The sequence below is a fragment of the Microbacterium sp. LMC-P-041 genome (genome assembly GCF_030209555.1).
Classification (GTDB): domain Bacteria; phylum Actinomycetota; class Actinomycetes; order Actinomycetales; family Microbacteriaceae; genus Microbacterium.
Genome location: NZ_JARVRV010000004.1, coordinates 671,486 through 729,156, shown reverse-complemented (window position 1 = coordinate 729,156; position 57,671 = coordinate 671,486). Strand labels below are relative to the sequence as shown.

Below are 57,671 nucleotides of genomic sequence, written 5' to 3'. Positions count from 1 at the left end.
TCGAATCGGTCAGCGAGGCGGATGCGGCATCGCGGCCCGCAGTGAGGTCGTCCGGGCGCCCGTTCGCGCCTCCCGAGATCACGTCGATCACGACGACCGACACGTTGTCGCGACCACCCGCTTTGAGCGCCCGGCTCACGAGAGCCGCTGCCGCGGTCTCCGGTCGCCCGTTCATCGTCAGGGTCGCTCGGATCGCCTCGTCGCTCACCTCGCCGCTCAGGCCGTCGGAGCAGATCAGCAGTCGCTCGCCGTCGACCACGGGCAGCAGCCAGCTGTCCGCGGTGCTGTCGGGAGCACCGATCGCCCTCGTGATGACGTTGCGCTGCGAGAACGTCGAGAGATCCTCGGCGCGGAGCTCACCGGCATCCACCAGTTCCTGCCCCAGCGAATGATCGATCGTCAGCTGTGTCAGCTCGTTGCCGTGGTGCCGGTAGACACGGGAGTCGCCGACATTGAAGACGAGCCAGTGCGGCGCGCCGTCGTGATCGACGAGAGCGACACCGGTCACGGTGCTTCCTGCCCCGCGCTTGTGCTCGGCGGAGATGTCATCGACCACAGCCGAAGCGCGACTCAATGCCTGTCCGATGTCGGCGACGTCGACCGTCGCCCCGCGAAGCGGCTCGAACGCCTCCACCACCGCAGCGCTCGCACGATCCCCCGCCTCATGCCCGCCCATGCCGTCCGCGACGAGGAAGACCGGGGACGCCACCAGCACCGAGTCCTCATTCGCCGAGCGCGTGAGACCGGTGTCGGTGAGTGACGCGACGCTGAGGACGACCGAGGAGAGCGTCATGAATCGCGCTCCGCGATCACATGCATCCCCACTTCACCGAGGATGAAGCGGCCGTTTCCGGTGACGCTCTCTCCGGGATCGAGCAGGGTCTCGGTGCCGTTCTCCTCGACCACGACGACGCCGTTCGTGGCGTGCAGATCGGTGAGACGCCACTCGTCGTCGTGCACGACGAGACGAGCGTGCGTCTTCGACAGCGTGCGGGTCGTATCGGAGATGGCGAGTCGCTGCTCGCCCGGCTCGCCGATCGGATTGCGGCCGATCACGACGCTGGCGCCGGACAGCGAGAACTTCCGTCCGTCATCGAGCACGAGCGATCGGCGGACTCCGCGCTTGCGGGCGACGACGACGGTGGCGTCGAGGTCCTCGTCGACATCGTGCGTCGGACGCGGTGTGACGACCGTCTTGTCGACGTCGGCCGCGAGGCCTCCGAACGGCATCGCGAGGGGCGCCGGGACGGGTTCCTCGACCGCGGGTGCGGGCGCTGCATCGGCCGGGGGCACCACGGCGGTCGCAGGCACATCCGCGGTGGTACCCGCAGCCGCGGGGGACGACGGGACAGGACGGATCACCGGCGCCTGCGGCTGTGCATCCGAGAGGCCACCATCTCGGAACGAGGGCGGAGCGGGCCGCACCATCCGCTGCGCCTCTTCGGCGGGCGCCGCGGGAGGCGGGTTCTCCGCCGGCCGCTCGAACTCGGGCACGGGAGCGGATGCCGGGGCCGCCGCCGGTGTCGGCGCCGGTGTCTGTGCCGGTTGCTGAGGCACGACGTCGTCGGATACCGGCACCGGCGGCGCGGGTGGCTGCGGCACCGCCGGAGCCACAGGCGCGCCACCCATTGCGGCCATGATGCCGGTGGTCGGGTGCGCCTCGGTCGGAGCCGGCGGGTTCGCGGCGGGTGCCCGCTCCGCTGCAGGGGGCTCAGGTGCGCGCACCGGCGCGGGCGGCGCAGGAGGCTGCAAAGCCGGCGCCTGAGGAGCCGCAGGCTGAGGAGCCGCAGGCTGAGGAGCAGGAGGCTGAGGAGCAGGAGGCTGCTGCGCGAAGGACGAGGTGGGCGGCTGCGGCGGAGCGAATGATGCCGCCGGCGCACCCTGCACAGCGGGCTGTCCGGCGACGGGAACCGGTGGGGCGCCCGGAACGGGAGGGGCGCCCCACCCTGAACCCGCGGGACCACCGCTCGCCGCGGCTGCGGTCGCAGTCCGGTCGGGCTGCGCGGTCGGACGGCTCGGTGCGGCGTAGTCGGGGAACACGGGCGCGGGGGCGTCAGGCTTGCTCTGGGTATGCGGAGCCAGCGACGGGATCGTGTACCCCGATGCGTCCCTCGCCGGGGTGGCCGTGGGCTGCGAGCTTCGGCGCGGGCCGGGCTGCAGAGCGGCCAGCCGTTCGCCCTCGGGGTACGGCGGCGCCCCCCAGGCGAGAACCGTCGCCCAGACCGGGGGCAGAAGGATCGCGAGCACCGTCATTCCCGCACCGCGACCGAACCTCCGATTGATGCGGTGGGTCGCGACGACCTTGAGGTAGATGCCGTACAGCTGCACGATCGGGATGAAGTAGAACACCACCGACCACGCCGGCACTCCGCCGCGCGCCAGGATCTCCGCCTCGTTGAGGATGGGGACCCAGCCCTTCCACCCCTCTCCGTCGATGCGCGGGAAGAGGCGCGACAGCGCCAGCGCGTACCAGACGTAGACGGCGAGGCCGATGAGCACGCCGACGCCGCCGACGATGGCGAGCATCGTGACGTAGCCGGTATCCACGGGCGCGATCATGAGTTCCCCTTCTTCCGGTCGCCGGGCGACCAGGTCAATCCGAGCGTAGCGAGCACAGGCACGGCGGCCGTGAATCCACGACCGTTCGCGCCCCGTATGCGACCGACGAACGACGTCGGTCGCACGCGCATGACGATGCGATGCCACCATCTGCCTGCCGCTGCGAGCTCCGTCCGCTCGGCGTCGACGATCTCCCAGGCGGCGCGCGCATCCTCGTCCGTCGGAGGATGCTCGGCGAACACGGCGCGATCGACGATCTCTGCCAGGCGGTCCGCTGCCTCTCGGTCGGTCGAGAGCGCGCGCTGGATGCGGGTGCCTTCGGCATCCATCGGCACATCGTGGTCGGCGTACACGTCGACCAGCTCCTCCCACGCCCCGGCGAGACGCACCTCGGGATCTTCGGCGGTTCGGCGGGCCCTGGCTCGCTGCCGTTTGGCCAGCAGCAGCACGAGGAAGGGCAGCGCGAGCAATGCCAGCGCGAGCATGCCGAGCCCCACAGCGCGGAGGATCGGCAGCAGGACGGCGAGCACCTCTGACTGCGGCGACTCGAGCGGAGGCGCGTCATTGTTGGAATCGCTCTGCGCCTGAGGCGGATCCAACGCCTCCGACCGGGGCTGCTCGGGCACCGTGGGATGCTCGGGCAGCTGCTCGCCCTCGGTGATGGAACTCGGAAGCATCGCGTACTGCGGTGTGGTGTCGACCGGCATCCACTCGCCGCCCGATCCTCTCACCTCGACCCAGGCGCTCATGTTCGCGCCCGTGCAGGTCTCCGTGCAGGCGGGAATGCCGGGCACCTCTTCTGCGGCCGCAAGGCGCGCACCGATCACGACTCGGGACTCGAGCCCCCAGTGCTCGGCGAGAAGCGCCGCTGCCACTGAGAACTGCTCATCGTCGCCGACCGCCGACACGAGCAGCTCGGGCGCGGCATCCGAGCCTGCCCTGCGCTCCTGTTCGAGCAGGTCGGTGAACAGCTCCTCGATGCGGGCCGCGGAGTGTCCCGCATAGCTGGGTGCGAACGCGTACCCCTCGGACTCCTTCAACGAGGCGATCCATCCCGCCGCCACCTCATCGTCGATCAGCGCGTGGCTGAGGTAGCCGCGGGAGCGCAGGCGGTCGATGATCTCGAGATACCCGGCCCCGGTGCGGGGCTGCTCCTGCATCTCGGCCCACTGGGTGAGCGCGGGATACAGGTCGGTGTCGAGGTTCGAGGCACCGCCCTGCACGGCGGTGATGTCGCCGGGGCTCGCCGGGGCGTCCACGAGCACTCTGTAGCGATCGCCCGGAACGAGCCCTTCCCCCCCGCCGGGCGCCTCTGCCACGGTGATCGCCGTGTCGCCGCCCGAGTTGACGTGGAACCCGTCGGCGAGCGCTTCGGCGCGCGCACCCGAGAAGTCCGGCGCCTCGGCGAGACCGGCCGGTGAGGGGACCCAGATGCCCCGGTAGGCGTCGCCGATCGTGATCCCGAGCGACACGCGGCCCTCGCCGGGCATCGCGCTGCGGGGCAACCGGCTGAACCGGTCGTCCGGCGCGATGTGGAAGTCCTCGCCGTCGTACGAGTCGAGGGTGACGAGCCGGAGGCGCTCCAGCGCTCCAGAATCGCCCTCCACCTGCACGACCGTGTCATCGAGAGTGCTGCCGGCGAACCACGACCGGTAGGCGCTGAGGGGGCTCGCCTGCTGCTGCACGACGATCATCGGCTCGACCTCGTCGCGCAGAACGGAGCGGTCGCTCCACCCTGCCGCGGCGGGAGCCACCGCGAAACCGGCGACGAGGGCGATCACCGCGAGACCGGCCGACAGGAGATGCCGACGGATCGTGAGCCACACCGGGGTCGCCCGGCGCGAGATGTTCGCCGCCGCGACGGTGCGCAGCGCCTGTGCCCGCTGAAGCCGCGAGCGTCCGACCAACCAGACGAGAGAGACCACGAAGAGCGCGACGCCGATCAGCCATTCCCGAGGAGCGGGAAGCGCGACGCCGAGCACCGAGACCGGAGCCGTCGTGCCGCTCACACCGAAGGCGATTCCGAAGACGCTCATCGCGGTCACGACGGGAACCGCTATGGTCGCCCGGCGTCCGCCTTCGAGCACGAGCAGAGTGGCGATGAAGGAACCGAACAGCATGACCACGAGGAGCGGGATGAGCACCGCCTGGTACTCACCGAGGGGCGGATTCAGCGTCAGCATCTGCTTCCAGCCGAGCACCACCCCCAGCACCGCGTCGCGGATTCCGCCCAGGAACGCGGGAAGCGACGAGAGCGCCGAGGGGATGGCGAGCGGAACCGAGACGACCAGATAGACGCCGGTCACCGCGAGCGCACCGATCAGCAGCCCCCACCGCAGCAGCCGGGTCAGCACGGCGACGACCATGCCCAGCAGGCCGCCGATCAGGCCGACCGCCAGCGCCCGGGGGGACTCGTACACCGGCCATGCAGCCGCCGTGGCGAGACCGATGCCGACCAGCACATATCCGAGAGACCAGAGGGTCAGAGCCGAGAGCGCGAACGTCCGGCGCGACCTCGCGACGCCGCGCCGCGGACCCGCGGCGCTCATCGCAGTGCTCCGCGGGCGAGCATCTGCGGAAGGTCGCCGAGTGCGCCCAGCGTCATCACGGCGAGTTCGCGCGCCGTGCGCAGGGTGGGCTGCTCGCCGAGTTCGCTGCGCACCGCGACCGCCTCGACCGCCGCCGGCAGCGTGATGGCGGCGTGGCGCAGACGCTCGAGCGGCATGCGCGAGCCCGTCATCAGGAATCCGATCGACAGGTCGGGGTAGGACTGGGCGGTGAGCGCGGCGACCGCCTCGAGCCGCATCACGCGGTCGGCCGGATCGATGGTCGAGGTGGCATCGAGGAGGGCCTTGGGAGTCACCGTGGGAAGAGTGCGTATCGACAGCAACTCGGCACGGCTGTGCTCGGGGATCTCGTTGCTCACCGAGAAGAGCACGTCACGACCGTCGCGCACACCCTGCAGGGCGAGGGATGCGGCGGCGCTGACCGTGTTCTCGAACTCGTCGTCGCTCTCGTACGACTCGCTGTCGAGGTCGAGGATGATGGCGATGCGAGCGTGCCGCGACTCCTCGTACTGACGCACCATGAGCTTGCCGGTCTTGGCGGTCGACTTCCAGTGCACGTGCCGCTGCGAATCGCCCACGACGTACTCGCGCACCGCGTGGAACGAGAGGTCGGCATCGACGAGGGTCGAACTCGGCGTGCCCTCGAGATCGCGGATGAGACCGGCGCTGGTGCTGGGCAGGCGCACCGTGACCGGATGCACGTGGATGCGCTGGACATCGGGCCAGCGCAGCTCACGGCGGAGGATGCCGATCGGATCACCGCGGGTGATGGTCATGGGGCCGACGTCGATGACACCGCGGCGGTGGGCGGCGATCGTCAGCTGCTCGCGATGGTGGGCGGCGGGGCGCAACAGGGGGACGTGCGCTTCGACGAGCCCCTCCCCCACGGGAACGTCGACGATGCCGGGCAGCGACAGACGCTCGCTGTTGTTGCGCACGTCGAGCGTCGCACCGATCTCTGCACCGGCGACCACGCGGTCGCGGTCGAGGGTCAGCTCGATGCGATAGTCGTGGGTGCCGAGGATGAAGGGGATGCAGGCGATCAGCAGCACGAGCGCGATCGCCGCCACCGCCCACGCCTCGACCCAGCCGAACAGCAGCCCGGCGGTGACGCACAGGACCAGCGCCGCGACGACCAGCATCCCGGCGGATGTGACCGTCTCACGCACCCACGCGACAGCCGCACGGGTTGCGCGCTCCGTGCTGCGAGCGGCCCGACGCACGCCGAAGACGGCGCCGCGGACAGGTCCGCGGCGCGTGCGGTCGTAGCGCGTGACCGTCGACGTGCGCGTCGACGTGCTGGTGCCCGCCGTGGTGCGCGTCAGACGGGACTCGGTGCTGAAGCTCACGCAGTGCCGTTCTCGCGCGGCGGCTCGACGTCGAGCAGGATCTGCCCCACCACGGCGACCGCGGTGACGCCGTCGAACTCGGCCTCCGGCTCGAGCACCAGGCGGTGCGCGAGGGCGACGACGGCGAGCTCTCGGACGTCGTCGGGGGTGACGAAGGTGCGACCGTTCTTGGCAGCCCACGTCATCACGAGACGTGACAGGGCGAGGGCTCCTCGCACACTGGCACCGAGGCGGACCTCGGACGCTCGACGCGTCGCATCGACGATGCGCATGATGTAGTCAGAGACCAGCGGGTTCACGTACACGCCGCGGGTCATCTCGGCCATCGTGAGGATGGTGTCGACGCCGACGATGCCGTCGAGCACGTGCTTCGGCTGGGCTGCTCCCTGGAGGATGCGCATGGTCGCGGCTTCGTCGGGGTATCCGATCGACGTCTTGATCATGAAGCGGTCGAGCTGCGCCTCGGGCAGACGGTAGGTGCCGCCCTGCTCGATCGGGTTCTGCGTCGCCATCACGAGGAACGGCGATCCGACCGGCCGCGTGACGCCGTCGACCGTGACCGTGCCCTCTTCCATGACCTCCAGCAGCGCCGACTGCGTCTTCGGGCTCGCCCGGTTGATCTCGTCGGCGAGCACGATGTTCGCGAAGACGGGACCGGCGTGGAACTCGAAGGCGCCCTCCTTCTGGTCGTAGACGGTGATGCCCGTGACATCGCCGGGGAGCAGGTCGGGCGTGAACTGGATCCGGGTGCTCGTTCCCGTCACGGTCTGCGCGATCGCCCGCGCGAGAGCCGTCTTGCCTGTGCCGGGGAAGTCCTCGAGCAGCACGTGGCCGCCGCTGACCGCCGCGGCGAGCACGAGCTCGATCACGTGCCGCTTGCCGAGGATCGCCTGTTCGACGTTGGCGGTGAGGATCGAGAACGTCTCGGCGAACCAGGCGGCCTGTTCGGCGGCGATGGTCACGGGAGCAGCGGAGGGAGCAGGCATAGGGCAACCGTATTCGTCTCTGGCACCTGCGGTGTGCAGGGCGGTGGGGAGGAGGGAGTCGTCATCGCGGCGGGTTCATCCGGCAGGATCGGCGGGGTCGGCGGGGTCGGCGGGCTTGTCGGGGTCCTTCGGATCCTCCGGCTCCGGCTCCGGTTGGGTGCACAGCGTCACGCGGTGCGTGATCGGCTTGAGCGAACTGAAAGCGCCCGTCCACGTGATCTTCATGTCGACCATGGAGATGCCGTCGACGATCCTCGGAGTCACGGCGAGGGAGTACGACCCGCGGGCGGCAGGGCTGACGACGAACGCGTCATCCGGGTTGGCGGGCACGCACTCGCGGAACTCGACCGCCACCGTCGTCGGCGCCGTCCGGGGCGAGATCTCGACCGAATCGGAGCAGTACTCCCGCAGCACCGCGTGGCAGGAGCGCGCCCCGACCGGCAACGGTGATGAGTCGGTGCTCAGCTGGAAGTCCGACCGCCACGACCCGTACATGTAGTACTGCGGAACGAAGCCGTCTCGCACGGCGATGTCGGGCGCCGACTCGAGCCGGTAGGAATAGCGGTTGTCCTGGACCGACGGCTGGGTGGCGATCGTGTAGCTCGTGTTGCCCTTCGGGCCTTCCACGAAGGTGAACGTGAAGACCTGGGTGGTCGCCGACTCGGCGACGCCGAAGCCGTTCGATGCGCACGCCTTCACGTTGTAGGTCGAGTACTCGGCGAGCTTGGTGAGGGTGGGTGACGACGACTGCGCCTCCGCACCCGAGACCTGCAGACGACCGTCGCCGTCAGCGGTGCAGCTCGCATTGCCCGATCGCCAGGCGAGGTACACGACGTCGATGCCGAGGGCGCTGCCGTTCGGCTGCGCTGCCACTCCCGAGACGTCGATCGAGGTGTTCGACGTCGCGGTCGCGCGTGCTCCCGAGGGGTCGAAGTAGACGGTTCCCGCAGCGGTGACGGACGTGCGGAAGGCTCCGCCCTCGTTTCCACCATCGCCCGTCGGCGGCTGGAACTGGCTGATCGGGACGATCGTGATGTTCTGCGGGCCCGGCGCCAGCGCGATGTCGGCCGTCGTCGTCGCGCCGGTGCGGTTGATGACCTGCCCGGTCTCCTCGATGCGGAACGCGAGGGAGTCGTCCGACGCATCGACCGCGAGAGCGACGATGCCGCGCCCGCGCTCCGTGCTGCCGGGGCGATAGACGGGTGTGGCGTTCGCCTTCGACACCACAGGGGCGGCGTACGCCCAGCTGGTGTGCGGTGACGTCGCCGCCGATGTGCCGACCGCGTTGACGGCCGCCGCGGTGAAGACGTGCGGCGCTCCGTTGACGAGTCCGTTCACCGTGCACCGGTAGGCACCTGCCGCCGGGCTGCACGACGCGTTCGCCGGCGCTCCGTCCTGCAGGATCTCGACCCCCGTGACGCCGGGGTGCGCGCGACCGGCCTCCCCGAGGGGCACGTCGAGCACCACGGTCGAGCGGGTGAATCCGACCGTCGTGACGCTGGCGGGTGCCTGCGGGAAGCCCTGCAGATCGAGGGTCAGGGTTCCGGTGCCGGTGCGCCCCTGCGCATCCTGCACGACGAAGGGGATGATGCACTGTCCACCCGGTGCCTGCCCTCCGCCGGGCCAGCTCGCCGTGATCGCCTTGCTTCCCGAAGTCGAGATCGACGCGACATCGCATCGTGTGCCCCCGCCGAGGGACATCAGTCGGAGGCCCGATCCGGGCTTCCCGGCGAACGGGTCGTACTCCCCGGCGACGTCGACGACGTCGATGGTGCAGCTGGGGTTCGTCACGATGCACTGCTTCGTGAAGGTCGCGCCGCGCGGCGCATCCGGCGGCGCGGCTCCGACGACGAGGCGGACGGATGCCGACGGCTCGCCGTACTGGGGCACCGTGACGCTGACGTTCTCGGCGTTGCCGGGTCGCGCGTCTGCGCGTGCCTCGATGGTCAGCTGAGGCCCGTTTCGGGTGACGATGAAGGCCGAGCCCGAATAGACGATCCGGTACTCGAGGGATCCCGCGTCACCCTCACGTCCGCCCTCCCACGCGGCCATGTTCGCGTACATGTCGACCGTCTCGGTGGTTCCGGGGGCGATCGTGTGCGAGATCGACGACAGCAGCAGCTGCGGCTCGGCAGGACGGATGCTGATCGGCACGTCTATGAACGACCAGCGCTCCTGCCCCTGCAACCGCACCTGGACCAGGCAGGTGTCCGACCATGGCGCTTCACGGCCGGCGCGATACGTCACGCTGCCTGCACCCTCGGCGGAGCACGACGCGGCTGCCCGCTGCGCGGTGAACTGCCCGGATCCCACTTCGAGGGCATCTGAGGAGGTCAGGTCGACGTAGTCGGCCGCATCGAACGAGACCGAGGCGTCCTCGTCGACCACGACAGGAGTCGAGGCGGGCTTGAGCTGGACCTGCATGTCGTCGAAGGCGGGTATGCGCAGGAACCCGTAGGCGACCACCGCTCTGCCGCCCGATCCCTCGCCCTTCAGCTGGAACGGAACGAGCGCACCGTCTTCGGGGGCAGCGCCCACGATGCGGTTCCCCTGAACAGTGAACCCGGGCTGGTCGCCCCACAGGCTCAAGGTGAGGGAGGAGGCGTCACCCGAGGGCCAGCTGACACGATCGGTCACGACGTCGATGCCGCGATCCGGGAGCTCCTCCCGATCGCGCGCAGTGAGCACCGTGTCGGCGACGCTCGGCTGGTCGGCGACCGCACCGTCGGTCACGGTCACGACGATGAGACCCTGCGCCGTGCTGGATGTGCGAGTGGACCTGACCGTATAGAAGTAGGAGTTCGTGCCGGCGGTGTCTCCCGCGCGCAGCACGACACGGCCGTCTTCGAGAGAGGTGTCGGGATCGATCAGCGCGTTCAGGCGGTCGTAGAGCGGATTCCCCTTGACCGGTGGCGCGTTCGGGATGAGTTCGGTGATCTCGAGCTCGCTCTGCGCCGGATCGAGGTCGTTGAGACGCGGGTCGAGGACGATCGGTGTCGTCGACCCGGCCTCGACGCGCACGTAATCGCTGAAGGTCACGGGCGCCGCGTCATCGATGTCCGCGTCGAGCACGCCGACGCGGACGGTGCCCGTCCCCTGCTCGCCCTGCGGGTCGCGCACCGTGTATCCGAAGCTCACCTGACCGCCGTCGACACCGCCCGCGGGCGCCCGGTAGACGATCGCGTCGCCGTCGGCCGAGATCGTCGCCGTGCCCGCACCCTTCTGGGGCTGGTCGACGCCCGCGAGCACGACTCGATCGCCATCGCTGTCCATGCCGGTCGAAGGCACGGGCAGCGACACGGTCTGACCGCTGAGGACTCGGCCGGTCAGGGTCGACGGCGTCGGGGCACGGTTGGTGCCCGGAGGCACGACCGTGACCGTCACGACACCGTTGTCGGCGAGGGCGGGGTTGCGCTCGAGTGACACCGAGTACGACAGACGGTAGGTGCCGGGCGTCGTGGGTGCGAGGTAGCGCAGCGCGTTGCGGTCGGCGAAGACGAGCTCACCCGATTCGCCCGAGCCGGTCACCTCGGGGAGAACGACCAGAGGCTCCCCTCGCGGCGCCACGTCGTTGGCCGTGACAGCGATACGCGTGAGCGAACCTGCGCGCACGGTGATCGCATCGGGGAAGACGATCGGACGCGTCACCGTCGACGGCGGCGTGAGGAAGACCGTGACGGTTCCCTGCACTGCGGCGCCGGTGCCGTCGGCGATCGTCACGGTGGCCTTGCCGATCACCCCGGGCTCGCCGTCCTCCGTGGTGCCGTTCACCCGGATGCTCTCGTTGCCGACCACACGCACGCCGAGCTGCGGCGTCGAGCTCACCGCATCGGCCAGCATCAGCACCCGACCACTGGTGTTCTGCACGGCGCGGATGACGTCGACCGTCGTGTCCTCGCCCTCGCGGACGAACGCGGTCAGCGGTGCCATCGCGAGGCCCGCGGATCCGTCGACCGCGGTGATGCGGATGACGGCCGACTGCTCGGCCTGGGTGGTGACGTCCTGAGCCGTGTAGGTGACGACGTACTGCCCCGGTTCGGCCACCGTCATCTCGACGGTGCCGGATGCCGCGTTCGGGTTGACCTCGAGTCCCTGCGCGGTCGCCGCAGTCTGCACGGCGTCGACGAGACGATACGAACCGGAGCCGCCGGACAGATGATCCGAGATGCGCACCGATTGGAGCTCCCCGACACGCGCCGTCAGCGCGACCGGCGAGGCGACGAGAGCCGGGCTCCCTGTGACCTGCACATCGAGGGTCTTCTCCGCGGTCGCACCGTGCACGTCCTCGACCACCACGGTGACCGAGATCACGGCATCCGCGGCATTCGGGTCGGTGTGGCGGATGGCCACCCGTCCGTCGGCCATCGGCACGACCATGACGGGCGACGAGGAATCGGTCTCGTAGGCATCGCTGAGCACGAACGGATCGCCCTCGGGATCGACCCAGCCCGACAACGCCGAGACGACCGTGCTGCCGCCCGGAAGGAGCTGGGGCGTCGGCCACTCCTGCTGGCAGGCGTCGACTCCGCACCACACGGGCGCGGAGTTCGCTCCCGGATCGACGACAGTCAGGGTCACGGTCGCCGGAGCCGACACCGCGGCGCCGTCGGTGACCGCATATGTGAAGCTCGCCTGCCCCGAGCCCGCCTTGACGTCGACCACCAGCGACTGCCCGTTCGCGACGAGAGTCAGGTCACCGAACGCCGGGTCGCCGAGCCCGCCCGAGACCGATTCGGGATCGATCGACAGCACGTCCTTCTTGTTCGGATCGTGGTCGTTGAGGAGCACCGGCAGGATCACCTGCTCGCCCGCACGGACACCGAATGCGTCGTCGACGGCGACGGGCGGCATCTGCTCGGCCACGTCCTCGACGATGATCGTGCCCTCCTGCTGCTCGGTGTCGTCTTCGATCGCCCACTGCTCGAGCGGGATGAGCACGCCGTCGGGGGCCGTCCAGATGAGTCCGGTGCCGATCTCGCTCAGCACCGCTCGATCGCCGTTCTCCTGGAAGACCGGTTCGATCGTCGAAGAGTCGAGGGCCTCGTCCGGAACACGCAGCGGAACGGTCTCGCCACCCGCCCACAGAGTGCCCGCACCCGTGTCGAGCCAGGCGGCATAGACCTCGCCGTCGACGACGACCGGCGTCGCCGGCACGCCCGACGCGTCAGCGACCCGCTCCGACTCTCCGGAATCCAGATCGACCGACACGAGTCCGTCGGAGTCGGCGATCGACACGTTCTCGCCCGACTCAGCGCCCTCCTGGAGACGCGCGTCCTCAGCGACGTCCAGCTCCACGGGTTCGTCGCGCCCCTGCAGCCACAGCTCGCCGGTGCCCGCCTGGAGCATCGCCCAGCGGTCGCCCACGACCGTGACGAGGAGGCCCTCTGCGGCATCCGGAGCCTGCGAGACGGACTCGGGATCGCCGAGGAAGCGGTGCTCGTCGATGTCGAACCGGCGGATCGCGCCCTCGTCTGCGGAGAAGAGCACCAGCAGGCCCGCGGGCGACAGCCCGATCGCATCCGCCGTGTACGTCGGAGGGTCCTCGCCCTCCTCGACCTCGACGCCCGCGAACGGGTCGACGAGAGCAGTGGCGGCACCCGCCTCGAGAGTGGTGACCGATACCTGGCCGGTGTCGGTGCGATACGCCACATAGGCACCGGCCGACAGGATCTCCCGCGTGCCCGCCGGCGTCGGCTCGGAAGCGATCGGCGTGCCTTCATCCGACGCGTCGGAGAGCAGGTCGGCGGGATTCGCGGGGTCGAGATCCCACCGCTGCCTGTTGCCCTGGGCGTAGATGACGGCCGCCGAGCCGCTCTGCCAGACGGCCTCGGGATCGTCGACGTTGCGCACGGTGTCGATCTCGGCGAGCTCGGTGTTCACGCGGGCGTACTGGCCGCTGTCGCGCATGACCCAGACGGACGACTCGAGGCGGGGCACCTCCTGCGACTGGTATCCCTGGGCCGTGATGGCGAGCGTGAGCACCACCGCCAGGGCGGCGACACCCGAGATGGCCGCGATCAGGCGTCCGCGCGATCGGGGGTTCGCCTCCGCGCGAGCGCGGTCGCCGATGGCCATCACAGGACCCCGGTCAGGTAGAGCACGCCGACGCCGACGCCACCGAGGACCGCTGCTCCGATCAACGCGCCGATCACGCCGGCGACGAGGGGCGAGCGGGTCTTCGCACGCGCGGCGGGCAGTTCGTCGCGGTCGCGCGGCATCGCCTGCTGCTTCGCGGCGCGCACTGCACGTCGCGAGTCGGGGGCGACGGTGGTGATCACCGGGCCGCGGGCGCTGGAGTCGGAGAAGCTGACGGGCGCTGCTGCGGCCCATTCAGCGGACGCCGCCTCGAAGGCCGTCGGGTGCAGACCCAGCTCGAACTGCGCCCAGCGCAGGCGTTCCGCGAAGTCGGCCATGCTCGCGAACCGTCTGGCCGGATCACGGTGCATCGCGGTCGCGAAGATCTCGTCGATGATCGGCGGGATGCCGGGTATCGGCACCGCGGTATAGCGCGCCTTGATGATGCGCTCGGTGAGCTGGTCACGGGAGTTGGAGCCTCGGTCGGCGCGTTCGAACGGGCTTCTTCCCGCGAGGAGCGTGTACAGGGTGGCTCCGAGGCTCCAGATCTCGCTCGGGACGGATCCGGAGACGCGCTCCTGCAGCACCTCCGGCGAGCTCCACGGCACCGACATCGCGATGGTCTTTCCGTCGCCCTCGTCGATCACGGCGGCCGCGATGCCGAAGTCGGCCAGCACGGGGGCGCCGAGGGAGTTGATGAGCACGTTGGACGGCTTGATGTCGCGATGCAGGAGTCCGGCCCTGTGCACGGTCTCGAGGGCGCCTGCCATGCGCACGCCCGTGTCGAGCACCTCGGCGAGCGCCAGCGGCGCCTTCTTGTACCGGGCGCTCATGGTGTCGGGGCAGTACTCCATCGCGAAGTACGGCCGACCGTCTGCAGAGATGGACGCCTGATAGATGGTGACGATCGAGGGGTGGGCGCTGAGCCGCGCGGAGATGTCGGCCTCGACGTTGAAGGTGCGGAGAACCTCGCGGTTCACGGCATCCGCCAGCAGCACCTTCACAGCGGCGACGCGTCGCGGCATGTCCTGTTCGTAGAGGAAGACATCTGCGAACCCGCCGGATCCGAGCGGACGCACATAGCTGTACCCCGCCAGCGTCGGCGGTGTCGATGCCATGCGCGTGGCCACCCATGCTCCTCACGGTCGGTCGGGAGACCGCGCTCTGCATGATCCCTGCGCGCCGCGCTGGGCGATCCCCCCGACCACGAGTATATCGAGGGTGTGGACGATCCCGAAGGCGGGCGATCGCCCCTGCACTCGCCCCGACACGGCGGGCGCGCCCAGCACGCCTCGGTGGTCAGGCGCGCCAGCACCCGACGACATGATCGTCGACCATGCCCGCGGACTGCATGAGCGCGTACATCGTCGTCGGACCCACGAATCGGAAGCCGCGACGACGCAGTTCCTTGCTCATCGCCGTAGACTCCGGCGTCACCGCCGGAACATCCGCGAACGATGCGGGCCGCGGTCCCGATGCCGGCGCGAACGCCCACATCAGCTCATCCAGCTCGCCGTCTGCCATCGAGCGCACGATTCGGGCGTTGCCGATGGTGGCCTCGATCTTCGCCCGGTTGCGGATGATCCCCGCGTCCGCCATGAGCCGCTCGACGTCGGATCGGTCGAACTCGGCGACCCGCTCGGGCTCGAAGCCGGCGAAGACCTCGCGGAAACGGGGGCGCTTGCGCAGGATGGTGATCCACGAGAGCCCCGCCTGAAACCCCTCGAGGGCCATCTTCTCGAACAGCGCCCGGTCGCCGTGGAGCGGGGTGCCCCATTCCTCGTCGTGATACCGGCGGTATTCGGCGTCGTCGCCCACCCACCCGCATCGGTCGCGGAGGTCGGGGCCGGCGATCAGAGACGTCATGAGCCCACGCTAGCCGCCGCCACCGACACGGCGGGTGATCCCGGCTCTCCTGCCGGGACTACGCAGCGGCCTCTGCGGGGCCGGATCCGAGCGCGTCGATGAACGACGTCGAGAACCCGTCGAGGGCTTCGCGCGCCGCGGCAGCATCCTGTCGTTCGATGGCGGCGAGGGCGGCGGAGAGGAGACGGCGGCGGGAGGCCCGATCCGTGTCGAGATCGATGCCGTGGTGGCGGGCCGTCTGCGGATCCACGAACAGCCGCAGCGGGTCGATGTGGTCGCGGGCGAGGCGGGGGCCCAGACGGCCGAGCTCCCGCGAGATGAGGATCTCGGAGAGCTCGAGGTAGCCGAGCAGCTCGCAGGTCTCGTCCGCCAGTCGCGTCGACTGCTGGTGCGTGCGCACGGGCGGGCCGATGCAGCTCTTCTCGACGATCAGGCGACCGACGACGTGGGCGCGCTCGATCATGTCAGCGCGCGACCACTCCGCCACACGAGTTCCGGCGCTCGGAGACACCTGGACGAACCGCATCTCGACAAGCCGTTGCAGCGCCTCGCGCACCGGCGTCCGGGAGACGGCCCACGCATGGGCGAGCAGATCGAGCCGCAGTCGCTGGCCGGGCGGGATGCGGCCGCTCACGATCTCGGCGAGCAGGCGCTCGTATGCGAGACCGCTGAGAAGCTGCGGGCGCAGTTGGTCCTCGAGGGAGCCCATGGGCATGATCACATCGCTCTCATCAACTAACATATTGGATGATTAGAGGATGACATAAGTTAGCCGCGGACACAAATCATCTGATATTTCAATGCTCGGGCACCCTGCCTGAAGTCGTCGCCTCATCCACCGAGAGACAGGGCATGGGTATATATTGCGGGCGATTGATATATCAGGTACCCAGATGATTCCGACTAGCATTGACCCATGCCTGTGCCCAAGACCCCGGCGCAAATGCCCCGAAAGCTGCTGCGCGACCAGATCTTCGACACGCTTCTGGATGCCATCGTCGCCGGTGACCTGGCCGCAGGAGAGCCGATCTCCGACAAGCAGCTCGAGAGCTGGTTGGGCGCCTCGCGCACGCCGATCCGGGAGGCGGTGAACCGGCTCGCCGGCATGGGGCTGATCGAAGTGCTTCCGCAGCGGGGCACCCGCATCGCACCTCTCGATCCCACGAGGTTCGCAGAGGAGGTGGAGATGCTCGGCGTCGTGTACTCGGCGACGGTGCGCGAGGCTGTCCCGCTCCTCACCGACGCGGACCGGACGCAGATCGCCGACCTGCACACGACGGTGAGCCGGACCTCGAACGCCCTCGAACGCGCACGGATCGTGAACAACCTGATGAACGTGTTCGTCGACCGCTACCGCAACACCCTCGTTCAGCGCATCCGCGAGAAGTCGGTGCCGCACGTCACCCGGATGATCACCGCTCGACCCGGCGCACTCGACGCGACCGACACATCGGCCGCGCTCGACGCGCTTGCATCCGCCGCCGCCACAGGGAACGCGGATGCCGCAGCCCTGGCCGCACAGGCGTACTTCACTGCAGGGGCCGCAAGCGTGCAGGCACGAGATGCGGCCGAATCGAGCCCGCAGGTCGCTGCCGGCGCCGGCGCCGATACAGCTGAGCGGCGCGGAAGCGAGGACGCGTGATGCCCACGAGGGACACACCTCCGCCGCGGCGGCTGCTTCGCGACGAGGTCTACGACACGATCCTCGGGGCGATCCTCGACGGGACGTTGGAACCCGGGGAAGTTCTCCACGACGAGGAGCTCATGACGTGGCTCGGGTCGTCCAGAACCCCGATCCGCGAGGCGCTCAATCGACTCGCCGAGGAGGACGTCGTCGAGTTGGTGCCGCACCGTCACACCCGGGTGGCCCCGGTGAACGTCGCGGCGATCAACGAGAGCCTGTTCGTGATCGGAGTGATCCACGAGCACCTTGCCCGCACCACCACCGCCGACCTCGCGGATGCGCATATCGCCGACTTGCGTCGCGAGCTGGCGCATGTCGAGGATGCGGTGGATGCAGATGACGCGGCCGCTCTCGGACGAGCGATCCGCCGGTATTTCCTCGTCGTCGTCCGCGCCGCGACGAACTCCGTGCTGCGAGCGAAGGCCGAGACCCTGTCGCTGCAGCTGGTGCGCTTCCTCACGCCTCGCGAGAACCTCGTCACGCCTCTCCAGGCGCGCGATTTCATCCGCGCGATCACTGCAGCGGCCGAAGCCCGTGACGGCGAACGAGCCGGAGATCTGATCCACGAGCTGCACGCCGCGACGCGCGTCAACTTCCTCGAGTACTACCGCGAGCCGGATCCCGCGAACTGAGCGCGGCTACGGCTACGGCTACCGCGCCGCCCTGCCGCACAGGCCCAGCACCACCCCGACCCACACCGCCGCACCCACTGCGCGAACGGTCCCAGGGGAGCAACCGACGGGGGTCCCCTGGGGCGTACCCCGAGGACCCCCTCCGGAACTCAGTCGGCGATGGTCGCGGCGTCGATCACGAAGCGATAGCGCACGTCAGAGGCGAGCACGCGCTCGTACGCCTCGTTGATCTGCGATGCGCTGATGATCTCGATCTCGGCTGCGATGCCGCGTTCGGCGCAGAAATCGAGCATCTCCTGGGTCTCCTGGATGCCGCCGATGTTGGACCCCGCGAGCGATCGACGCCCGCCGATCAGAGACGAGACGTTCACTGAGAGCGGTTCTGCGGGGGCTCCCACGCAGACCATCGACCCGCCCACGTCGAGCAGACCGAGGTAGGCGCGGAGGTCGACGACCGCGCTGACCGTGTTGAGGATGACGTCGAACGACCCGCGCAGCGAGCGGAACGTCTCGGGATCGCTCGTCGCATAGTAGTGATCGGCACCGAGACGGAGGCCGTCATCCTTCTTGCTGAGCGTCTGCGACAGCACGGTGACCTCTGCTCCGAGAGCGTGCGCGATCTGCACGCCCATGTGGCCGAGTCCGCCGAGGCCGACGACCGCCACGCGCGTGCCAGGTCCGACGTTCCAGTGCCGCAGCGGGGAGTACGTGGTGATTCCTGCGCAGAGCAGGGGTGCCGCGACGTCGAGCCCGAGCGCGTCGGGGATGCGCACGGCGAAGGACTCGGTCACCACGACCTGCTCGGAGTATCCGCCCTGAGTGACGCTGCCGTCACGGTCGGTGCTGCCGTAGGTGAAGATCGCACCGTTGGAGCAGAACTGCTCGTCGCCGCGCAAGCAGTTGCGGCATTCTCCGCACGAGTTCACGAGACAGCCGACGCCGACCCGATCGCCGACGGCGTGCTTGGTGACATCCGATCCGATGGCCGCGACGGTTCCGGCGATCTCGTGTCCGGGTGCGAGCGGGTACTGCTGCGGCCCCCAGTCTCCGCGCACCGTGTGGATGTCGGAGTGGCAGATGCCGGCGAACGCGATGTCGATCAGGATGTCGTTCGGGCCGAGCTCGCGGCGCTCGATGACGGTCTTCTCGAGCGGTGCGGCCTCGCTGGGTGCGGCATAGGCGGTGACACGGGTCATCTCGGACTCCTCTGATCGGTGCGGATGGGCCAGATCGACACTACTCGCGCCCTCCTCTGCGGCACCTGACCGCCCACGACGAAGGCCGGGACCACTGATCCCGGCCTTCGTCAGCGGAGCGACGAGGAAACCTCAGCGCTTCGCGTTCTTCTTGAGCGCCTTCTCCAGCACAGGGGCGTCACCGGATGCCGCGAGCGCCGCGTAGTACTCCCGAGCCTCGTCCTGCCGCACGCGCTCGGCGCCGGAGGCGATGGGCGCCCGGACGTGCTCCGGCTCGTAGCCGAACGCGTCGACCAGGTCGAGTGCGTACGGACGGAGCCTGGCGCACAGACGGTCGATGTATCGCGAGACCGCGGCGGCGCGCTGCGTCGAGAGACGCCCGTGGATGAGGTGCCAGGCGAGGTGCTTCTCGATGAGCTGCAGACCGAAGAGGTCGCGCAGCCACGTGAGCACCTTCTTGGTGTCGGCGTCGTCGACGCGGTGGACGGCATCCGTGAACGCCTCCCACTGCAGCAGCTCACCGTGCGCACGGGCCGCCTCGATCAGCTCGGCCTGATTCTCGTTGAACAGCTTCGCGCCGAGGGCCTTGTCCTTGCCCGCCGGACGCAGCCGGCCGGCGATGTCGGCGACCATCTGCTGCACGCGCTCGGCGAGCAGCTGGTGCTGCTGCTCCTCACGCAGACCGTTCTCGACCGAACGCGAGACCTGACCGAGGTCGACGACCGACTGGCCGAACTGACGAAGGCCTGCGCCGTGGAACAGCTTGCCGGCGGTCATGCCTACGGCGAACTTGGCCAGGGCCGCAGCATCCTTGCCGGTGAACTGCTTGGCGTAGTCGGTGAGCAGCCGCTTGCCGACCAGCTGAAGGAGCACATTGTTGTCGCCCTCGAAAGTGACATAGATGTCGAGGTCGGCGCGAAGTCCCACGAGACGGTTCTCGAACATGAAGCCCGCTCCGCCGCAGGCCTCGCGAGCCTCCTGGAGGGTGTCGAGCGCGTGCCAGGTCGACAGCGGCTTGAGGGCTGCCGCCAGGGTCTCGAGGTCCTCACGGTCATCAGGGGTGTCGATGCGGCCGGAGAACACGCCGTCGAACTTCTGCAGGAACTCGTCGTGCGCGAAGATCTGCGCGTAGGTCGTCGCCAGGCGCGGCAGCAGGCGGCGCTGGTGCTTGCCGTAGTCCATGAGCACGACCTCCTGGCCGTCTGCTCCGTCGAACTGGCGGCGCTGCGTCGCGTAGGTGATCGCGATCTTCAGCCCGAGAGCCGAAGCCCACGACGCGGCGCCGTCGAGCGAGACCCGTCCCTGCACCAGCGTGCCGAGCATCGTGAAGAAGCGGCGACCGGGGCTGTCGATCGCGCTCGAGTACGTGCCGTCGGCCGCCACATCGCCGTACTTGTTCAGCAGGTTCGTGCGGGGGATGCGGATGTGGTCGAAGCTGAGGCGGCCGTTGTCGATGCCGTTGAGTCCGCCCTTGAGTCCGTCATCCTCACGACCGATGCCGGGAAGATCGACGCCGTCTTCGCCGCGCAGCGGCACGTAGAAGCAGTGCACCCCGTGGTTCACGCCGTTCGTGATCAGCTGAGCGAACACCGTCGCCGCCACGCCGTGCAGCGCCGCGTTGCCGAGGTACTCCTTCGTCGCGCCGCGGAACGGCGTGTTGATCACGAACTCCTCGGTGCTCGGGTCGTACGTAGCGGTGGTGCCGACCGCTGCCACGTCGGAGCCGTGCCCGATCTCGGTCATCGCGAAGGCGCCGGGGATCGAGAGATCCATGACACCGGGCAGCCACTTCTCGTGGTGCTCGGCGGTGCCGAGCTGCAGGATGGCGGAGCCGAACAGCCCCCACTGCACTCCCGACTTGATCTGCAGACTCGGATCGGCGACGACGAGCTCCTCGAAGCCGGCGATGTTGCCGCCGTTGTTGTCTTCTCCGCCGAGTGCGGTCGGGAACGCCCGGTGCACTGCCTTGTTCTCGACGAGCAGGTGCAGCTGGCTGAGCACGCGCTCGCGGTGCTCGTCCTTGCTCAGCGCGTCATCGCGCCAGAACGCCGAATCCTTGATCAGTTCGCGCGCCTCGCGGCGCGTGTCGGCCCAGGTGCCCATCAGCAGATCGGTGACCCGGGCGACATCGAACCGCAGGTTCGCATCTGCGCTGTCGGTGTGCGGGCGAGTCGTCTTCGGACGGACGGCGGCGTCGACCATGAGCGTTCCTCTCAGAGGGAAGTAGGGATACTCCCATGGTAGGTCTGCCACAACCAGGAGCGAACTGCTGTGTGCGCATCCTCCAACAAGCTCCCGGGACGGCGCCCGGTCGGATTGTCGTCAGACCACAGTCTCAGCCCAGCCGCAGTCTCAGGCCTCGACGCGTGCGGGCGCGGGAGGCGCGGTCTGCGCCTGCTCCCACCGCCGTCTCGTCCCTTCGCTCAACCGCGCCCACGTCCGATCGCGGATGAAGATCGAGTCGATCGCGATCATCGTCAGCGAGAACCACGGCAGCCCCATCAGCACGCCGATGCCGATGTGGAAGGAGAGGATGCCGATGAGGCCGATCAGCCGAGTGGGCCGCGTGAGCAGCATCAGCGGGAACGCCACCTGCAGGATGATCGAACCCCAGGTCGCCGCGACGACCATCGGGCCCCAGGTCGTGACCAGGTCGCTCAGCACCGGCCACGTGCCGAACCGAGCGGTCTGCAGAGGGTTGTACACCGCGTAACCCTCTTCCCAGGGCGCACCTCCCGCCTTGTAGAGAGCACCCGATGCGTACACGAAGCACACCTGCGCGGTCAGCGCCACGAGGGCCAGATTGTGGAAGACCGTTCCCAGGAGGGCGGGCTGGCTTCCCGGAGCGAACCACTCGCCCTTCTTGGCGCGACGTCTGGCATCGACCGACCAGCGAGCGGCCGGGTCGGCGAAGAACAGCAGGAGCAGCGCGATGCGGAACATGTTGTCGCCCTGATCGCCCACCATGTCGTTCGCCTCGATGAACCCGACCCAGAGGCAGAAGAACACCGGGAGGACGATCCGGAAACGCCAGCCGAGGACGAACAGCACCGCCAGCACGCCGAGCAGCAGATAGAGGGCGGTGTAGAGCGCGTCATTGCCCATCGCGGCATGGAACGCGCTGAAGATCCAGATCTTCGGGAACTCGCTGACGGGTTCGGCGAGTTCGCCGTTCCACGCCGACCCCGAGCCGAACGTATAGAGACGAGTGCTGAAGTTCGACGCGAGCAGGCCGATCGCCGTGATGCCGAAGAGGATGCGGGTGACCGCGAGACCGTAGAGGGCCTTCTTGCCGTTGAAGAGCCAGTCCCCCACGAACGCGGAGATCCGGTCGATCGCCGAGAGGACCATCGACCACAGTCCGCCGATCATCGACGAGGCGAAGCTCAGCAGGCGGGTCACGAAAGACCGGGGAGGCGGGGCGGCAGGCGCACCCGAAGGCGCGGGCATGCGCGGCGGCGAAGGCTCGGGGGCAGAGGCGGGTGGAGCGGATGCCGGAGCGGGCGCCGTCACGGTCGACCGCCCGGCAGCATCCTTCTTCCGGTCCCGGTTCGCGGCGCCGTTCGTCTGGGGCGCGGTCTTGGTGGGCGCGCTCACGGCTGGATCCTCTCGAACTGGGCGCGGAAGGTGTTCGCGAAGTTCTCGCGACTCTGCCCTTCCTCTTCTATAGGCAGGCGCCACCCGGTGGTCGAGAACGTGGGGTCGGGGCGCTGCGCGCTCGGATCGTTGCGATCCGCATAGGGCACCACGTTCTGGCGGCTCACGCGGTACTGGACCTTGATGACGGAGTCGGCGCCCCAGATCGCATAGGCCACCTGGGTGGCGTAGGCGGTGGAGAGGTGCTCTTCCGCCATGTACGCGTCGGTCGACGGGTTGTCGCCCTCGAGTTCGTCGAAGGAGCGCACCATCCACTCCTCCCAGCCATCCTCGGCGAAGTCGAGCCCGACGACGGCCTTCTGGTCGTCGTCCAGCTTGTTGTAGGCGTTCATCTGGCCGCTCGCGACCTCGCTCGACTGGATCCCCGCTCGGGGCGGGAAGAGGTTGTAGCGGATCATCGAGAGCTCGACGTCGGTGGCGCTCACCCACCCGGTCTCGATCTCCTCACCGTCCTTCTCGATGACGGCACGCACGTTGAAGTGGTAGTCGCCGTTGATGGGCTCGGGCGCGAAGACGCTCCACGACTGACCGAACATCGGCAGCATGTACCCGGCGAGGACTTCTTGCGTGGGGATCTCGCGGAGCGCCGAGTACGGAGCGATCCACAGGAACGACGCCCCCACGTGCCACAGGGTGAGCAGACACGCGGCGAACGCGATGAGCTTCACCCACCAGGTCGGGCGCGGTCGAGGGGCGGTCGCGGCGACCGCCGCATCCTGCACTTCGCGTGAGGTCTCAGTCATCGTGCCCATCCACATCCTTCTCACCGCTGAAGGTCGGGGCCGCCGCAGCGACGGCCCCGACCTCTCAGCGTTCCTGCACTGCGTTACTCCGTCTGGACGAGCGGCCGTCTGGAACGCGCGACCCTCGTCATCCCGAGTCCGAGCATCAGCAGCAGAGCCGCCAGCGCGATCCACCCGCCCTGGATCTCACCACCGGTGGTGGCGAGGCCCGTGGCCACGACCTGGAACGAGGCCGACACGCTGCCGGAGGTCGCTCCGGTCAGTGTCACGGCGTGGGTTCCGAGGTCGGTGCCGGAGGGGATCGTCCAGGTGAAGGTGACCGTGCCCTGCGCATCGGCGACCTGGGTGCCCAGTGCGATCGGCTCGGACGTCATCACACCGGTGACGGACTCGCCGGGCTGGAACCCGGTGCCGACCGCCGTCTGCTTCTCACCGCGCTCCAGAACCGGGACCTTGATCGTGATGGCGATCGGTCCGGTCGGGTCGGCTGCCGCGTCTGCAGACGCCGAGGCCTCAGCAGTCGCCGAGGCGGATGCCTCGGCAGCAGCCTCAGCGGAGGCATCAGCCGCCGCCGACGCGGACGCCGTGGCCGACGACGAGGCGTTGGCCGCCGCGGCCGCCGACGCGGTCGGATCAGCGTCAGCCGAAGCCGATGCGTCAGCCGCACTCGTCGAGGTCGCGTCGTTCTGCGCCGACGCCTGCGCCGCTGCCGCGGAGGCGGCCGACGCGTTCGCATCCGTCGTGGCCGTGGCCGAGGCATCCGTGGATGCGTCGTCCGTCGCCGCCGCAGACGCGGCCGCATCAGCCGTCACGTCAGCCGCCGCCGAAGCGGAACTCGTCGCATCGGCCAGAGCCGCAGCGACAGCCGCCGCCTGAGCCGCCGCGTTGCTGTCGTCATCAGCCTGAGCCGACGCCGCAGCGGATGCCGAGGCGTTGGTGTCGACCTCAGCCGACGGGTCGGCCGCAGCCGAGGCATCAGCCGTAGCCGCAGCGTCAGCCGTGGTCGCAGCGGATGCCTCGACCTCTGCCTCAGCGGAAGCATCAGCCGCCGCCGTCGCGGACGCCGTGGCCGACGACGAGGCGTTGGCCGCCGCGGCCGCCGACGCGTTCGGATCGGCATCTGCCGCCGCGGACGCGTCAGCCGCACTCGTCGAGGTCGCATCGTTCTGCGCCGCCGCCTGAGCGGCCGCTGCAGCAGACGCGTCCACATCCGTCGTGGCCGTGGTCGACGCGTCCGTGGATGCGTCGTCCGTCGCCGCCGCAGACGCGGCCGCATCAGCCGTCACGTCAGCCGCCGCCGAAGCGGAACTCGTCGCATCGGCCAGAGCCGCAGCGACAGCCGCCGCCTGAGCTGCCGCGTTGCTGTCGTCATCAGCCTGAGCCGACGCCGCAGCGGATGCCGAGGCGTTGGTGTCGACCTCAGCCGACGGGTCGGCCGCAGCCGAGGCATCGGCCGTGGCGACTGCATCGGAAGAGGCGTCGGTCGATGCACTGGCGATCGCCGCCGCGCTCGAGTTCGATGCTGCGCTCGTCGAGGCGTCCGATGTCGCCGAGGCCTCAGCCGCGGTATCCGTCGTCGCGTCGGCCAGCGCCGCAGCCTGAGCCGCTACCGCCGCACCGGCGTTCGCCTCCGAGGTGGCGTCCGCCGTGGCTGCCGTGGACGATGTCGCCGTCGCCGCCGACTCCGCCGCAGCCTCAGCCGTCGGGTCAGCCGCAGCCGATCCCTCTGCCGTGGCATCCGCGAACGCCGCCGCCTGCGCGGCCGCTTCAGCGATCGCGTCGGTCGATGCATCGGCGTTCGCCGACGCGGATGCCGACGCCGCCGCGTTCGTGTTGGCCGCAGCCTCGGACGAGGCATCCGTCGACGAGTCGGCGATGGCCGCCGACTCCGACGACGACGCCGAGTTCGACTCCGCCGCCGTCGATGCATCCGCGTTCACGTCATCCGACGCGTCGGCCTGAGCCGCCGCCTGCGCAGCAACTGCCGCCGAGGCGTTGGCCGTCGACGTGACATCGGTCGTCGCGGCCGACGAGGCATCCGGCGTCGCCGCCGCATCCGCCGCCGAGGTGGCGTCCGAGGTCGCCGCCGCTGAGGCCGCCGACGTCGCGTCTGCGAGGGCCGCGGCCTCAGCCGCCGCCTGCGCCGACGGGTCGCCGTCTGCGGTCGCGTCAGCCGAAGCGGATGCCGATGCAGCCGCGTTGGTGTTGACGTCACCCGGGTCGCCCGCGGTCACCTCGGTGGTGTCCGTGTCGCTGGACGCGCCGGATGTCGCGGTGAGCAGGTAGCCCGCGCCGGGCTCGGCATCAGCCGGAACCGGGTAGTTCTCCGTGAACGCACCGAACTCGTCAGTGGTCGCGATGACCGGGCCTCCGATGTCCGCTCCCCCGCCTGGCGCGGTGAGCTGCAGCGACACGGTGGAGTTCACCGGCCAACCCGTGCCGGTGACGGCGAGGTTGGTGCCTGCCGGAACCGACGAGGCCGCGTCGACGACGACCGGAGCAGCCGTCACCTCGGTCGTGTCGGTGGCTGTCTGCGTGCCCGCGCTCGCGGTGACCGTGTATCCCGTGCCCGCGGGAGTTCCCGCCGGCACCGGATAGTCGATCGCGAAGCCGCCGAGAGCACCGGTCGTCACCGTCTGGGGCGTGCCGATGACCGCACCACCGGGGGCTGTCAGCTGCACGGTGACCTCGGTGTCGGCCGGCCACTCCGCACCGGTGATCGCCAGGTCCGCCCCGGCCTCGACGGTCGCGGCCGCGTCGACGGTCGCCGCTGCGGTCACCTCCGTCGTGTCGGTCGCCGTCTGGGTGCCGACGGTCGCGGTGATCGTGTAGCCCGTGCCCGGCGTCGCCGAGGCGGGAACCGGGTAGTCGAGCGTGAACCCGCCGTCGCCATCGGTCGTGACCGTCTCAGGACCGCCGACGGTCGCTCCGCCCGGAGCGGTCAGCTGCACCGAGACCTCGGTGTTCGCCGGCCAGCCGGTGCCGGTGACGGGAAGGCTCGTGCCCGCCTGCACCCTGTCCGCGGCATCCACCGCTGCCGCGGCGGTCACCTCGGTCGTGTCCTCAGCCGTCTGGCCGCCGACCGTCGCGGTCACGGTGTACCCCGTGCCCGGGGTCGCCGACGCGGGAACCGGGTAGTTCAGCGTGAACCCGCCGTCGCCATCGGTCGTGACCGTCTCGGGACCCCCGACGTCAGCGCCGTCCGGGTCCGTCAGCTGCACCTCGACGACGGTGTTGGCCGGCCAGTTCGCACCGGTGATGGGGAGAGAGGTTCCCGCCTGCACCGTGTCGGCCGCATCCACCGCAGCGGCGGCCGTCACCTCGGTGGTGTCGATCGCCGTCTCGGCGCCAGCTGTCGCGGTGACCGTGTACGCCGTTCCGGGCGTCGCCGATGCGGGCACCGGGTAGGAGAGCGTGAACTCACCGTCGCCGTTCGTCGTGACCGTCTCGGGGCCACCGACGTCCGCGCCTCCGCCCGGAGCCGTCAGCTGCACCGAGATCTCGGTGTTCGCCGGCCAGTTGGAGCCGGAGACCGCGAGATCGGTGCCTGCCTGAACGGTCGGCGCCGCATCGATCGAGGCGACCGGAGCGTTCGTCACCTCGGTGGTGTCCGTCGCCGTCTGCGCGCCCAGCGTCGCGGTGACCGTGTAGCCGGTTCCCGCAGGAGTTCCGGCCGGAACGGGGTAGCCGAGCACGAAGGCACCCGACCCGTCCGTCGTGACGAGCTCGGGGCCGCCGATGTTCGCGCCGCCGCCGGGAGCGGTCAGCTGCACCGAGATCTGTGTGTTCGCGGGCCAGTTGGTGCCCGAGACGCCGAGGTCGGTTCCGTCCTGCACGGCAGGTGCCGCATCGATCGCTGCCGCGGCGGTCACCTCGGTGGTGTCCGTCGCCGTGCTGGTGCCGTCGGTCGCCGTGACGATGTAGCCGGTGCCGGGCACGGTCGAGGCCGGGATGAAGACCGTGCCGGTGAAGTTGCCCGACGCGTCGGTGGTCACCGGCGCTGATTCGTTGACCGGGGTTCCGTCCGGTGCTGCCACCTGGATCGTCACCTGGGTGTTGGCCGGCCAGCCGGAGCCGGTGACCGGAAGATCGGTTCCGGCCTGCACGGTGGTTGCGGCGTCGATAGCCGCGACTGCCGCCGCCGCTGCCTTGACGGTCGACGACGCGAGATCGAGTTCGACCCCTCCGCCCACAGCCGGGAGCAGATCGATGGCGAGCGCCCGCACGGTGAAGCTGTCACCGGGGATGTCTCCCGGCTCGGACTGCTCGTTGATCGTGATGGTCGCGATGCCGGACAGCACGCCCTGCAGCACGGGGTCCAGCGTCGAGAGCACGGGGCCGGTGACCGCTGCGAGGGCCGGCTGGACGAGCGGGATGACGCTGGTCAGCGCGGTGTTCACCAGAGGGCCGGTGGTCGTGGTGACCGCCGTGGTCACAGCGCTCACCACCGGGTTGAGCAGCGCACCGATGTTGAGCCCGGCGAGCGAGATGTCGGTGGTCACCGTCGGAACCGGCGTGGCCGTGCCCGCGAACTGAGCGAGCGAGCCGGCGATCGTGACATCGCCGGAGACCAGGTCGATCCCGGTGAGCGGGTTGGTGAGATCCACCCCGACGGTGAGCGTGACCGCCAGCGAGTCGAGGGTGGAGTCGAGGATGGTCGCGACCTTGCCGTTGAGGCTGTTCGGGTGCGTTCCGGTCAGAGCAGAGGTGATCCCCTGCTGGATGGCGGCGATCGTCGTCGCAGACAGCACAGGGGTGTTCGCGGGAAGCGAGTTGAGGTCGGCTCCTGCGCCCGTCTCCACGAGGATCTGAGCGAGGTCGACCGAGATCGTCCCGTCGCTCAGGTCGACGAGCACCGAGCCCGTGGTGTTCTCGAGCGGCTCCGTCAGGAGCTCCGTGACGACCGTCGCCCCGACTGTGTCGAGGCCGGCGATAGCGACCGTTCCGCCCGTCGCCTCGAAGGCGGCGACGAGGGGCACATCCGGAATCGCGTTGATCGTGTTGACCACGGTCGTGACGAGCCCGGTGAGCGCTCCGCCGGGACCGGCGAGGTCGCTGACCGGGGTCACCGTGCCCTGGATGGCCGTGCCCAGAGTGGTCGCGAGCCCCGCGACGAGGTTGCTGTGCAGGTCGAGGTCCAGGCCCGCGATGCGGTATTCGGAGCCGGCGACGCCGGCGTTCGACTCCGCCCGCGATGCGAGGGCTCCGATGCCGACCGACGCTTCGTCGAGGACGGCGTCGGTGAGACCGGCGACGCTGAGCTGGTCGAAGAGATCGGTGAGTTCGAGGGTGGCGGGGTTGACGCTTCCGTCGATCGCCCCCGCATCGATCGCACCACCGGAGGTGATCGCGCCGGAGGACGCGATCGACTGGGTCTGCGTGGGTGAGGAGCTGAAGCTCTGCGCGCCCCCCAGATCGCCCAGCTGCAGCAGACCGGGCGACGTGCCGTCGGTCAGCAGCGGCACGTTGAGCGTGCCCACGTCGATGCTGAGCGCCTCGAGCACGTCGAGGTCGAGACCGCCGAGCTCAGGGCCGACCGCGGCCGGGTTGCTCGTCAGCGTGTGCCCGAGTGCGGCGACGTCCAATCCGCCGAGCAGGTCGGCCGGCAACTGGATGATCTGTCCCTGCGCGACCGACGGATCGTTCGGATTCGCGTCATCGAGCGCATTCGCCGCCGTCGGTACCAGTGCACCCGCAAGGATCATCGCGCCGACGGTCACGCCGGCGATGCCTCCCCCGATGGCTCTGCGTCGCCGCAGAGTCTTCCCCTCCAAGAATTCCATTCGCCTCTCCCGTGATGCAGATGTTCCGCGTCACAAGGCCCTCCCCAGGCGTCGACAGGTGCCGACCGAGCGCATGTCCAGACAGTATTGCCGGATCGAGAATGTTAAGTCCAGCGATTGTCCAGTGATCTTTCAGGAAACGTCATCAGGTGAGACATTTCGTCGTCGGCCATTGAGACCTGCCCACAGGTCTGTCGGCGAGGACGCTTTTGCCAGGACGAATAGGAGGGGTGCAGCGCACTCCGCGCAGGCGCGACACGCACTCCGGCCACACGACGAAACCGCCCCGCAGACCGAGGTCTGCGGGGCGGTTCAGTGCGTGAAGCGAGGGCTACAGAGCGAGCCCGTCGCCGAATCGGAAGAGCGGATCAGCGGTGTCGAACGGCACGTCGGGTCGCGAGGCGACGACCGCGGCCATCGACCTCGGCAGGTCGAACGGGAGCCTGCCCTGCGCGCTCGCGACGCCACTCAGCACATCGAGCAGCGCCGCCCCTGAGACACCCCAGTTGACGGTGACGGCCGCCGCACCGGCCACGATCGGTTCGAGAATGGGCGGTCGATCGGCGAGCACATCGACCACGGTCGGCACGGCTCCGGCGATGGCGCCGACATGCGCGAGCACCTCGTCGGAGAACTCGAGCGACCCCGCATGGAAGAAGTTCTCGAAGGTCGTGTCGCGCTGCTCGAACGGCGCCTGGAGACGGAGGATCGCCAGGTCGGCCTCGTCGACGGTCGCCACGACGTCGCCGTACGCGGCTGCGACGGATGGTTCGATCCCCTCGACGTAGAGCTTGATCCCGGGGGCGAAGGGCAGCGAGCCATCGTTCGTCAGCACGGTCACGGAGGCCCGCTGGGCCGCCTCTCCCGCGGCGCGGAACTCCGCGCTGCCGACGATCTCGTCCGCCGCGTCCTCGTCGACGAACGGGTTCTCGAAGAGCCCGAGCTCGAACTTCTCCCGCAGGATCCGTCGCGCCGAGAGGTCGAGCCTCTCCTCCGAGACCGAGCCCTCGGCGACCAGCCCGAGCAGCAGTTCGGGGCAGTCCTCGCCACCGAACTGATCGACACCCGCATCGAGCACCTTGAGCATCCGCTCTCGCGGCGTCAGATGCTCCACGCCCCAGGCGCGGGCAGGGAACGGCTGGCCGAAGATCTCCGCATCGTTGATCAGACCCCAATCGGTGCACACCAGGCCGTCGAAGCCGAATCGCTCGCGCAGCAGCCCGGTGATCACCGACCTGTTGAAGCCGAACCCGACCTCCTCGTACTCGGTGCCGACGGGCATGCCGTAGTACGGCATCATCTGACGCGTGCCGGCGGCCAGTGCATCCTCGAAGGGCTTGAGGTGCAGGTCGAACGCACCCCCGGGATACACCTGCTCCCGCCCGTACGGGAAGTGCGGGTCCTCGCCGTCGAGCTGCGGCCCGCCGCCGGGGAAGTGCTTGGTCATGGTCGAGACCGATCCGGGACCGAACGAGTCGCCCTGGAACCCGCGGATATATGCCGCTCCCAGAATGCCCGTCAATTCGGGGTCCTCTCCGAACGTCGCCGTCTGCCGCGCCCACCTCGGTTCGGTGGCGAGGTCGACCTGCGGGTGAAGGGCGACGCGCAGGCCGACAGCCGTATATTCCTGACGAGCGATATCTGCGAACCGTTCGACCAGCTCGGGGTCACGGGTGGCTGCGAGACCCAGGGTCTCCGGCCACTGCGAGAACGGTCCGGCGAGGATCGACGCCCCGGGATTCTCGCTGAACGAATGCCGCGGGTCGGTCGACAGCGTGACCGGGATGCCGAGCCGGGTCGAGGCCGCCAGCCGCTGCAGCTCGTTCTGCCAGGCGGCTATCTCTCGCCCGGTGGGCGCCGCCCCCAGCAGGTTGAAGTGCGTCATGTTCTTGAGGTCGATGAACTCGCGGGCGCTCGGTGTGCCGAAGATCGGGTTCGCCTCATCGAGGTCTCCGATCGCGATCATCGTGTGGAAGAACAGTCCGGCCTTCTCCTCGACGGTCATCTCGTCGAGGAGGAGCTGCACTCTCTCATCGACCGGCAGGGCCGCGTCGAGCCACGGTCGGGCAGTGGTCACGTCGGTGTCGGTCATGGTCACTTGACTCCCTTGATGCGGTAAACGAGAACGGCGCCGGCGAGTGCGACGAGCGCTCCGAAGAGGTACCAGGTCGTGTAGCCGCCCAGCGGCGTCGCGGCGCCGAGAGCGATGATGCTCGGCGCGATGGCCGGGGCGATCGACTGGGGAAGGGCGTTGGCGATGTTGAGCACGCCGAGGTCCTTCGCCACGTCGTCGGGGTTGGGCAGCACTTCGGTCGCCAGCGCGAGATCGACCGACAGGAACGACCCGGCACCGAGTCCGATGATGGCCTGAGCGACGATGACGACGGCGATCGACGGAGCGATCGCGAGGATCACGAGGCCCACGACCATGATGACGCCGGCGATCGCGACGAACGGCCGGCGCTTGCCGATCTTGTCGGAGAGGAATCCGCCGAGCGGCGCGGAGATAGCCATCGCGGCCATGGAGGCGAGGTTGGCGATCAGGATCGTGCCGACTGCGCCCTGCTCGTCGAGCTGGAACTTGGTCACCAGGTAGAGCGGCAGGAAGGTGGCGATGCCCGCGTAGCCGAACATCACGAAGAACTTCGTGAGCCAGGTCCATCCGAAGTCGGGGTGCTTGCGGGGGTTGAACACGAACGAGCCGAAGAACGTGCCGACCGTGAAGCGCGTGGCGGGCTTCTCGGTGAGACGACGGTCCTTGAGGGTGAGCACGAACACGATGACGAGGATCAGCGCGATGGCACCGGGGACGAAGAAGCGCTCGAAGTCGCCGGGGAGGAAGTTGACGATGAAGCTGCCGGCGAGGATGCCGATGGGGGTCGTGATGCCGATGATGCCCGACACCTTGCCACGGCTCGAGACCGGCACCTGATCGGGCAGGGTCGCGTTGGCCGCCGCGAGCACGGCGTTCATGGATGCCTGCACGAGGCACCACGCGAGAAGAACGACGAGCACCGAGGTCGCGGCGCCGATGATCGCGAAGCCGCCGAGACCGACGATCGCACCGCCGAGGATCCAGGGGCGACGCATGCCCCACCGCGAGGTCGTGCGGTCGGAGAGGCGACCGACGAGGGGATTCGCGACGAGCGCGAAGGCCGCACCGACACCCATCACCAGTCCGAGGCTCGCCTCGGTGTTGGTGGGGTCGAGCCGCTGGATCTTGAAGGCCATCGACACCATCACCGGGGTGAGCAGGGCGAGGTAGACGCCGAAGTTCACGGCGGCGAGTCCGGGGGTGTAGCCACGGGGCGTCTTCAGCGGGGTGGTGCCGGGAACTTTGAAACCGGTCGTTCCTACGGCGGCCGCGGTGGCGGCCGATGACAGCTCTGTCACGGGTGGATCCTTTCGGGCAAGGTGCGCCGGTCATCTGCGACACGACGTGAGGATGACAATACCGGAATATCGACCGATTGGTAAGTGAATGTCTACCGATTGGTAATGAGAGAGAATGAGAGGGAAGGGTGGACGGGATGACGACAGCAGCCACGATGGGCTCGCGCCAGGCGCGCGCCGCGGCCACGCGTCAGCGGATCGTGGACGCGGCCCGAGAGCTCTTCGTCTCGAACGGATACCGTTCGACGTCCCTGCGCGACATCGCCGCCGCGGCATCCGTGAGCCATCCGGGGCTGCTCGGACATTTCGCGTCGAAGGACGACCTGCTCGCCGAGGTCGTCGCCGGTTTCGAGGACGACAACGAACGGGCATTCGACCTGCTCGCTGCGGCATCCGATTCCGGTGAACTGATCTTCGCGGACGTGGCTCGACGCAACGCGCGCACCCCCGGCTACCTCGAGCTCTTCGCCGCGCTCACCGGGGAAGCATCCGCCTCCGGACACCCGGCGCACGAGCGAATGCGCCAGCGGTATGCACGCCTGCACCGCCTCAGCACGGATGTCCTCGAAGATGCGGCGCTGCATGGGACGATCGGCGCCGACCGCGACGTCGCGGACGAGTCCGTGCGTCACAGCGCGGGCTGGGACGGGCTGCAGCTGATCTCTCAGTATCTGCCTGACCGGGTCGACGTCGTGCAGATGCTCGAGGAGCGCGAAGCCCTGTGGGCACTGCCCTACGGGTGGCGGGATGCCGACAGCCCCGACCCTTCTCCGACCGCTGCCGGCCCCCTGCCGCCGGTGTTCGGAGAGCCCGCCGTCGACGACTCCCCGGGATACGAGGTGGGACGGCGCCGCCGCGCGCAGATCCTCGCCGACGCCTCACGCCTGTTCTCCCAGGACGGCTACGGGGACACCAGTCTTCGGGACATCGCTCAGGCTGTCGGCGTCTCGAAGTCCACTCTGCTCCACCACTACCCGTCGAAGGAACTGCTGCTCAGCGCGGTGCTCTCCGAGCGCGACAGCGCGATCCGTGTGCGCAGCGAGTCCACCCATGCCGAGCGAGCCGCCGACGCGCTGCGCGCGATCCCGCTCGGAGCACGGGTGAGCGCACTCGACGAGCCCGGCCTCATCGAGGTCTACGCGGTGCTCTCCTGCGAAGCGGTGCCGGCCATGCACCCTGCGCACGACTACTTCGCCACGCGGTTCTCCCAGGCGATCGACTACTTCACCGAGCTGTTCCGTCTCGCCCGCATCGACGGCGATCTGCCCGAGCACCGCGACCCCGAGCACGAGGCGATCTGGCTGATCGCCCTGTGGGACGGCCTGCAGTACCAGTGGCTCTACGACCGCGGGGCCGTCGACGTCGGCGCCCACCTGCGCGCGCATCTCGAAGACGTGCTGCCGAGCTGAACGGCGCCCTGCGTCAGCCGGCCGCGATGACGGTGAGCACTCCCTCGCCGTAGGCATCCCGCTTCTTGGCGCCGATCCCCGTGATCCCGTCGAGGTCGGCCAGCGAAGCCGGACGATGCTCGGCGAGCGCACGCAGCGTCGCATCGCCGAAGACGATGTACGCCGGGACGCCCTGCTCGCGCGCCGTCTCGGCGCGCCACGCCCGCAGCGACTCGAAGAGCGGGCGGTCGGACTGATCGAGCGCGTCCGCCGCACTCGCCTTGCGTGCCCGCGGCGACGAAGCGGGGCGTCCGATCGTGTCCTTGCGCAACGGCACCGGGGTCTCGCCCTTCAGCACGCCGGCCGACTGCTCGCCCGGAGCGAGCGTGCCGTAGTCGCCCTGCGCCACGATGATCCCCCGTGCGAGCAGCTGGCGGACGACGCTGCGCCAGTCCTGGTCGGAGAGGTCGGCGCCGATTCCATAGGTCGCGAGCTTCTCGTGCCCCTGCTGACGGATGCGCTCGGTCGAGGCTCCGCGGAGGATGTCGATCAGATGCCCGGCTCCGAAGGCCTGATTGCGCTCGCGCTTGAGCCGCACGATCGTCGAGAGCAGCTTCTGTGCCGGGATCAGGCCGTCGAAGGTCTCGGTCTCGTCGAGGCACGTGTCGCAGTTGCCGCACGGCTGCGAGTCCTGCCCGAAGTAGCCGAGAAGGTTCTGGCGGCGGCACTCGACCGTCTCGCACAGCGCGAGCATCGCGTCGAGGTGCTGCCCCAGGCGCATCTTGAACGTGCGATCGCCCGGGCTCTGGTCGATCATGCGGCGCTGCTGCACCACGTCGCCCAGGCCATACGCCATCCAGGCGATCGACGGCTCGCCGTCACGGCCCGCGCGACCGGTCTCCTGGTAGTAGCCCTCGACGGACTTCGGCAGGTCGATGTGAGCGACGAAGCGCACATCGGGCTTGTCGATTCCCATGCCGAAGGCGATCGTCGCGACCATCACGACGCCGTCCTCGCGCAGGAACCGGGACTGGTTCTTCGCCCGCACCTCGGCCGGAAGACCGGCGTGATACGGCAGGGCGTCGAAGCCCTGAGCGGCGAGATAGGTCGCGGTCTGCTCGACGGACTTCCGGCTCAGCGCGTAGACGATGCCGACCGAGCCCTCGGGCTGCGCACGGATGAACGAGACGAGCTGCTTGCGCGGATCGACCTTGGGCACGATCCGATACTGGATGTTGGGCCGGTCGAAGCTGGCCACGTAGTGCTGGGCGGCGTCGAGACGCAGTCGCTCGGTGAGCTCCTTGTGCGTCGCCCGGGTGGCGGTGGCCGTGAGCGCCATGCGCGGTACACCGGGGAACCGCTCGCCCAGATCGCCGAGTGCGAGGTAGTCGGGGCGGAAGTCATGACCCCACTGCGACACGCAGTGCGCCTCGTCGATCGCGATGACGCTGAGCGTGCCGCGCTGCAGCAGGGCGGTCGTCTGCGGCGAGGACAGCCGCTCGGGGGCGACGTAGATGAGGTCGAGTTCGCCGGCGACGTACGCCCGTTCGACCTCGCGCCGCTCTTCGATCGCCTGGGTCGAGTTGAGATAGGCGGCGTTGACGCCGTTGGCCCGGAGCGCGTCGACCTGGTCGTGCATGAGAGCGATGAGCGGACTGATCACGAGCCCGGTGCCCTCACGCACGAGTGCGGGCACCTGATAGGTGACGCTCTTGCCGCCGCCGGTGGGCATGAGCACGACAGCGTCACCGCCCGAGATGACCTGATCGACGATCGCGGCCTGATCGCCGCGGAACTCGTCGTAGCCGAAGACCGTGTGCAGCGCCTCGGCCGCAGTCGCGTATCGGCTGGGGGCCGCCTGTCGCGCGGCCGTCGCCGTCACCCCGGGAGCAGACGAGCGTGCGGATGACCGCGCGGACGCCGATCCGACCGGTGTCACGGGGCCCTGGCCCCAGTCGAGCGGCGGCTCGTACCCGGCGCCCTGCGGCTCCCAGTCCATCGGCTCGGGCGGCTCGGAGGGCTCCCACCCTGCGCCGTCCCACGGCTCGTCGGCGTAGGGCAGATCCTCGTACGGGTCACGGGGAGTCTGCGGCATCCCTCCAGCGTAACGACCCCCGCCGACGTCGGCCGCGCCTGTGGACGCTCAGCGGGCGTAGGTTTGTGGCAGACGCCCGAAGGAGCCCCGATGACCGACATCACCGTCACCCGCAACGACGACGCCTCCCGCTACGAGATCCACTCGGATGAGACGCTCGCGGGCTTCGCCGAGTTCGAGCTGCGTCCGGGCGCGATCCGCTTCATCCACACCGAGATCGACCCCGCGTTCCAGGGTCAGGGACTCGCGGGGATCCTCGCTGAGCGCGCCCTGACGGATGCCGCGGCATCCCGCGACGCGATCGTGCCGCTCTGCCCGTACATCGCGAAGTACCTGACGACGCATGAGATCCCGGGCGCCGAGATCCGCTGGCCCAAGCGGCCCGGCGCTGCTCCGACGGAGGCGTGATGATCGGCGAACGACGCATCGTGCTCGAGCCACGCGAGGTGCCGCTCGGCGGGGTGCGCGGGATGAACGTGCTGCGCGTGCTGCCGCATCGCAACCTCCCGACCATCGGGGCGTGGTGCTTCCTCGACCGGTTCGGCCCCGCCGACACCAGGATGCGGGTCGAACCGCATCCGCACATCGGTCTGCAGACCGTGACCTGGCCGCTGGTCGGAGAGATCCGTCACCGGGACTCGGTCGGCAGCGACGCCGACCTCCGCAGGGGCCAGCTGAACCTCATGACCGCCGGCAACGGCATCTCGCATTCGGAGTACTCGATCGGCGATGATCCGATCCCCCTCGACGCCCTGCAGTTCTGGGTGGTGCTGCCCGAGAGCGCACGGCACGGCGCTGCCGGTTTCGAACGGCACACCGAGCTGCCACAGCTGCCGCTCCCTGCCGACGAGGGTCAGGATGCCACCGCCACCGTCGTCCTCGGCGAGTTCGCCGGCACCTCATCGCCCGCCACCGTGCACACCCCGATCGTCGGCGCGGAGATCCGGATCCCCGCGGGCGCTCGTCTGCACCTGCCCTTGCGTTCGGGATGGGAGCATGGCCTCATGCTCGTCGAGGGTGATGCCGTCGTCGCCACGCACGGGATGTCGTCGAACGACATGCTGTACCTCGGCGACTCGAGGGACTCGGTCGAGGTGTCCAGCGCACAGGGAGCGCTGCTGTTCCTCATCGGCGGCGAGCCCTTCGAGGACGAGATCGTCATGTGGTGGAACTTCGCCGGACGCACGCACGAGGAGATCGTCGAGGCTCGCACCGAATGGGAGGCGGCCTCCGCGCGGTTCGGTGTCGTCGAAGGGCACGACGTCCGCATCCCCGCTCCGCCTCTTCCCGACGTGCGGCTGATGCCGCGCGGCCGCAAGATCTGACGGCTCTGACTGCGACACCGCGCCCCGCGCGCGACGCGACGCGGCCTCGACGCGGCCCCGACGATGCGGCGACCGCACGCGACGGCGCCCCGCGCTCCGAAGAGCACGGGGCGCCGGCGCTGATCGCTACTGCGCGTCGACCGTCACGATCGTGCGCACGGCGGACTCGCCGTACTGCACGAGGCCGAGGTACCGGGTGCCGGCGGTGAGGCCGGTCCAGCTCAGCTCGTAGCTCGTCGCCTGGCCGCGGACGGCCTCGATCGGGTTCGGGGTCGCGGTGAACGCCCCTTCGCCCTCGGGCTGCACGTTGGCGTAGGTCATGTCCCACGTCATCGGGGCCGAGGTCGAGTAGACGTTCGCGACCACCAGGTAGGTGCCCGCCGTCGGAGCCGGGAGTGTGACCTGCTCATCCGCCGAACCGGTCGCCGACTGCCAGCGCTCGTAGTAGCGCAGGTCGTCGGCGCTCACGACCCGGTAGACGGTCAGGTCGAGGTCGCTGCCCGCGTCATCCGACGAGTCGAGGTCGAAGCGCGAGAGCGTCGTGCCCTCCGGCACGTCGACGATCCACGACACGTCCTTGTTCTCGTCGCCCGACGCCTCATCGCCCGAGTGTCCGACGACACGGCCGTCGGGGTCCTCCAGCAGGGTGAACGGCGTGAGTCCCGAGAGCCCGAGCGCCAGAGCACCGTCGACGCCGGGGGTGATCTCGACCGTGGTCGCCCCCTCGACCCCGGTGCCCTCGACCTCGGCCGGCGCGTCGGCCGTCACGGGGAAGACCGCGATCGGCGAGCGCACCGAGTTGCTCTTGCTCGTCCAGGTGAGCGACCCGGTCGCCCACTGCTCGACGGGAGCGCTCTGGTTGTCGAACGTGACCGTGTAGGTCGCGGTCTGGCCGGGCTTGGTGAACTTCAGCGTCGAGGGCTCGACGGTCACGTCGACGCCGGGCAGATCGACGGATGCCGTGAACGTGCCCTTCTCGGTCGCCGTGACCGTGCGGGTGACGCTCTGCGCGCTCGCGAGCGATCCGATCGAGAACGATGCGATGTTCAGGTCGCTGCCGTCGATCGGCTCGACGCCGTCGAACTCCGCCAGACCCTTGCCCTCGAGGAACGCGGCCCAGTCGGGCACGTCGTTCAGGTAGAGCAGGCCCGGGTTGAAGTAGCGCTTCGGGTCGACCTGGCCCGCACCCTGCTGGAACGGGTCCTTGTTGGCCGAGCCGTCGGGGTTCACCGTGTCGTAGGCGGTCGTCATCATGGCCGACTTGACCTCAGCCGGCTTCGCGTTGGGACGCTCGCCGAGATACAGCGCCGCGAGACCGGCGATGTGCGGTGACGCCATCGACGTGCCCGACAGGATGCCGAAGGTCGGCGCCTCTCCGGGCCCGTTCTGCGTGGCCGCGAGGATCGCGACGCCGGGGGCTGCGATGTCGGGCTTCATGATGTCGCTGCCGTCGGCGAGCATCGGGCCACGGCTCGAGAAGCCGGCGATCTGCGGCACCGGGGTCACGACACCGGTCGTGTTCTCGCCGACGAGCGTGATCGGGCGATCGGCGCCGCCCTGCACATAGGCGAGCACGGCTGCGCGATGCACGGACGAGAGGTGCACGGTGGGCACCGCGTGGAAGTCGTTGTCGAGCGAGTCCGCACCACCGGGCACGTTCACGAGCACGACGCCCATGCCACCGGCATCCTTCACGACCTGCGACTTCTCGGCGCGGGCGTTGCCCCCGCGGTCGCAGACCACGATGTGACCCGTGACCTTCGCCGCATCCAGCGTGCCCGGAAGGCACAGCGCGGCATCGGCGGCAGCCTGTCCGGCAGCCGGCGCGTCACCCGCGTAGATCGACGGCCCGGTGACGGTCGTGCCGAACGGCACGCTCACCGATGCGCCGGCCTGGGCGAAGCCGTCGAACTGCACGGTGCCCTCCCACGTCGGGATCGTCGATGCCGCGACCGTGGTGTACCAGGGGGAGGCGTGGTCGGCGGTGACGGAGTCGGGACCGTCGTTGCCGGCGCTCGTGGCGACGAAGACGCCGGCTGCCGCCGCGTTGAAGAACGCGATGTCCTCGGGGGCGAGCACGGTGGATGCCGCTCCGCCGCCGATCGAGTAGTTGATCACGTCGACGCCGTCGGCGACCGCCTGGTCGATGGCGGCGATCAGGTCGCTGCCCGCGCAGATGTCATCGGTGGTGACGGCCTCATCGGGCCCGACGTAGCAGGCCTTGTAGGCGGCGACCTTGGCTCCGGGGGCGACCCCCGAGATCTTGCCGAAGTCGACGTCCTCGATCGAGGCCTTCACGCCGAAGTTGCCGGCCGCCGTGCTCGCGGTGTGCGAACCGTGGCCGTCGCCGTCGCGCGGCGAGAGGTAGTCGTACTGGAAGTCGAATCCGGCCGCCTCGGCGCCGGTGTAGAAGTACTGGGCTCCGATGAGCTTCGACGAGTAGTCGCCCTTGTCCCACTCCTGAGCCTCGACCATCGTGCTCTGGAACTGGCCGCCGTCGGACTTGTCGAAGTAGACGAAGGTGCCGTCGGTGTACGGCTGACCGCCCTTGTGGCGCTTGTCGTTCTTCGGCTGCTTCTTGAGCTTCTTGCCCTCGAAGGAGGGGTGCTCGGGAGCGATGCCCGTGTCGATGACACCCACGACCACGCCCTCGCCGGCCTTGTCGACGCCGCCGGTCTGCTGCCAGACGCCGCCACGCCCCTTCTTGTCATCGCCGAGACCGAGGAAGTCCGTCGAGGTCTGCGCGTCGGGGTGACGGATGAAGTCGGGGTAGACGTCGTACACGTCCTTCGACGCACGCAGCTTGTCGACCTGCGCGCCCGTGAGCTCGGCGCTGAAGCCGTTGAGCACGACCTGGTAGCTGATCTCGGGAGTGACTCCCGCCTCCTGCGCGACCGTCTGCTGCTCGGCCTCGAGGTGCTGCACGTAGCGCTGCGAATCCTGCGACTGCGTCTCGAGCTGCTCGCCTTCGGCGGGCTTGGTGGCCTTGAGCCCGTTGACGTCGCCGGTGTAGCTCGCGAGCGGATCGGACTTCAGCACGACGATGTAGTGACCGGGCGTGCCGTCGACCGGAGTGGGGTTTGTCACCTCCTCCGTGCCTGCGTAGCCTGCGGTTGCCGTCGATGCGATGAACAGCGTTGCCAGGGTGGTGGCCGCTGCCATCCGGAGGGGTGTTCGACCCATGTGCTTCTCCCGATGATCACGGTGCGACTGCGGTGCCGCACCGCCGTTCAAGCTACGCCCGGCTTCCGTCCACACACCAGGGTCGGGGATTATTCCTGGACGAACGGCCAGCCGTGTCGACAATGGTCGACAGTAGGCTGGAGGGGTGGCCCCCTCCCCCGTTCTGACGACCCGCGTGCTGCTGGTCTGCGCCGCGATCGGCGTCGCCACGGGCATCCTCGGGGGGATCGCGGGGCTCATCACGCCGGTCGTCATCGTGGGCGCTCCGTATCTCTACGGACTCGTGCTCGGCTCGCACGTGCTGCCGGGGATCATCGCTCAGGAGGTGCTGCGCCGCCCCTTCGTGGCCCTCGTCACGCACGTGTTCGCCGCCCTCATCTCGAGCGCGTTCAACCCGGCCTGGACGCTGCGCTTCATCGGCACCGCGCTGCTGTTCGGGGCGATCCAGGAGGGCATCGCCGCGCTCACCCGCTACCGCTCCTGGGGCCCTTGGCGCTTCTTCATCTCCGCAGCGATCATCGGGGTCATCGTGGCCGTCGTGGTGTTCTTCGCCGTCGACCTCGCGACCTTCCCGCTGTGGGCGGAGATCTCCTACCTCGTGATCGCGGTGCTCGGTCCGATCGCGTGGACCGCAGCAGGACTCGCGATCGGATCTTCTCTCAGCCGCGCAGGCGTCGCTCGGCGCTGATCACGGCGTCCGACCCTTCCGAGCCGTCCGGCCTGTGCAGATCAGGTAAGGCTCAGCTAAGTTAGAACGGTACCGATCCGCTGAAACCGGGGTTATGCCGTGCGCTCATCTGCGCCTCTCCTCCGCGTGCGTGACCTCTCGATCACCCACGCCGATGCTGTGCACCCCTCGCCGCGGGACGTCACCTTCGACATCGATGCCGGCGAGGTGGTGCTGCTGCTCGGCCCTTCGGGTTCGGGCAAGTCGACGCTCACGCTCGCGCTCAACGGGCTGATCCCGCACGCCGTGCCCGCGACCATGACGGGATCGGTCGAGGCCGGCGGAGTCAGCACGGCGGATGCCGACACCGCATCGCTGAGCACCCACGTCGCGATGGTCTTCCAGGACCCGGACGCCCAGATCGTCACCGGCACGGTCTACGACGAGGTCGCCTTCGGCCCCGAGAACCTGCTGCTGTCGCTCGACGAGGTGCGCACGAGGACCGAAGACGCACTGCGCCGTGTCGGCCTGTGGGAGCGGCGCGATGAGAACCCCGATCGCCTGTCCGGCGGCGGGCGTCAGCGTCTCGCGATCGCGTGCGCGCTGGCGATGGGGTCGCCCCTGATCGTGCTCGATGAACCGACCGCGAACCTCGATCCGCAGGGCATCGACGACGTCTACGCCGCACTGACCGACGTCATCGCAGCGGGCGACCGCGGCATCCTGCTCGTCGAGCACAATCTCGACGCCGCGATGGGGTTCCTGACCCGCACGATCGTGCTCGACCGCGCAGGGCGGGTCGTCTTCGACGGGCCACCGGCCCGGATCATCCGGGAGCACGCGGCGGAGCTCGTCGAGATGGGTGTCTGGCTGCCTGCGGCGACACTCGCGGCGCTGCGGATGCGGGATGCCGGAACACTGCATCTCGACGACCTTCCATTGACACCCGAGGAGCTCGCCGCGGCACTGGCGGCGGCATCCGCCACTCCTGACCCGTCCGGTGTGCAGGACCACGGCACGGATGCAGGACCGGATACCGCTGTCTCCTCCGGCATCCGTGCGTCGGTCCTGCAGACGCACGAAGGAATGACGGATGCGGCAGACCGTGCAGCCACTCCGATCGTCCGCGCCCGCGGGCTGACGGTTCGTCGTCACCGCACGGAGATCCTGCACGGCATCGACCTCGACATCGAGGCGGGAACCCTGACGGCGATCGTCGGGACCAACGGCGCCGGAAAGACCACCCTTCTGCAGGCGCTCGCCGGTGTCGTCCCGCCGCCCCGGCGGCAGGTCACGGTCGACGGCATGGACCCCGGGTCGGCCTCGCCGCGCGAGCTCTCGAGCCGCATCGGGTTCGTGTTCCAGAACCCGGAGCACCAGTTCATCGCGCACACCGTGTTCGACGAGCTCGCGCACGGACTTCGGCTGCGGCACACCTCGGATGCCGAGACGCGCGAGCGCGTCGACGCCATGCTGATGCGCTTCGGCCTCGAGGCGAAGGCCGATGTGCATCCGTTCCTGCTCTCGGGCGGCGAGAAGCGCCGCCTCTCGGTCGGCACGGCCCTGATCACCCGCCCGCGGGTGCTCGCCCTCGACGAACCGACCTTCGGCCAGGATCGTGCACGGGCGTCCGAGCTCCTCACTCTGCTGCACGACCTGCGTGACGAGGGGACGACGATCGTCATCGTGACCCATGACCTGCAGCTCGTCGCCGAGCACACGTCGCACACGGTGATCCTGAAAGACGGTCGCGTGCACGCTGCCGACCGCACCGACGCGCTCTTCGCCGACGAGACGCCGTTCGTCGAGGCGGGGCTCCGCCTTCCGGCGCTGCAGCGCGTGCTCGCCGCAGCGGGACGGGCGATCGCATGACCGCCCACGCCTTCGACCCGTATGCCGCGATGTCGGCATCGTCTCGGCGCCAGTTCCTGTATGCGCTCAATCCGCTGGCGAAGGTCGCGGGAGTCGCCCCGGCCATGGTGCTGCTGATCTTCGTGCGCGACCTCGCCACGCCCGCCGCCTTCCTGGCACTGTCGCTCGCGCTGATCTTCCTCGGATCGCGGGTGACCTGGCGCATCGCCGCGGTGCTGTTCCTCGCACTCCCGATCGGCATGATCGCCATCGGGCTCGGGTTCTCGCTGTGGGTCGACGCCGAGATCGTGCGCGACACCGCTGCCGTGGTGCAGCTCGGCGACTGGACGCTGCGCGAGGGCGCCCTCGCGATCGGCTTCGCCACGGCTCTGCGGCTCGGCGCGATCGTCTCCCTCGCACTCATCGGCGGCCTGACCACGACCGGCCCCGACCTCGTGCGCGCCAGCGTGCAGCAGCTGCGGGTGCCCTACCGCATCGGCTACACGGCCCTGGCCGCGTTCCGCTTCGTGCCGCGCTTCGGGCACGAGCTCGCGGTGATCAGAGCCGCGCATCGCGTGCGAGGGCACCACGGGGGCAGCAGTCCCTTCGCGCGCATCGCTCGCGGCTGGGGATACATCGTTCCGCTGCTCGCGGGTGCGATCCGCCACGCCGAGCGCGTGGCCCTGGCCATGGACTCGCGGGCCTTCGGCGCGCACTCGACGCGCACCGAGAGGCACCTCGTGCCATTCCGCATCCGAGACACCGTCTTCATCGTCGCCTCGATCGCCGCATCCGCCGCGATCTTCATGCTCTTCTTCCCCTGGCAGCTGCCCTGAAAGGCGCCCGCATGGCATACAGCAGACTGGTCAAGCCCGAGACCGCCGAACTCCTCCATCTCAGCGTGCTGCGCACCGAGCGCCTCTCCGAGCACTGGATGAGGGTCACGCTCGGAGGCGGTGAGATCGAGAAGTTCCGCCCGATGGGCTTCGACCAGTGGTTCCGCCTGTTCCTGCCGATCGGCGGCGATGCGGGGCTCGACCGCGTTCCCGCGAAGGCGAACAAGATGTTCGGATACCTCAGGTTCCTGCGGATCCCCGACGGCGAGCGCCCGGTCATGCGCAACTACAGCGTGCGCGCGTACCGGGCGGCCACCGCCGAGTCGGGCGCCGAGATCGACGTCGACTTCGTGCTGCACGGGTCTGCGGCCGACGGCACGGCCGGCCCCGCGTCACGCTGGGCGGAGACCTGCGAACCCGGCGAGCACGTGCTCATCATCGACGAGGGCCTCACGTTCAACCCGCAGCGCGGAACGGATCGCGTGGTGCTGGTCGGCGATGAGACGGCGCTCCCCGCGATCGCCTCGATCTGCGCGTCACTGCCTGCGGACGCGACGGGAACGGCGATCATCGAGGTGCCGTCCGAGGCCGACGCTCTGGATTTCCCGCACCCCGCCGGCGTCGAGATCATCTGGCTCGCGCGGCCGCACGAGTTCGACCCCGGGTCGTTCGCCCTCGCCCGGCTGCGCGAGCTGACACTGCCGGCAGCGCCGTTCCACGCGTACGCCGCGGGCGAGCAGTCGCTGGCCTCGGGTGCACGCAAGCATCTCGTCGGCGAGCGCGGTGTCGACAAGAACGACGTGAGCTTCTGCGGCTACTGGAAGATCGGCGCGGCCTCGCCCACCTCGAAGGCGGCCCGCGAGGCTGCGGCGGAGCCCCTCGCATGAACGGCGCGGATGCTGTGAACGGTGCGGGGTCGGAAACGCACCGCGAATCGGGCTCCGAGGTGCAGAATCGACCCCGCACCGGCGGCGGACGCTCGCGATTCCGCATCCCGACGGCGATCCTGCTGACGTGCGCGGCACTCGGAGTCGCCGGTGGCGCGCTCCTCGCCCCGGCGAACTGGATCTCGACGATCCTCTTCCCCGGCCTGCCCTTCGTGAGCGTGGCGCTGGCCGGCCTCTGGCTGCTCCCCTCGGTGATCGCCCTCCGCCTGCTGCGGCGCCCACTCGTCGGCCTGCTGGTGGGCCTGCTGGCCGGGCTCGTGATCGTGCCGTTCTCGGGCTACGGCTTCAGCAGCGTGGCCACCAACCTCTGGTGGGCGGCGTTCACCGAGCTGCCGTTCCTGTTCGTCCTCTGGCGCTACTGGGGAACCTGGCTGCACTACCTCGGGGCACTGATCGTCGGCATCGTCTACCCGATCCTCGCCTGGGCCTCGTTCGATCTCGGCAGCTTCGGGCTTCCCCTCCAGATCACCTTCTTCGCCGTGACCCTCGGCAGCTGCCTCGGCGCCACCGCACTCGGCATCCTCATCGCCGATCGGCTGCGCAAGGCCGGCGTCGGTGGCCGGCTGCCCCGCTGACCCGCGCTGGCTCGTGTCCGCCTGCGCGCCTGCAGGCCCGTTTCCTGCGGTCAGCCGTGCCATCGACAGGAGAAGGGCCCCGGATGCCGGCATCCGGGGCCCTTCTCTGAGAGGTTCGTCAGCGCTTGCCGACGATCTGGCGGCCGACGAGGTCGCGCATGATCTCGTTCGTGCCGCCGTAGATGCGGTGCACGCGGGCGTCGGTGAAGGCGCGGGCGATCGGGTACTCCATGATGTAGCCGTAGCCGCCGTGCAGCTGCACACCCGTGTCGAGCACCTCCCACTCGCGCTCGGTCGCCCAGAACTTGACCTTCGCAGCGTCCTCGGCGGTGAGGGTGCTGTTCTTGTAGGCGAGCAGCGCACGGTCGATGTACGCCCACATCGCGTCGGTGGTCGCCGCCATGTCGGCGAGCCGGAAGCGGGTGTTCTGGAAGTCGGCGATGCGCTCACCGAACGCCTCACGGTCCTTCGTGTAGGCGACGGTCCAGTCGAGGGCGGCCTGGGCGGCAGCGGCCGCGGCCACGCCGATCGACAGCCGCTCGAGCGGCAGGTTCAGCATCAGTTGGATGAAGCCCTGCCCCTCCTTGCCGCTGATGAGGTTCTCGTCGGGGATGAACACGTCGGTGAAGCTGAGCTCGGCCGTGTCCCAGCCGTGGAAGCCCATCTTGCTGAGCTTCTTGCCCTGATCGAAGCCCTCCATGCCCTTCTCGACGAGCAGCAGGCTGAACGCGTCGGGACGGTTGCCCTCACCGGTCTTGACGAAGGTCACCACGACGTCGGCCGTCGAGCCCGACGAGATGAACGTCTTGGCGCCGTTGAGGATGTAGCCCCCGTCGACCTTCTTCGCGTTGGTCTTGATGCCGCGCAGGTCCGAGCCCGCGCCGGGGTCGGTCATGGCGAGCGCACCGAGCACCTCGCCCGTGGCCATGCGGGGCAGCCACTTCTCCTTCTGCTCCTGCGTGCCCATGTGCACGAGGTAGGGCACGGCGAGGTCGTCCTGGATGCCGAAGGCACCGGCGAGCGACCCTGCTCCGGAAGCGATGACCTCCTCCATGACGATGGTGCGGAAGCGGTAGTCCTGCAGCATGCCGGCACCGCCGAACTCCTCGGGGACGGACAGTCCGATCAGACCGGCCTCGCCTGCGGCCAGCATCGTCGCCCGGTCGATCTCACCCGCGGCATCCCACCGCTCGATGGCCTCGTTGTTCACGTGGCGCTTGACGAAGTCCTTGACGAGGTCGCGGAAGGCCTCGTGATCCTCTTCGTAGATGTCGCGTTCCATTGCGTCCTCCCGAACGTTCGTGCGTCATTGCTCCGGCGATTCTATGCCGGGTCGCCGACACACGACAGCTCGTTGTGAGAATGCATCCCACAATCCGTGAGACTCGGTACCGCGATTGTCGGATGCCGCAATGCGGTCGCACACGCGCCGCTGTCACTGCACTCAGTGGGCGTAATCAGGGGCCGCGGGGAGCCCGAAGAACTCCTCCAGCGTGTGATACCCGCCGTGGTGATACGCCGCCGCGAGCTCGCGTCCGAGATATCGCAGGTGCCAGGGCTCGGGCTTGTATCCGGTGATGCCGGAGCCGACCTGCTCGTAGCGCACGATGAAGCCGTACTCCCAGGCGTTCGCCGCGATCCACTCCCCCTGCACCGTCGCGCCGAACGACTCGATGGCTCCGCACGACGAATCGCACGCCACGAGATCGAGCGCCAGCCCCGTCTGATGCTCGCTGTGACCGGCACGCGCCGACGAGGCGTCCGCTCCCGCCTGCCCGCTGTTGCGCACATGCGAGGCGTGGGTCACGACCTGCAGCTCATACGATCGGTAGCCATTGTTCGCTCCGATGCGCCCCGCGCCCTCGGCGGCCGCCGCATCCGCCATCTCTCCGACCGCCGCGGCGACGTCCGTCCGCGCCTGACCGGAGCGGGTGGTCATCTGCAGCGGAAGGTCGGCGAGCGCCGACGGCGCGAAGGAGACCGGAGCGAGCGGACGCGCCTTGTTGACGACGACCCAGACGTGAGCCGGGTCGTCGAGCGCGATGCAGGGTGCGTTGCCCGCCACGACAGCGGAACGGAAGCCCTCGCCACCCCCGAAGCCGGCGATGATCGCCGCATCGTCGGCGACGGCTATCGCCTCGAGCACGCTCGGCTCCGAACACGGATCGGCAGCGGTGGTCGCACCGACCTCGACCGCCGGCACCTCCTGCACGACGGACGGCTGCGGCATCGCCAGCTCGTCGGTCGTCTCGGCCACCGGCGCACCGGCCAGCGACAGCAGGACGCCGATCGCCGTCGCCGCGAGACCGATGGGCAGTGCGGGTCCGCGGATCGGGGAGCGCGGCGCCGCATGCTGAGGCTGCGGCGGGAAGAACATGCTTCCATTGTCCCTCATGTCCATTCGAACAGAATTCACACGCTCGGTTGACGGAGTATCGTCTTTATGTTCGAATGGATGACATGCGGTGGCAAGGACAGAAACTCGGTGACGTCGACGCCGCTGCGCTGCCCGGCCTCGAAGATCGCTCCAGCGTGCTCCGCACGGTGACCACGCCGGAGTTCGCAGGCATGACGTTCCATGAGGTGCTGTCGAAGTCGGCCCTCAACCATGTGCCCGGCGCATCTCGCATGCCGTTCGCCTGGACCATCAATCCATACCGCGGGTGCAGCCATGCCTGCGTCTACTGCTTCGCCCGAGGAACGCACGAGTATCTCGATCTCGACGGCGGATCGGACTTCGATTCGCAGATCGTCGTGAAGGTCAACGTCGTCGAGGTGCTGCAGAAGGAGCTGCGTCGCGGCAGCTGGGAGCACGAGACGGTCGCTCTGGGCACGAACACCGATCCGTATCAGCGCGCCGAGGGTCGGTACAAGCTGATGCCGGGGATCATCGATGCCCTCGCGACGTCGGGCACACCGATGTCGATCCTCACCAAAGGCACCCTGATCAGGCGCGACATCCCGCTGCTGGTGCGGGCGGCGCAGCGCGTTCCCGTCGACATCCAGATGTCCATCGCGATGTACGACGACGATCTGCAGAAGGCGATCGAACCCGGGACTCCGACGACCCAGGCACGGCTCGACACGGTACGCGCACTGCGGGATGCCGGCTTCCGCGTCACCGTCTTCCTGATGCCGATCATGCCCCACATGACCGACTCGGTCGAGGCGATCGACACCGCCCTGCGGCGCATCAAGGAGGCCGGAGCGAGCCGCGTGATCTACGGCGCCCTGCACCTGCGCGCCGGAGTGAAGCCCTGGTTCATGCAGTGGCTCGAGGGTTTCCGCCCCGACCTCGTGTCGTCGTATCGCGGGTTGTACCCCGGAGTCTCCGCCGAGGCGCCGAAGGGCTACCGCCAATGGCTCGCGAAGCGAGCACGGCCGCTGATCAGACTGCACGGACTCGATGGGCAGCACGAGGACGACTACCCCGTGCGCGGCATCCGGGCTTCTGCACCGCACGGGAGGCCGGCGCCCGCATTCACGCCAGCGCCCGCCCCCGCACAGCCGATGCTGTTCTGAACGCCGGTCCGGTGGAGCGTCGGAGGTCGGGAAGCCACCCCCGGGGCGCGTAGGCTCGAGCGTTATGGCTACCGGCTCCACGATGCACACGTTCGACGTCCAGTTGGCCGACATGGATCGCGGTGTCTACGACGACTACTCGCTGCGCGTGGCGCGGCATCCGTCCGAGACCGACGCCTACATGCTGACCCGCGTGCTCGCCTATGGACTCGAGTTCACCGAGGGCATCGCATTCGGCGGCGGCATCTCGCAGACCGATGAGCCCGCCGTGCTGGTGCGCGACCTCACCGGGAAGACGACGGCGTGGATCGAAGTCGGCGCCCCCGATGCAGAGCGCCTCCACTACGGCAGCCGCCTCGCCGAGCGCACCGTCGTCTATACGCACCGCGACCCCGCGAAGGTCATGGCGCCGTGGGCCGACAAGCGCATCCACCGCTCCGAGGACCTCCGGGTCTACAGCTTCGATCCCGGCTTCATCGACTCCGCGGCACCGCTCATCGCACGCCGCAACACGATGACGCTCACCGTGACCGAGCAGGTGCTCTACCTCGACCTCAACGGCACGACACTGACCACGGCCATCCACGAGCACGAGCTCGGCTGAGCCGCCGCTCGGAAGGAGATCACGCGCTCCGTAGGAGCGATCCGACGCGTCAGTCCTTCGGAGTGAGAGATCTCCTTCGCAGGACGCGCACCCGACCGCACCGCGCATCCCTGTGCCGCAGATCGGCCGAGCAAACGACGAAGGCCCCGCCGCCGCGAATGCGGGAGCGAGGCCTTCGAACGTGACGGATCAGGCCGTGAGGTCGGCGGCGGTCGGCACGCGACCGGCGATCTCCTCGATCAGGTCGTCGTCGATGCGCGCGTTCTCGAATGGCGCGTCGATCTCCGCACGCTCCAGCAGCTCGGTCATGCGACGCTGGCGCTGACGCGTGATGAGCGTGACGACGCGTCCCGAGCGACCGGCGCGGCCGGTGCGGCCTGAACGGTGCAGGTACGTCTTGTACTCGTCAGGAGCGTCGGCCTGCACGACCAGGTCGATGTCGTCGACGTGGATTCCGCGGGCGGCGACGTCGGTGGCGACGAGCACGTTCACGCGACCCGACGTCAGGCGCTCCAGGTTGCGCGTGCGCTTGGCCTGGTTGAGGTCACCGTGCAGCGAGACCGCGGGGATGCCGGCGTCGTCGAACTGCTCGGCGAGCATGTCGGCGTAGGCGCGGGTGCGGGCGAAGACCAGGGTCTTGCCGTCGCGGTCGACGAGCGAGGTGAGGATCTCGGCCTTGTCGCGGTGCTCGATCACGAGCACACGGTGCTCGATGGTGCTCGAGTCCTGATCTTCACCGGCGACCTCGTAGACGGCCGGGTCGACGAGGAACTCGTCGACGAGTGCCGCGACCTCACGGTCGAGCGTGGCCGAGAAGAGGAGCTTCTGGCTGCCGTCGGCCGTGTGACGCAGGATGCGCTGCACGGGCTCGACGAATCCGAGCTCGCACATGTGGTCGGCCTCGTCGAGCACCGCGATGCGGCAGTCGGAGAGGTCGAGCTTGCCCTGGTTGATGAGGTCCTCGACACGACCGGGGGTGCCGATGACGATGTCGACGCCCTTCTTCAGCGCACCCACCTGACGGCCCTGCGGGACGCCACCGTAGATCTGCGTGGTGAACAGGCCGACGCTGCGGGCGATCGGCTGGATGGTCCGGTCGATCTGCAGTGCGAGCTCGCGCGTGGGAGCGAGGATGATCGCGCGCGGCGAGCGGCCGAACTCACGGCGCTTGCCCGCCTGCGACTGCAGCACGCGCTCGACGAGCGGTGCGCCGAAGGCGATGGTCTTGCCTGAGCCGGTGCGGCCACGGGCGAGGACGTCGCGCCCCTCGAGCACGGCCGGGATGCTGGCCGCCTGGATGGGGAACGGAGTCGCCGCTCCCATGCCGACGAGGGTCTCGACGATGTTGGATCCGAGACCCAGGTCGCCGAAGGTCACACCGTCGACCTCGACCGCCGCGACGGACTTGGCCTCGAGGCGCTCGTGCACGACGTCGTCCGTCGGCTCGAACTTCTTGGCGGGTGCCGCGCTCGATGTGGCGTTCCAGTCGTTACGGCTGGGTCGCTCATTGCGCGACGGCCGCCCGCGGGTGTCTGACGTCAGCGGGCGGGGACGATCGGTGCGGTACGCGCCACCGGTCGAGGGACGCGAACGCTCGTCACGCCCACCCTCGATCGACCGCTGCGTGCGGTCGCGGTCGAAGGCACGGCGTGCGCGGTCGGCGTCGTAGGAACGCTCGGCGCCGCGGTCATCGCGACGCGGGCCCGCGCCACGGTCGTCACGACGCGGGCGGTCGTCACGGTCGAAGCGGGGACGCTCGGATTCCGCGCGGTCGAAGCGCGGACGCTCGGTGCGGTCGCCCGAACGCGGCGAGCGGTCGTCGCGGTTGAAGCGCGGACGCTCGGATGCGCCGCGGTCGTCGCGCTGCGGGCGCTCGTCACGGGAGAAGCGCTGACCACCGCGATCGTCGCGGAAGCCGCCGGAGCGCTGGTCACGGCCCGGACGTCCGCCATCGCGGTGATCGTTGTCGCGGAAGCCCTGGCGCTGCGTGCCCGCACCGCGGTCGTCGCGGCGCGGACGCTCGTCGCGCTGGCCGCCGCGCTCATCGCGGTACGTACCGGGGCCGGTCGGACGCTGGCCGCCGCGGTCATCGCGACGCGGACGGTCGAAGCCCGTGGAGGAACGGTCGTTGTAGCGGGGGCGCTCGGCACGATCGTCGAAGCGCGGACGCTCGGAACCGCCGCGGTGCGGTGCCTCGCGGCGACCCGACTCCGCACGGTTGCGGATGCCACGGGCCTCATCGCGACCCGCGCGCTCCTGCGAGGACCAGCGCTGCTTGGGTGCGCCCTCTTCTGCGGGACGGTAGCCGCGGTGGCTGGCGCTGCGGCTGCCGGGACGACGGTCGACGCCGGCCGCCGGGGTGCGCCGCTCGCCGGCATCCGCTCGTCCGCCCCGCACGTCGCGGGAATCGCGGGTGTCGCGAGCGCTGTCGCGCCCACCGGCGTGGCGGTCGTGGAACGAGGTCTTGTTCGCGCCGTAGCGCGGCTCGAAGTTGGCGGAGGGGCGTCCGCCGCGGGGCTTCTTGTTCTTGGGCATGGGTGTGTCCTTCTGAGTTCTCGCACGAGAACAGCGCCGCGCACACGCGCGAGCACCCAGCGCCGGATCGGATGCGATCGGACGGGGTTCCGGACTGTCAGCGGCCGGGGCCATTCATGTGATGGTTGATTAGCGTCGAGCGACGCTCACCATCGGCCCCTGGACTCACACTTCTTACACAAAAACGTCCGCGCCATGCGCGGGTGTCCGAAGCCGACCCATCAAGTGTAGCGGTCGCACCTGAAAAACCGCCCAGCCCCATCGCGGATGCTGCTCGCCATACGATTGCGGAGTGAACTCCGCATCCCCCACCGGCACACAGGTGCACCTCCAGCTCGGCGACGTCAGCGCTCAGATCGCGCAGGTCGGCGCATCCCTCCGCTCGCTCCGCATCGGATCCGTCGATCTGATCGCCCCGTATCCACTCGACTCGCCGACCCCTTCCTGCTCGGGCGTCGTGCTCACGCCCTGGCCGAATCGCGTCAGGGATGGAGCCTGGAACGACGAGGGCACCGAGCGGCAGCTCGCGATCACCGAGCCGAAGTTCATGAACGCCAGCCACGGGCTGCTGCGATTCACGGCCTACGCGATCGAGGAGACGGCGTCGGCGACGACGCTGAGCGCCACGATCGTGCCGCAGACGGGCTACCCCTATCTCGTCGAGACCAGTGTCACCTACGTGCTGCGTGCCGACGGGATCGACGTCACGCACGCGCTGACCAACCGTTCCGCCACTGCGGCACCGGTGGCACTCGGCACGCATCCGTTCGTGACGATCGGCGACGTCGACCCGCACGAGCTCGTGCTGCGGGTGCCGGCGCAGACCGCGTTCGACACGGACGAGCGCATGCTCCCCACGGGCACGCACCCGGCGGATGCCGCGCTGCGCGACGGAGTGCGCATCGGCGATGTGAGCCTCGACACCGGATTCACCGACCTCGACCGTGATGCCGACGGGCTGGTCCGGCACTCGCTGACCGCCCCCGACGGTCGGCGACTCACCCTCTGGCAGGGCGCCGGGTTCGACTTCGTGCAGGTCTACACGACCGACAAGTACCCGGGCCAGTCCCTCGCGGTGGCGATCGAGCCCATGACCGCGCCCGCCGACGCGCTGAACAGCGGTGTCGGCCTGCGCCGCCTCGCCCCCGGTGAGACCTGGACCCTCGACTGGGGCATCACGCTCGACTGAGCTCGGCGGCGCCCGCTTCACAACTCCGCCGGAAACGGCTGACGCCCGCCCGGAATGAAGTTCCGGGCGGGCGTCAGACTCCGTCGTGCGGAGGACGGGACGGCGAGGGCGACTACTCGCCGCGCTCGCGCAGCTCCCGGCGCGTCAGCTGATTCGCGTGCGGCAGCGACGAACCCGATTCCGCCGAGCCCGATTCCGACATGCCCGCGCCGGCCAGCGCCAGATCGCCCGAAGGACGAGGGCCGTCCGAGGGGTCCGAGTCGCCGTTCGGTGCAGAGCCGTCGTCGCCCGACCCCGCCTTGCGGGCGCGTCGCCGCTCCTTCGCACCCTCGACCAGGTTGTAGAGCGTCGGCAGAACGATCAGCGTCAGAACGGTCGATGAGATGAGTCCACCGATCACGACGATGGCGAGCGGCTGCGAGATGAACCCGCCGTGCCCGGTGATGCCGAGTGCCATCGGGGTGAGCGCGAAGATCGTCGCCAGCGCCGTCATGAGGATCGGACGCAGACGCTTCTCGCCACCGGCCTTCACCGCATCGATCGTCGACAGCCCCTTCTCGCGATACTGGTTGACGAGGTCGATGAGCACGATCGCGTTGGTCACGACGATGCCGATGAGCATCAGCACACCGATCAGCGAGGCGACGCCGAGCGGCACACCCGTGACGATCTGCAGCAGGATCGCGCCCGTGGCCGCGAACGGCACAGAGACGAGCAGCAGCAGCGGCTGACGCAGCGACTTGAACGTCGCGACCATCACGACGTAGACGATCAGGATCGCGGCGAGCATGGCGAGCCCGAGCTGCGAGAACGAGTCGGCCTGCTGCGAGGCGACACCGCCCACCTCGGCCGACGCGCCGTCAGGCAGGTCGACCGCGGCCAGCGCCTCGGTGACCGACTGGGTCGCCACGGCGAGGTTGTCGGATGCCGGGGGCACCGTGATCGTGGCGGTGCGGCGTCCCTGCTCGGTGGTGATGGAGGTCGGGCCGTTGCGCTCCTCGACGGTCGCGATGTCCTGCAGCTGCACCACACCGGTGGCACTCGGGATGGTGAGCTCACGAAGCGCCTGCGCGGTGGCGGGCGGCTCGGATGCGGCGAGGTAGATCGTCAGCGCGGTGTCGTCGATCTCGACCGTGCCCACCTGCTGGGGGCGCATCGTGTTCGAGACGATGGATCCGACGGCGACCTCCGACAGTCCACGCTGCGCGGCGGCGTCGCGGTCGACGACCACGGCCAGGTACGGCAGAGCCGCAGCGAGGTTGTCGGTGACCTGTCCGATGCCGTCCCGACCGTCGAGCTCGTCCACCACGGCGGTGGTGGCGGTCTGCAGGTCTTCGGAGTCGGATGCCGAGACGGTGATCTCGATGTCGCTCGAGCCGAGTCCGGCGGAGGCGGCGACCGACACCTCGCCGACATCGGTCAGCCCCTCGATCGCGTCCTGGACGTCGGCTCGGAGCTTCTCCTGGTCGGCATCCGCGTCGGTGAGCACCGAGTAGGTCACGCCCGCTCCGCCCGAGAACGCGTCACGCAGGGCGGATCCGCTCGAGCCGACCGAGGCCTGCACGTGGGTGATGCCGTCGATGTCGAGCAGTGCGTCCTCGACGGCGATCGCCGCCTCCGACTTGGTCTCCAGGCTCGCGGTCGGGCCGAGGTCCTGCGTCACCGTCATGGTGTTCTGACCGGAGTCGCTGAGGAAGTTGATCTTCATGAGCGGTGCGGCGGCGAGCGTCGCACCGAGCACCACGACGGCGAGCACGACGGTCAGGCCGGAGTGCTTCAGCGTCCAGCCGAGGATCGGACGGTAGCCCTTCTGCAATCGCGTCGGCGGAGCGTCCGGGTCCTCCGGGTCGATCTGCACGCCGTTCTCATCGAGCAGCGGCTTGCCCGGGCGGAGGAACCAGTACGCGAGCACCGGCACGATGGTCAGCGAGACCAGCAGTGACGCGACCATCGCGATCGACACGGTCATGGCGAACGGCCGGAACAGCTCGCCGACCATGTCGCCGACGAACACGATGGGCAGGAAGACGGCGACCGTCGTGATGGTCGAGGATGTGACCGCCATCGCCACCTCGCGCACCGCCAGACGGATGGCGTCTCCCTTGTCGGCATCCCCCACGTAATGGCGTTTGATGTTCTCGATCACGACGATCGAGTCGTCGACCACACGGCCGATCGCGATCGTGAGCGCGCCGAGGGTGAGGATGTTCAGCGAGTAGCCGAACGCCTGCAGCCCGATGAAGGTGATGAGCACGCTGGTGGGGATCGAGATCGCCGTGACGAGCGTCGAGCGGATCGACAGCAGGAACACGAGGATGACGATCACGGCGAAGACGAGTCCGAGCAGGCCCTCGGTGGCGAGCGTCTCGATGGACTGCTGGATGAACGGAGCCTGGTCGAAGATGATCGTGAACTCGGCGTCGGGGAAGGCCTCGCCGATCGTGTCGAGCGCGGCGATGACACCCTGCGACACCTCGACGGTGTTCGCGGCCGGCAGCTTGGTGATCGAGATCGAGAGGGCGTCCTTGCCGTCGACGCGCGAGATCGACGAGATGGGGTCGCTCTCCTGCACCACCGTGGCGACGTCGCCGATGCTCTCGGTGGTGCCGACGAGCGGCAGCGCCGCGAGTTCATCGACCGAGGTGATCTTCGCACCGGTCTGGACGGTGAGCGTCTGGCCGTTCTCGGTGATGTCGCCGCCGGGGAACAGCGTGCCGTTCTGCTGCAGCGCCGTGGTGATGGCCTGCGTGCTCTGACCGATCGCCGCCAGCTTCGCGACGTCGGGTGTGATCGTGATGCGCTGGCCGACGCCGCCGATGATCTCCGCGGCGTTGACCCCGTCGACGTCTTCGAGTTCGGGGATCGCGACGCTCTGCAGCTCGGCCTGTGCGTTCTCGGCGTCCTCGAAGCCGGTCACGGCGACCTGGATCACCGGGAAGTCATCGATCGACACCGTCAGCACCTGCGGGCTCACGTCTTCCGGCAGCTGCCCCGAAATGCGGTTGATCGCCTGCTGGATCTTCTGCTCGGCGGTCGCGAGGTTGGTGCCGTAGGCGAAGGTGGCCTGCACGATCGAGGCGTTCGTCGTGCTCGTGGCGGTCGTGCCCTCGAGGCCGGGGACACCCTGGATCGCCGACTCGATGGGGGTCGAGACGTCGTTCTCGACGACCTCGGGCGAGGCGCCGGGGTAGGTCGTCATGACCATCAGGTTGGGCAGCTCGAGCGACGGGATGAGCTCCTGCTTGAGGTTCGTCAGAGCGAGCCCGCCGAACACGGCGGCGACGATCGTGATCAACGCGATCAGTGCGCGGTTCTTCAGACTCAGGACGGCGAGGTTCGACAAGGCGGATTCTCTCTCTGCGGGTCAGGCGGATGCTGCGGCGGTGGGTGCGGAGGTGGACGCCTGAGGAGTGAGGATCCCGGCGAGGGCGTCGCGGATGAGCTCTTCGTCGAGCGGCTCGTCGTGGATCTGAGAGTGCCAGAGTACGCCGTCGATGAAGACGGCTGCGGCCCTGGCTCTGTCGACCCCGTGAACGGGCGCGATGAAGCCGACGATCTCGTCGGACCACAGTCGCGCGAACTGCCGGACGCGCGGGTCATGCACCGCGGCGGTCACGACGGCGCGGTCGGCCTGGACTGCGCGTGCGTCCTCGAGCCCGCGGCGCACGAGGCGCGCGAGCCCCTCCGGGGTCACTCCCTCGATCACGACGGCCCGTCGTGTCGCGTCGATGCGCGCCTCGATCTCGGCGGCCAGAGCTCCGATCGCCGCTTCACGCAGATCGTCGAGCGTGGCGAAGTACTGCGTCGTCGAGCCCAGCGGCACTCCGGCCCGGGCTGCGACCTTGCGGTGGGTGAGTGCGTCGACGCCGATCTCGACGATCAGCTCGGCTGCCGCGGTGATGATCTCGCGACGGCGCGCTTCAGGATCGCGGCGGCGGCGCGTGCCATCGCTCATCCTGACCCCCAGCGCGATCATTCCTGTACGGGCGTACATGTACGTTTGTACATTCTGCATCGCGAAGCTGAGGGTTCGCCCGGATCCCGGCGTCCACGGTCAGAGCGTCGACCCGAGCGCCAGCCCGAGACCAGCGGCGATCAGCCCGAGCAGCAGCATCCCGATGGCGTTGACAGCGGATGCTCTGCGCTGACCGTCTCGCCACAGCACGACGGTGTCGAGCATGGCGGTGCTGAACGTCGTGTATCCGCCGAGAAGACCGGCCCCGACCACGAACGACTCGGACGGCAGTGCCGTGGTCAGCAGGCCCAACGCGAACGATCCGGTGAGATTGACGACGAGGATGCCCCAAGGGAGGCGGCGTCCGACGACCTTCGAGACACCGAGGTCGATGACGTACCGGAGGAGGGCTCCCACCCCTCCGGCGAGCGCGGCCGCGACGAACAGCAGCGGAGTCATGCCCTCCCTCCCGCAGGGAGCGTCGGTCGACGCGGGCGTCCGAGTCGCAG

38 protein-coding genes (2 of these 38 running past the window's edge) are annotated in these 57,671 nt (G+C 69.3%); 13 read left to right on the top strand and 25 right to left on the bottom strand.

Annotation, left to right across the window (positions count from 1 at the left end):
• The 9 genes from QRN21_RS09915 to QRN21_RS09875 form a co-directional block, all read right to left on the bottom strand.
• Positions 1 to 793 carry the 5' portion of a PP2C family protein-serine/threonine phosphatase gene (locus tag QRN21_RS09915; protein WP_285363874.1) on the bottom strand. The gene continues 38 nt to the left of window position 1, outside the view, so 793 of the gene's 831 nt are visible here — the first part of the coding sequence; the start codon lies at positions 791 to 793; its stop codon lies beyond the left edge, outside the window.
• A complete protein-coding gene (locus QRN21_RS09910; RefSeq protein WP_285363873.1) occupies positions 790 to 2,559 on the bottom strand; it encodes a DUF5684 domain-containing protein in 1,770 nt (589 codons plus the stop codon). Before QRN21_RS09910 ends, QRN21_RS09915 begins: the two co-directional genes overlap by 4 nt.
• Positions 2,556 to 5,108, bottom strand: a complete 2,553-nt coding sequence (locus tag QRN21_RS09905; protein WP_285363872.1) for a transglutaminase domain-containing protein — start codon at positions 5,106 to 5,108, stop codon at positions 2,556 to 2,558. The genes QRN21_RS09910 and QRN21_RS09905 overlap by 4 nt, the downstream gene beginning before the upstream one ends.
• Positions 5,105 to 6,475, bottom strand: a complete 1,371-nt coding sequence (locus QRN21_RS09900; RefSeq protein ID WP_053098662.1) for a DUF58 domain-containing protein — start codon at positions 6,473 to 6,475, stop codon at positions 5,105 to 5,107. The genes QRN21_RS09905 and QRN21_RS09900 overlap by 4 nt, the downstream gene beginning before the upstream one ends.
• The gene (locus QRN21_RS09895; protein ID WP_053099368.1) at positions 6,472 to 7,437 is read right to left on the bottom strand and encodes an AAA family ATPase; all 966 of its coding nucleotides are present in this window, start codon (positions 7,435 to 7,437) and stop codon (positions 6,472 to 6,474) included. Before QRN21_RS09895 ends, QRN21_RS09900 begins: the two co-directional genes overlap by 4 nt.
• Positions 7,438 to 7,536: 99 nt before the next feature.
• Positions 7,537 to 13,536, bottom strand: coding sequence for an Ig-like domain-containing protein (locus QRN21_RS09890; protein WP_285363870.1), 6,000 nt, complete (start codon positions 13,534 to 13,536; stop codon positions 7,537 to 7,539).
• Positions 13,536 to 14,666, bottom strand: a complete 1,131-nt coding sequence (locus QRN21_RS09885) for a serine/threonine-protein kinase (protein WP_285363869.1) — start codon at positions 14,664 to 14,666, stop codon at positions 13,536 to 13,538. Before QRN21_RS09885 ends, QRN21_RS09890 begins: the two co-directional genes overlap by 1 nt.
• Before the next feature lie 169 nt (positions 14,667 to 14,835).
• Positions 14,836 to 15,402, bottom strand: coding sequence for a DNA-3-methyladenine glycosylase I (locus tag QRN21_RS09880; RefSeq protein WP_285363867.1), 567 nt, complete (start codon positions 15,400 to 15,402; stop codon positions 14,836 to 14,838).
• Between the two features lie 58 nt (positions 15,403 to 15,460).
• The gene (locus QRN21_RS09875; protein ID WP_082297970.1) at positions 15,461 to 16,144 is read right to left on the bottom strand and encodes a GntR family transcriptional regulator; all 684 of its coding nucleotides are present in this window, start codon (positions 16,142 to 16,144) and stop codon (positions 15,461 to 15,463) included.
• 174 nt (positions 16,145 to 16,318) lie between these two features.
• Between QRN21_RS09875 and QRN21_RS09870 the strand changes: the two genes are divergently transcribed.
• Entirely contained in the window at positions 16,319 to 17,044 is a 726-nt protein-coding gene (locus tag QRN21_RS09870) for a GntR family transcriptional regulator (RefSeq protein ID WP_285363866.1), read from the top strand.
• Positions 17,044 to 17,718 carry a GntR family transcriptional regulator gene (locus tag QRN21_RS09865; RefSeq protein ID WP_056276614.1) on the top strand — a complete coding sequence of 225 codons (675 nt, stop codon included), beginning with the start codon at positions 17,044 to 17,046 and terminating at the stop codon, positions 17,716 to 17,718. The genes QRN21_RS09870 and QRN21_RS09865 overlap by 1 nt, the downstream gene beginning before the upstream one ends.
• Positions 17,719 to 17,867: 149 nt before the next feature.
• On the opposite strand, the gene QRN21_RS09860 is transcribed toward QRN21_RS09865, so the two are convergent.
• The 7 genes from QRN21_RS09860 to QRN21_RS09830 form a co-directional block, all read right to left on the bottom strand.
• On the bottom strand, positions 17,868 to 18,914 hold the full coding sequence (locus QRN21_RS09860) for an NAD(P)-dependent alcohol dehydrogenase (protein ID WP_285363865.1): 1,047 nt from the start codon (positions 18,912 to 18,914) through the stop codon (positions 17,868 to 17,870).
• 132 nt (positions 18,915 to 19,046) lie between these two features.
• Complete coding sequence (locus tag QRN21_RS09855; protein ID WP_056276610.1) at positions 19,047 to 21,116, bottom strand: acyl-CoA dehydrogenase family protein; 2,070 nt, start codon at positions 21,114 to 21,116, stop codon at positions 19,047 to 19,049.
• A 150-nt stretch (positions 21,117 to 21,266) separates the two neighbouring features.
• Positions 21,267 to 22,511 carry an HTTM domain-containing protein gene (locus QRN21_RS09850; RefSeq protein WP_285363864.1) on the bottom strand — a complete coding sequence of 415 codons (1,245 nt, stop codon included), beginning with the start codon at positions 22,509 to 22,511 and terminating at the stop codon, positions 21,267 to 21,269.
• A complete protein-coding gene (locus QRN21_RS09845) occupies positions 22,508 to 23,314 on the bottom strand; it encodes a DUF5819 family protein (RefSeq protein ID WP_285363863.1) in 807 nt (268 codons plus the stop codon). The genes QRN21_RS09850 and QRN21_RS09845 overlap by 4 nt, the downstream gene beginning before the upstream one ends.
• 83 nt (positions 23,315 to 23,397) lie before the next feature.
• Positions 23,398 to 29,097 carry a choice-of-anchor G family protein gene (locus tag QRN21_RS09840; RefSeq protein ID WP_285363862.1) on the bottom strand — a complete coding sequence of 1,900 codons (5,700 nt, stop codon included), beginning with the start codon at positions 29,095 to 29,097 and terminating at the stop codon, positions 23,398 to 23,400.
• Positions 29,098 to 29,428: 331 nt separating this feature from the next.
• Positions 29,429 to 31,189, bottom strand: coding sequence for a glycoside hydrolase family 3 protein (locus tag QRN21_RS09835; RefSeq protein WP_285363860.1), 1,761 nt, complete (start codon positions 31,187 to 31,189; stop codon positions 29,429 to 29,431).
• A gap of 2 nt (positions 31,190 to 31,191) precedes the next feature.
• Complete coding sequence (locus QRN21_RS09830) at positions 31,192 to 32,490, bottom strand: MFS transporter (protein ID WP_056276597.1); 1,299 nt, start codon at positions 32,488 to 32,490, stop codon at positions 31,192 to 31,194.
• A gap of 137 nt (positions 32,491 to 32,627) precedes the next feature.
• On the opposite strand from QRN21_RS09830, the gene QRN21_RS09825 reads away from it, so the two are divergent.
• Positions 32,628 to 33,899, top strand: coding sequence for a TetR/AcrR family transcriptional regulator (locus tag QRN21_RS09825; RefSeq protein WP_285363857.1), 1,272 nt, complete (start codon positions 32,628 to 32,630; stop codon positions 33,897 to 33,899).
• A 13-nt stretch (positions 33,900 to 33,912) separates the two neighbouring features.
• Here QRN21_RS09825 and recQ read toward each other — a convergent pair whose 3' ends face one another.
• Positions 33,913 to 35,973 (bottom strand): DNA helicase RecQ, encoded by a 2,061-nt coding sequence (gene recQ, locus QRN21_RS09820; protein WP_285363855.1) that lies wholly within the window; start codon positions 35,971 to 35,973, stop codon positions 33,913 to 33,915.
• Between the two features lie 90 nt (positions 35,974 to 36,063).
• Between recQ and QRN21_RS09815 the strand changes: the two genes are divergently transcribed.
• Positions 36,064 to 36,381: a GNAT family N-acetyltransferase gene (locus QRN21_RS09815; protein WP_187248901.1), complete on the top strand. Its 318-nt coding sequence runs from the start codon at positions 36,064 to 36,066 to the stop codon at positions 36,379 to 36,381.
• Positions 36,381 to 37,298, top strand: coding sequence for a pirin family protein (locus QRN21_RS09810; RefSeq protein WP_053098645.1), 918 nt, complete (start codon positions 36,381 to 36,383; stop codon positions 37,296 to 37,298). Before QRN21_RS09815 ends, QRN21_RS09810 begins: the two co-directional genes overlap by 1 nt.
• Before the next feature lie 126 nt (positions 37,299 to 37,424).
• Here QRN21_RS09810 and QRN21_RS09805 read toward each other — a convergent pair whose 3' ends face one another.
• Complete coding sequence (locus tag QRN21_RS09805; RefSeq protein WP_285363852.1) at positions 37,425 to 40,481, bottom strand: S8 family peptidase; 3,057 nt, start codon at positions 40,479 to 40,481, stop codon at positions 37,425 to 37,427.
• Between the two features lie 145 nt (positions 40,482 to 40,626).
• Here QRN21_RS09805 and QRN21_RS09800 point away from each other — a divergent pair, with 145 nt between their 5' ends.
• The 5 genes from QRN21_RS09800 to QRN21_RS09780 all read left to right on the top strand — a co-directional run bounded on the left by QRN21_RS09800 (position 40,627) and on the right by QRN21_RS09780 (position 45,357).
• Positions 40,627 to 41,169, top strand: a complete 543-nt coding sequence (locus QRN21_RS09800; protein WP_056276581.1) for an ECF transporter S component — start codon at positions 40,627 to 40,629, stop codon at positions 41,167 to 41,169.
• Positions 41,170 to 41,268: 99 nt separating this feature from the next.
• Entirely contained in the window at positions 41,269 to 43,020 is a 1,752-nt protein-coding gene (locus QRN21_RS09795) for an ABC transporter ATP-binding protein (protein ID WP_285363851.1), read from the top strand.
• Positions 43,017 to 43,835 carry an energy-coupling factor transporter transmembrane component T gene (locus QRN21_RS09790; RefSeq protein WP_285363850.1) on the top strand — a complete coding sequence of 273 codons (819 nt, stop codon included), beginning with the start codon at positions 43,017 to 43,019 and terminating at the stop codon, positions 43,833 to 43,835. Before QRN21_RS09795 ends, QRN21_RS09790 begins: the two co-directional genes overlap by 4 nt.
• A gap of 11 nt (positions 43,836 to 43,846) precedes the next feature.
• Positions 43,847 to 44,722 (top strand): siderophore-interacting protein, encoded by an 876-nt coding sequence (locus QRN21_RS09785; RefSeq protein WP_285363849.1) that lies wholly within the window; start codon positions 43,847 to 43,849, stop codon positions 44,720 to 44,722.
• The gene (locus tag QRN21_RS09780) at positions 44,719 to 45,357 is read left to right on the top strand and encodes an ECF transporter S component (RefSeq protein WP_285363848.1); all 639 of its coding nucleotides are present in this window, start codon (positions 44,719 to 44,721) and stop codon (positions 45,355 to 45,357) included. Before QRN21_RS09785 ends, QRN21_RS09780 begins: the two co-directional genes overlap by 4 nt.
• A gap of 118 nt (positions 45,358 to 45,475) precedes the next feature.
• Here QRN21_RS09780 and QRN21_RS09775 read toward each other — a convergent pair whose 3' ends face one another.
• Both QRN21_RS09775 and QRN21_RS09770 read right to left on the bottom strand, forming a co-directional pair.
• Positions 45,476 to 46,639, bottom strand: a complete 1,164-nt coding sequence (locus tag QRN21_RS09775) for an acyl-CoA dehydrogenase family protein (RefSeq protein ID WP_053098639.1) — start codon at positions 46,637 to 46,639, stop codon at positions 45,476 to 45,478.
• Between the two features lie 162 nt (positions 46,640 to 46,801).
• Entirely contained in the window at positions 46,802 to 47,734 is a 933-nt protein-coding gene (locus QRN21_RS09770) for a M15 family metallopeptidase (RefSeq protein WP_285363847.1), read from the bottom strand.
• An 83-nt stretch (positions 47,735 to 47,817) separates the two neighbouring features.
• Here QRN21_RS09770 and QRN21_RS09765 point away from each other — a divergent pair, with 83 nt between their 5' ends.
• Both QRN21_RS09765 and QRN21_RS09760 read left to right on the top strand, forming a co-directional pair.
• Entirely contained in the window at positions 47,818 to 48,879 is a 1,062-nt protein-coding gene (locus QRN21_RS09765; protein ID WP_072592194.1) for an Rv2578c family radical SAM protein, read from the top strand.
• 64 nt (positions 48,880 to 48,943) lie between these two features.
• Complete coding sequence (locus QRN21_RS09760; protein WP_285363846.1) at positions 48,944 to 49,483, top strand: YaeQ family protein; 540 nt, start codon at positions 48,944 to 48,946, stop codon at positions 49,481 to 49,483.
• 189 nt (positions 49,484 to 49,672) lie between these two features.
• On the opposite strand, the gene QRN21_RS09755 is transcribed toward QRN21_RS09760, so the two are convergent.
• Positions 49,673 to 52,018, bottom strand: coding sequence for a DEAD/DEAH box helicase (locus QRN21_RS09755; RefSeq protein WP_285363845.1), 2,346 nt, complete (start codon positions 52,016 to 52,018; stop codon positions 49,673 to 49,675).
• A 292-nt stretch (positions 52,019 to 52,310) separates the two neighbouring features.
• Between QRN21_RS09755 and QRN21_RS09750 the strand changes: the two genes are divergently transcribed.
• On the top strand, positions 52,311 to 53,207 hold the full coding sequence (locus QRN21_RS09750; protein ID WP_285363844.1) for an aldose 1-epimerase family protein: 897 nt from the start codon (positions 52,311 to 52,313) through the stop codon (positions 53,205 to 53,207).
• 112 nt (positions 53,208 to 53,319) lie between these two features.
• Here the strand turns inward: QRN21_RS09750 and QRN21_RS09745 are convergent, their stop codons facing one another.
• The 4 genes from QRN21_RS09745 to QRN21_RS09730 form a co-directional block, all read right to left on the bottom strand.
• Positions 53,320 to 56,550: an efflux RND transporter permease subunit gene (locus tag QRN21_RS09745; protein ID WP_285363843.1), complete on the bottom strand. Its 3,231-nt coding sequence runs from the start codon at positions 56,548 to 56,550 to the stop codon at positions 53,320 to 53,322.
• 21 nt (positions 56,551 to 56,571) lie between these two features.
• Positions 56,572 to 57,162: a TetR/AcrR family transcriptional regulator gene (locus QRN21_RS09740; protein WP_285363842.1), complete on the bottom strand. Its 591-nt coding sequence runs from the start codon at positions 57,160 to 57,162 to the stop codon at positions 56,572 to 56,574.
• Positions 57,163 to 57,261: 99 nt separating this feature from the next.
• Complete coding sequence (locus QRN21_RS09735; RefSeq protein WP_056276557.1) at positions 57,262 to 57,621, bottom strand: fluoride efflux transporter FluC; 360 nt, start codon at positions 57,619 to 57,621, stop codon at positions 57,262 to 57,264.
• On the bottom strand, positions 57,618 to 57,671 hold the 3' end of the coding sequence (locus QRN21_RS09730; protein ID WP_072590646.1) for a fluoride efflux transporter FluC. The gene runs 336 nt beyond the window's last position; 54 of the gene's 390 nt are visible here — the last part of the coding sequence; the start codon falls outside the window, past its right edge — the gene reads right to left on this strand; the stop codon is at positions 57,618 to 57,620. The genes QRN21_RS09735 and QRN21_RS09730 overlap by 4 nt, the downstream gene beginning before the upstream one ends.

Bases quoted from the DNA above. Each gene is read 5' to 3' on its own strand.
- QRN21_RS09910 (WP_285363873.1), bottom strand. From the start codon at position 2,559: ATGATCGCGCCCGTGGATACCGGCTACGTCACGATGCTCGCCATCGTC.
- QRN21_RS09905 (WP_285363872.1), bottom strand. From the start codon at position 5,108: ATGAGCGCCGCGGGTCCGCGGCGCGGCGTCGCGAGGTCGCGCCGGACG.
- QRN21_RS09890 (WP_285363870.1), bottom strand. From the start codon at position 13,536: ATGGCCATCGGCGACCGCGCTCGCGCGGAGGCGAACCCCCGATCGCGC.
- QRN21_RS09880 (WP_285363867.1), bottom strand. From the start codon at position 15,402: ATGACGTCTCTGATCGCCGGCCCCGACCTCCGCGACCGATGCGGGTGG.
- QRN21_RS09875 (WP_082297970.1), bottom strand. From the start codon at position 16,144: ATGTTAGTTGATGAGAGCGATGTGATCATGCCCATGGGCTCCCTCGAG.
- QRN21_RS09870 (WP_285363866.1), top strand. From the start codon at position 16,319: ATGCCTGTGCCCAAGACCCCGGCGCAAATGCCCCGAAAGCTGCTGCGC.
- QRN21_RS09865 (WP_056276614.1), top strand. From the start codon at position 17,044: ATGCCCACGAGGGACACACCTCCGCCGCGGCGGCTGCTTCGCGACGAG.
- QRN21_RS09860 (WP_285363865.1), bottom strand. From the start codon at position 18,914: ATGACCCGTGTCACCGCCTATGCCGCACCCAGCGAGGCCGCACCGCTC.
- QRN21_RS09855 (WP_056276610.1), bottom strand. From the start codon at position 21,116: ATGGTCGACGCCGCCGTCCGTCCGAAGACGACTCGCCCGCACACCGAC.
- QRN21_RS09845 (WP_285363863.1), bottom strand. From the start codon at position 23,314: ATGACTGAGACCTCACGCGAAGTGCAGGATGCGGCGGTCGCCGCGACC.
- QRN21_RS09840 (WP_285363862.1), bottom strand. From the start codon at position 29,097: ATGGAATTCTTGGAGGGGAAGACTCTGCGGCGACGCAGAGCCATCGGG.
- QRN21_RS09835 (WP_285363860.1), bottom strand. From the start codon at position 31,189: ATGACCGACACCGACGTGACCACTGCCCGACCGTGGCTCGACGCGGCC.
- QRN21_RS09825 (WP_285363857.1), top strand. From the start codon at position 32,628: ATGACGACAGCAGCCACGATGGGCTCGCGCCAGGCGCGCGCCGCGGCC.
- recQ (WP_285363855.1), bottom strand. From the start codon at position 35,973: ATGCCGCAGACTCCCCGTGACCCGTACGAGGATCTGCCCTACGCCGAC.
- QRN21_RS09815 (WP_187248901.1), top strand. From the start codon at position 36,064: ATGACCGACATCACCGTCACCCGCAACGACGACGCCTCCCGCTACGAG.
- QRN21_RS09810 (WP_053098645.1), top strand. From the start codon at position 36,381: ATGATCGGCGAACGACGCATCGTGCTCGAGCCACGCGAGGTGCCGCTC.
- QRN21_RS09805 (WP_285363852.1), bottom strand. From the start codon at position 40,481: ATGGGTCGAACACCCCTCCGGATGGCAGCGGCCACCACCCTGGCAACG.
- QRN21_RS09790 (WP_285363850.1), top strand. From the start codon at position 43,017: ATGACCGCCCACGCCTTCGACCCGTATGCCGCGATGTCGGCATCGTCT.
- QRN21_RS09785 (WP_285363849.1), top strand. From the start codon at position 43,847: ATGGCATACAGCAGACTGGTCAAGCCCGAGACCGCCGAACTCCTCCAT.
- QRN21_RS09780 (WP_285363848.1), top strand. From the start codon at position 44,719: ATGAACGGCGCGGATGCTGTGAACGGTGCGGGGTCGGAAACGCACCGC.
- QRN21_RS09775 (WP_053098639.1), bottom strand. From the start codon at position 46,639: ATGGAACGCGACATCTACGAAGAGGATCACGAGGCCTTCCGCGACCTC.
- QRN21_RS09770 (WP_285363847.1), bottom strand. From the start codon at position 47,734: ATGTTCTTCCCGCCGCAGCCTCAGCATGCGGCGCCGCGCTCCCCGATC.
- QRN21_RS09765 (WP_072592194.1), top strand. From the start codon at position 47,818: ATGCGGTGGCAAGGACAGAAACTCGGTGACGTCGACGCCGCTGCGCTG.
- QRN21_RS09760 (WP_285363846.1), top strand. From the start codon at position 48,944: ATGGCTACCGGCTCCACGATGCACACGTTCGACGTCCAGTTGGCCGAC.
- QRN21_RS09755 (WP_285363845.1), bottom strand. From the start codon at position 52,018: ATGCCCAAGAACAAGAAGCCCCGCGGCGGACGCCCCTCCGCCAACTTC.
- QRN21_RS09740 (WP_285363842.1), bottom strand. From the start codon at position 57,162: ATGAGCGATGGCACGCGCCGCCGCCGCGATCCTGAAGCGCGCCGTCGC.
- QRN21_RS09735 (WP_056276557.1), bottom strand. From the start codon at position 57,621: ATGACTCCGCTGCTGTTCGTCGCGGCCGCGCTCGCCGGAGGGGTGGGA.